Genomic DNA, 54,668 nt, shown 5'->3' with positions numbered 1-54,668 from the left:
ACATGATGATGCCGGCCATCAAAGTGATCGCCGTGAAGCTCACGGCCATGCCGGTGGTGGCGATGGCACGGTGCACGGCGCTGGCGAGACTGCCGCTCTTGACCATCTCCTCGCGTATGCGGTCCATCATGTATATCGAGTAGTCGATGCCTACACCGATACCGACAGCGATCACCGGCACCGTGTTGATGTCGATGCTCATCCCCGCCAGGCCCATGTAGGCATAGGTCAGCACGGTGGCGAAGAGCATCGCCATCAGCATCATCAGCCCGGCGTGCCAGCTGGTGTAGAAGACCATGACGAAGGCGAAGATCAGCAGGAACACCAGCGGAAGCACCAGCAGGTTGGTGTCGAAGGCCGACTCGTTCATCGCCGCGGCCACACCCAGGGTGCCGCCGGCCAGGCGGATGGACAGGCCGGGAACTTCCTCGCCGTGCTCGGCGATCCACTGTTTGGCCATATGGATGGCGCGGCGGATGGTCTCGCCCTGGCGATCCTTGTAGTAGAACACCAGGTTGGCGATGCGGTCGTCGGTGTCGTTGAACTCGTTGAGCGCGCCGGGAATCGGGCTGGAGGCCATGTAGGTGAACATCAAACCACCCACGTAATCGGCATCGTGGGGAATCTGGAACCAGCGCGGATCGTCGTTGTGCATCAGCCGGTTGACCTGCTTGACCAGGTCCGGCAACCCCTTGCTGCCGCCCACCGAGGGATCGCCGAGCATGTGCGCCTGCAGCGACTGCAGTGCCTTGAGTACCTCGGGACGCTTGATGCCGCCGGCTTCCGCATGCTCGGCGATGATGTACAGCTCTTCGGAACCGGGGAAGCGCTCGTTGATCTCCTTGGATGAGACGTTGTAATCATGCTCCGGATAGAGAATCGGCGAACCCGGCTCGGAGTCACCAATGGTCACCTTCGAGGAGGCCCAGAGTCCGGCGAGGATTGCCAGCGCGGCGATGATCAGCAGCTTGCCGGCCGCACCGGGACGCGCGACGGTCGCGGCGCAGGTTCCTCCGACATGCCGCAGGAAGGTTTCCTTGATTTCGGGATTCTTTGGCGTTGGCAGGATGGACAGCAGCAGTGGCACGCCGATCAGCACGGAGAAAATCACCGTTGTCGCCCACAGCGAGGCATAGATACCAAGCTTGGTGTTCAATGCGATGGATCCGATGGCGATCAGCGCCAGCCCGATGGCGTCCGAAGCAATGCCCAGGGTGCCCGGGCGGAACAGACTGTCGAAGGTCGCCCGCGCCGCCAACTGGCCATCGCCGAGTACACGCACTTCCGCATAGTAGCGCTCGACCAGTTGCACGCCATGGCTCATGGCTCGCGCCGCGATCAGGAAGGGGATCACCAGCCCCAGCGGATCGAGGTTGTAGCCCAGCAGGCTGATGATGCCCAGGCCCCAGACGGTCGAAATCATCACGCCGCCGAGTGGGATCAGCACGCCGTAGGCCTTGCGGAAATGGAACACCAGCAGCGCCAGCATCGCCAGCACGGTGAACAGGAAAATCTGCAGGATCTGGTCCATGTAGGTGTAGGCCCAACCCACCAGCACCGGTTGCCCGGTCGCGTAGAGGGTCACACCCTCGCGCGTCTCGGCCTGGCGCAACGCCTGCAACTGGGCGAACGTCTGCTCGTAGTCGAGCTGGCCTTCGATCAACTGCGCCTTGACCAGAGCCACCTTGAGGTCCGGTGAAACCAGAGGGCCGTAGACCCGCGGATTAGCCACCACGTCGGCCTTCATTGCGCTCAGTTGGGCCTCGTCCAGCGGGCCGAATTCGGCCTGGTAGTAAGGCTCGGAATTGATGCTGCCAACCTCGGTCAACCAGATCTTGCGCGAGTTGCGGTGGGTCAGGCTGCTGACCAGGTTGTGGTTGACCCCCGGCAGGCTGTCCACCGCCTGGGTGACACGATCGATGGTGGCCAGGTTTTCGTTGCTGAACAGATCGCCCTCGGTGAACTCGACGCCAATCACCAGTACGTTGGCGCCGCCGAAGGTGTCCTTGATGCTGTTGTGCAACTGAATATAGGGATGTTCCTGAGGCAGCAGGTCGGCGAAGTCGGTATAAATCTTCAGCGCCGGAATGCGCATCGCGAACAGCAGCGTCAGGGCAGCGATGATCATTAACACGCTACGCGGATGGCGAAACAGCCAGACCTTGACCAGATAGAAGACATGCGTGAAGTGATGCAGGGACATGGGCATTGGCCTCACTGTTCTTGGACGGCGGTCAGGGACGGACGGGTATCCAGGCTCAGCAGCAGCCCCTTACCCCCCGCGACGGTCAGACGGTGGTCGGCCGTCATCGTGGCGGCACGCAGATAAACCGGCTCGCTGGGTGTCGCCATGGCCTGCCAGCGATTGCCGACCAGGCGCAGTACGCTGCTGTGATCGCCGATGGCGAACAGACCATCGGCGTTGGCGCTGAAGGAGAAAATCGGGGCACTGACCGGAGCCTCCTGGCGCTCCCATGTCTGCCCACCATCGGCGGTGTGGTAGATGAAACCGTTGAGGCCGCCGACCCAGCCTTCGCTGAGGCTGCGGAAATGGCTGGCATGGGGATAGAACTCGTCCGGCAGGCTGCCGGCCGGATCCCAGTTCTGGCCACCGTCGGTGCTGGTGAAAACCAGCCCGAACTCGCCAGTCACCACGGCCTGCTTCTGGTTTAGGAACTGCAGAGTCGTCAGCATCGCGTCTTCGTCAAGGCTGCTCTGCGCCCAGGTCGCACCTTGGTCGCGGCTGCTCAACAGCGTGCTGTAGCTGCCGGCTACCCACCAGGCGCCATCGGGCGCACAGGCAGTGGTAAGCATCTGCTCCTCGGTCTGCAGGGCATGTTCACGCCAGCTCTGGCCGCGGTCCGCGCTGTGCCACAGTCGGTTGTCGAAGCTCAGGGCAATGAAGCTGCCGTCGGAGCAGGCATCGAGAGCGATCAGGCTGGGATGTCCGGGCAGCTGCTGGCGCTGCCAGTTGCGGCCTTGATCCTGGCTGACCAAGATCACGCCATCGTTACCGACCAGCACGCTGGTCCCGGCGTCGCTGGCGACCGCCTGGTAATAATCGGTGCGCAGGCTGGCCTGGGAGGTTGTTGCGGTAACCCCCGCCAGGTTCAGATCGGCCTCACAGCCAGCCAGCAGAACGGGCAACAGCAGGGCAACGGTGGAACGAGGCACGCGAGTCAAGGCTTTCGCGCAGGTCAGGCCCTTGCGCGGGTTGGAGATGAAGCTCATTACGGATCACCACTCGATTGTTATTGTCTTGCAGCGGTTGATGACCCTGGAGCAACGCCTGTGCCAGTCCTCGATATCCGGCCGGAGCTTGAGCTTAACCCAATGATTTAGTTGAAATTTTTATATGAGTACGTGCACCCCGTGGCCGTCCAGCAGCCATGCTTCTTCGAAGCGGGGGTTCAGCAAATAGTCAAAACCGGCGAGGGGTTGCTCATTTGGTGAAATGCCGTTTGCGGTAAGGCATCCTGCAACGCGAACGTGGCCGAACGGCGCCCTCCTCAACAACGGCATGGCAGTGCCGATCAGCACCATTTCCGTAGCTGGCAGCGAGTCATCCGCCGGTTCGGATCGATCCAGAGCGGCACCTGTGGTGTCCGTCCGAGGCAACGCCAAGGGCGAGATGTCCATGGCAAGCGCTACTGAACGACGAGCAACGGAAGCTAAGATCTTGCTGCACGGCAATGCGTACAAGCGCAGGAAACATTTCGAAGGCCGCAGCCCCTTTTCGCCAGAACTCACCTACCCTCCGCCCCCCCCCAGAGCTGAAGGGAAGCACCTGGCCGGCCCTGACCGCTCAGCTCTCGATGCCGATTTTCCTCAGCCGATAGGCCAGCGCCGGGCGACTGAGACCGAGCAGACGCGCGGCGCCCGAGACATTTCCGTTGGCCTGCCGCATGGCTTCCTGCATCAAGCTCTGCTCGATTTCGTCAAGGCTCAGGCCGCTGCTTAGCAATTGACTTACCCAGTTGCCGCGGCCACTGCTCGGTGAAACCAATACTCCGTCCGACGATACCCGTGCGCTATCGATCGAGTGTTCCTCGGGCGGGCGGGTAAACAGGGCGGGTACGCTGATACTTTCGTTCGGATCGGTAAGGATGATGCCGCGCTCGATGATGTTTTCCAGCTCGCGGATATTGCCCGGCCAGCTGTAATGCAGGCAGGCCTCGAGCGCGCGGTCCGACAGGCCGAGGGTTATCTTGCCGTATTCCTCGTGAAAGCGCTGGATGAAATGTTCCGCCAGCAGCGGGATGTCCTCGCGACGTTCACGAAGCGCCGGGATCGCTACCGGAAAGACATTCAGCCGGTAGTACAGATCGGCGCGAAAACGTCCGGCCTTGACCGCCTCGGACAGATCTTCGTGAGTCGCCGCGATGACCCGTACGTCGATCGTGCGCGTACGGTTGTCCCCCACCCGCTCCAGCTCGCCTTCCTGCAGGACGCGCAGCAGGCTGGCCTGGGCGCGCGGACTGAGTTCGACCACTTCGTCGAGGAAGATGGTGCCTTTGTCGGCCCGCTCGAAGCGGCCCATGCGCGACTGGGTGGCGCCGGTAAACGCGCCTTTTTCAACGCCGAACAGTTCCGATTCGATCAGATCGGGCGGAATCGCCGCGCAGTTCACCGCGACGAAGGGCTCGGCGGCGCGCTTGCTGCGCAGATGCACGCTGCGCGCGATGACTTCCTTGCCGACGCCGGTTTCGCCGAGCAACAGCACCGAAACCTTACTCTGCGCGGCCTTCTCCATCATGTTGCGCACGGTCTGGTAGGCAGGCGTCTGGCCGATGCCATAGTACTGGCCTGCCTGCTTGTCGAGGTTGGTGCGTAGCGAAACCAGTTGCGACTGCAGATCGTAGAGTTCCTCGATGATCGGGTCGCTCTGGAAATAAGCCTTGAAGGCGCTGGTGTCGCCCCATTCCTCTGCGGTCTTGCCGATGATGCGGCACTTGTCGTCGCCACGGCCGCGGCAGCTGACCTCTTGGAAGATGATCTCGCGCCCCATGAACGCCGAGCTGTAGCTGCAGGCGTAGCCAATGAGCGTCCAGCAGGCCGGTTGATCCATCAGGCCCAGCTCGGTCTGGCAGATTTCCACTTCGAAGGAGTCGATCCACTCCACCTCGCAGTAAAACCTTCCGCTCGCCATGTCGATGTCCACCTCGATTGGGCGCACCTTGACCATGCCCTTGAGCGAGTGCAATTGAGGCCCCGCGAGGAACATCTCGTATTCGGTGGCATTCGGCCGCAGCTTGCGCGCCAGCTCGGCGTCCTTCAGCCCGGACTGGTAACCCATGCGTAGGAATAAACCCTTGGCCCGCTCGGTGCCCAGCGTATTGACCATCTCCCGGCGAAAATTGGCCATCGCCGAGATCTGCAACAGCAGCATGCGCTGCTCTCCCAGCCAGATCTTGCCTTCGGTGCTCTGGAAATGGATGAGATTGGTGAGGTCGTTGAAATCCGTGTACCGCAGTTGAGGTTTGTATTGGATCGACATGAGCTTCCAAATCCCCTGATTTATTGTTGTAGGGGGCCGCTGACACGACGTCGAAAACGACAGTGCAATCCGCACATTCAGCGAGCGGATCGGGCGGCTTTTTCACCGCATGGGCGCAAAGCTAGTCAACCATATTCGCTTTGTTCGACAGAAGAAAGGTGACCATATGATGTATTTCCGGGTCCCTCGGCCGTGCTGCGCTACGCCCTGCGCAACGGCTGTGAGCATTTGCTCAAGTATTGAAATTCATTTGATCAAATGCTGAAAAAAGAACCAGATGCAGCCTCCTTTCCCCTCCTTCATACCGCCCCATTCATAGACAAAAAATCCTTTAAATACAAAGACCTGAAAGGTGTATCCCTGGCTTGGCATATGCGTTGCTTTAGCCCCTTTGCCCGCAACCTGCCAGGAGCCAGCTTCGATGACAGAGCCAGACATTCCCTTCGATCAGCTACCCCGCTTTGTCCGGGTGCGCAGTGACCCCGACGCCAGATTCGTCGAGTTCGATTTCGCCATTGGTCATCCGGAGCTGTTCGTCGAGCTGGTGATGCCATGCGCAGCCTTCACCGCGTTCTGCCAGCGCCAGCGCGTCGTGCAGATGGACGCGGCAATGTGCCGGGCGGTGGATGAGGACGCGGCCAAATGGCGCTACGGCGATATCGGCCGACGCGAGGCGCACGGTCGAGAGTGAGTACGAGCGACAGCCGAATACATAACAAGAAGGTACGGTTGAAATGAGCGTAGAGATCAAGACGAATACGGCGGAAACCCTCCGCCATACCTACGGCAATTTGCAGCGTCGTTTCGGCGACAAGCCGGCCAGCCGTTATCAGGAAGCCAGCTACGACATCGAGGCGACCACCAACTTCCATTATCGGCCGCTGTGGGACCCGCAGCGCCAGCTCAACGATCCCACCCGCACGGCGATCCGCATGGCCGACTGGCATGCGGTCACCGACCCGCGCCAGTACTTCTATGGCGCCTATGTGCAAAGCCGGGCGCGGATGCAGGAAACCACCGAGCACGCCTACGGCTTCTGCGAGAAGCGCGGCTTGATGAACCGGCTGCCCGAGGCGCTGCAGCACAAGATCCTGCGTTGCCTGGTGCCGCTGCGGCACGCCGAGATGGGCGCCAACATGAACAACAGCAGCATTGCCGGCGACTGCATCGCCGGCACCATGACGCAGCTGCATATCTACCAGGCCATGGATCGTCTGGGCATCGGCCAGTACCTGTCGCGCATCGGCCTGCTGCTTGGCGAGGGCGGTGGTGCAGCGCTGGATCAGGCCAAGGCGTACTGGATGGACGACCCGATCTGGCAGGGCCTGCGCCGTTACGTCGAAGACAGCCTGGTGATCAAGGACTGGTTCGAGCTGACGCTGGCGCAGAACCTGCTGCTCGACGGCCTGACCTACCCGCTGATGTACCAGCACCTCGACCGGCAGCTCGGGGAAGAGGGCGCCGGCGACCTGTCGATGCTGACCGAATTCATGCGCGATTTGTACGCCGAGAGTACCCGCTGGGTCGACGCCATGCTCAAGGTGGTGCTGGCTGAAAGCGACGCGAACCGCGCGCAGGTCCAGGCCTGGGTGGATGTATGGGAACCGCGTGCCTACGAGGCCTTGCTGCAGCTGGCCGAAGTGGCCACCGGCCGCGACGCCCTCGACGAAGTGCGTACCGCGCTGGCCGCACGCCTGCACAAGCTGGGGTTGCACAGCCCGGGAGTAGCGCTATGAAACAGCTCGCTTTCATCGTGTTCCAGGACAACGACAACGCCCGCTACCTGGTGGACGCCATCACCGAAGACAACCCCCGTGCCGAGGTCCAGTACCAGCCCGCGATGATCCGCATCCAGGCCGAGAAGCGCCTGGAAATCCGCCGCGAGACGGTGGAGGAAAAGATCGGCCGCGAGTGGGACGTCCAGGAGATGCTGATCGATGTAATCAGCATCGGCGGCAACGTGACAGAAGACGACGACAGCTTCGTCCTCGAGTGGAAGAACTAGGAGGCAGACCATGACAATGCAGAAGAAAAAGCTTGGCCTGAAAGACAAGTACCGCTATCTGACCCGTGACATGGCCTGGGAGCCGACCTACCAGAAGAAAGCCGACATCTTCCCTCACGAGGACTTCGAGGGCATCAAGATCACGGACTGGGACAAGTGGGAAGATCCGTTCCGCCTGACCATGGATGCCTACTGGAAGTACCAGGCCGAAAAGGAGAAGAAGCTCTACGCGATCTTCGACGCCTTTGCCCAGAACAATGGCCATCAGAACATCTCAGATGCACGCTACGTCAACGCCTTGAAACTGTTCCTCACCGGTGTGTCACCGCTGGAATACGGCGCCTTCCAGGGCTTCTCGCGGGCTGGCCGGCAGTTCAGCGGCGCCGGAGCACGGGTCGCCTGTCAGATGCAGGCAATCGACGAACTGCGTCACGTGCAGACGCAGATCCATGCGATGAGTCACTACAACAAGCACTTCAACGGCCTGCATGATTTCTCCCACATGCACGACCGGGTGTGGTTCCTCTCGGTGCCCAAGTCGTTCTTCGATGACGCGCGCTCGGCGGGGCCGTTCGAGTTCCTCACCGCCATCTCGTTCTCCTTCGAGTACGTGCTGACCAACCTGCTGTTCGTGCCGTTCATGTCCGGCGCTGCCTACAACGGCGACATGGCCACGGTCACCTTCGGCTTTTCGGCGCAGTCGGACGAAGCGCGGCATATGACCCTCGGCCTGGAAGTGATCAAGTTCATGCTCGAGCAGCACGAGGACAACGTGCCGATCATCCAGCGCTGGATCGACAAGTGGTTCTGGCGTGGTTACCGCCTGCTCAGCCTGGTCGGCATGATGATGGACTACATGCTGCCGAACAAAGTGATGTCCTGGGCCGAAGCCTGGGAGGTCTACTACGAGCAGAACGGCGGCGCGCTGTTCAAGGACCTGGAGCGCTATGGCATCCGTCCGCCGAAGTACCAGGAGCAGGCCAATATCGGCAAGCAGCACATCACCCACCAGATCTGGGCGACCTTCTACCAGTACAGCCACGCCACCAACTTCCACACCTGGATTCCCAGCGAAGACGAGCAGCAATGGCTGGCGGAAAAATACCCGGACACCTTCGACAAATACTACCGCCCACGTTTCGACCATTGGCAAGAGCAGCATGCCAACGGCCAGCGCTTCTACAACTCCATCCTGCCGCAGCTGTGCCAGGTGTGCCAGGTTCCGGCCCTGTTCACCGAGCCGGACGACCCGACCCAGCTCAGCCACCGGCAGATCGTGCATGAAGGCGAGCGTTATCACTTCTGCTCGGATGGCTGCTGCGACATCTTCCAGAACGAGCCGGAGAAATACATCCAGGCCTGGCTACCGGTGCACCAGATCTACCAGGGCAACTGCGGCGGGGGGGACGTGCAAACCGTGGTGGAGAAGTACTACCACCTGAAAAACGGCCAGGACAACCTCGAGTACGTCGGCTCGCCCGAATACCTGCGCTGGCTGGCCTGGAAGAAACTCGCCACGCCGCAAGCCCCCGCCGGCACCGGGGACAGGCGCGACGCTGCCTGACGCGTCACCCCGGTCGGGGTGGCGCCGCCACCCCGACCGCCCCTATTCCAAGAACAAGAGGGTCAGTTCATGTCTGTTAACGCCATCGGCGAATACCGCGCCAAGCCTCGCGACCTGCAAGCCAATTTCAATGGCATGCAGATGCTCTACGTCCATTGGGAAAAGCATCTGATCTTCTGCTCGCCCTTTGCCTTCCTCGTCGCCCCGGCGATGACCTTCGCCGCGTTCGTCGAGCAGTTGCTCAGCGATGCGATAAAGGCCCACCCGGACAGCGCCAGGGTCGATTTCAACGAAGCCGTCTGGACCCTTAACGGCGAGCGCTTCGTACCGGATTACGCCGCCAGCCTGGAGGCCAACGGTATCGACCATAAAAGCATGCTGCGCCTGAATACCCCAGGGTTGAATGGCGTCCAGGGTTCGTGCAGCTGAGAGGTGTGCCATGACATACAACGTCACCATCGAACCCACCGGCGAAGTGATCGAAGTAGAGGAAGGCCAGACCATCCTGCAGGCCGCGCTGCGCCAGGGCGTATGGTTGCCGTTCGCCTGTGGCCACGGCACCTGCGCCACCTGCAAGGTGCAGGTGCTCGAAGGCGAAGTGGATATCGGCGCGGCCTCGCCGTTCGCCCTGATGGACATCGAGCGCGACGAGCGCAAGATTCTGGCCTGTTGCGCCCTGCCTCAGTCCGACATGGTGATCGAGGCCGATATCGAGGCCGACCCGGATTTCCTCGGCCACCCGGTGGAAGACTACCGTGGCGCGGTCACCGCCCTGATCGATCTCTCGCCGACGATCAAGGGTCTGCATATCAAACTGGACCGGCCGATGGCCTTCCAGGCCGGGCAGTACATCAACCTGGCGCTGCCCGGCATCGACGGCACCCGCGCCTTTTCCCTGGCCAACCCGCCGAGCAAGGCCGATGAAGTCGAGCTGCATGTTCGCCTGGTCGAAGGCGGTGTCGGCACCGGCTTCATTCATAAGCAACTGAAGGTCGGCGACTCGGTGGAGCTGTCCGGCCCCTACGGGCAGTTCTTCGTTCGCGACTCCCAGGCCGGCAACCTGATCTTCATCGCCGGTGGCTCCGGCCTGTCCAGCCCGCAGTCGATGATCCTCGATCTGCTGGCGCGCGGCGATACCCGGCAGATCACCCTGTTCCAGGGCGCCCGCAACCGTGCCGAGCTATACAACCGCGAGCTGTTCGAGACGCTGGCCGCACAGTACCCGCAGTTCAACTACGTGCCGGCACTGAATCAGGCCAATGACGATCCGCAATGGCAGGGCTTCAAGGGCTTCGTGCATGACGCGGCCAAGGCGCACTTCGACGGCCGTTTCAGTGGCCAGAAGGCCTATCTCTGTGGCCCGCCACCGATGATCGACGCAGCCATCACCACCCTCATGCAGGGACGGCTGTTCGAGCGGGACATCTTCATGGAGCGCTTCTTCACCGCCGCCGATGGTGCCGGTGAGAGCACCCGTTCGGCGTTGTTCAAGCGCATCTGAGGTGAGCATGAACAGTGCCGGCTACGAGGTGTGCGAAGTGCTAAGCGGTCAGTCATTCCGCTGCGCGGAGGGCCAGTCGGTGTTGCAGGCGATGGAGGCCCAGGGCAAGCGTTGCGTGCCGGTGGGCTGCCGTGGCGGCGGTTGCGGGCTGTGCAAGGTGCGGGTGTTGGGCGGCGATTACCGCCGCGGTCGCATGAGCTGCCATCACGTGCCGCCCGGGTTGGCGAGCCAGGGCCTGGCGCTGGCATGCCAGGTATTTCCGCAATCCGATCTGAGCATCGAATGCCTTCGCCGAAATGGCGAAGGCGACAAAAACAACAAGATGAAAAAAGAGGTGCCGTCATGAAAAAAGGCGTTATGCGACCCGGCCACATCCAGCTGCGCGTACTCAATCTAGAGAGTGCCCTGGCCCATTACCGCGACCTGCTCGGCCTGATCGAAGTGGACCGTGATGACTTCGGTCGCGTCTATCTGAAGGCCTGGACCGAAGTGGACAAGTTCTCCCTGGTGCTGCGTGAAGCGGATGAGCCGGGCATGGATTTCATGGGTTTCAAGGTGGTCGACGACGAGTGCCTGGTCCGTCTGACCCAGGACCTGATCGACTACGGCTGCCTGATCGAGACCATTCCCGCCGGAGAACTCAGGGGCTGCGGGCGTCGCGTGCGCTTCCAGGCGCCGTCCGGACACTTCTTCGAGCTGTATGCCGACAAGCAATACACCGGCAAGTGGGGCGTGGAGGAAATCAACCCTGAAGCCTGGCCGCGCAATCTCCAGGGCATGCGCGTGGTGCGTTTCGACCACGCCCTCATGTATGGCGACGAATTGCCGGCGACCTATGACCTATTCACCAAGGTGCTCGGCTTCTATCTGGCCGAACAGGTGCTGGATGAGGATGGCACGCGCGTCGCCCAGTTCCTCAGCCTGTCGACCAAGGCCCACGACGTGGCCTTCATTCATCACCCTGAGAAGGGTCGCTTCCATCACGTCTCCTTCTACCTCGAAACCTGGGAAGACGTACTCCGCGCCGCCGACCTGATTTCCATGACCGACACCTCCATCGATATCGGTCCGACCCGCCATGGCCTCACTCACGGCAAGACCATCTACTTCTTCGATCCTTCTGGAAACCGCAACGAGGTGTTCTGCGGCGGCGATTACAACTACCAGGATCACAAGCCGGTGACCTGGATGGCCAAAGACCTGGGCAAGGCGATTTTCTATCACGACCGCGTGCTCAACGAACGCTTCCTCACGGTGCTCACCTGAAGGCCGGCCCGAATTTACATAGAGATTGCACACATGCAAGAAATCAAGCATTTCATTAACGGCGAGTACGTCGGCTCGGCCAGCGGCAAGCGGTTCGACAACGTCAACCCGGCCAACGGCCAGGTGATCGCCAGGGTCCATGAAGCCGGCGAGGCCGAGGTCGACGCGGCGGTCAGGGCGGCACGCGATGCGCTGAAGGGCCCCTGGGGCCGGATGACCCTGGCCGAGCGCAGCGAGATCCTGCATCGCGTCGCCGACGGCATCAATGCGCGCTTCGACGAGTTCCTCGAGGCCGAGTGCCTGGACACCGGCAAGCCGAAGTCGCTGGCCAGCCACATCGACATCCCGCGCGGCGCAGCGAACTTCAAGGTGTTCGCCGACCTGATCAGGAACGTGCCGACCGAGGCCTTCGAGATGGTCACCCCGGACGGCAGCGGCGCGATCAACTACGCGGTGCGCCGGCCCAAGGGGGTGATCGGTGTGATCAGCCCGTGGAACCTGCCGCTCTTGCTGATGACCTGGAAGGTCGGTCCGGCGCTGGCCTGCGGCAATACCGTGGTGGTCAAGCCGTCGGAGGAAACCCCCAGTACCACCGCACTGCTCGGCGAGGTGATGAACGCCGCCGGGGTGCCGCCGGGCGTCTACAACGTAGTGCACGGTTTCGGCGGCGACTCGGCCGGCGCCTTCCTCACCGCCCACCCGGACGTCGACGGCATCACCTTCACCGGGGAGACCGGCACCGGGGAGCTGATCATGCGCGCCGCGGCCAAGGGCGTGCGCCAAGTGTCGCTTGAACTGGGCGGCAAGAACGCCGGCATCGTCTTCGCCGACTGCGACCTGGACAAGGCCATCGAAGGCACCCTGCGCTCGGCCTTCGCCAACTGCGGCCAGGTCTGCCTGGGCACCGAGAGGGTCTACGTCGAGCGGCCGATCTTCGACGAATTCGTCGCCCGCCTGAAGGCCGGCGCCGAAGCGCTGAAGATCGGCGAGCCGAACGACCCGGAGGCCAACTTCGGCTCGCTGGTCAGCCACAAGCACCGCGAGAAGGTCCTTTCCTACTACCAGAGGGCCCGGGACGAAGGTGCCACCCTCGTCACCGGTGGCGGTGTGCCCGAGATGCCGGCGCACCTGGCCGGCGGCGCCTGGGTGCAGCCGACCATCTGGACCGGCCTGCCAGACGATTCGCCGGTGGTCACCGAGGAAATCTTCGGCCCCTGCTGCCACATCCGGCCGTTCGACAGCGAGGCAGAAGCCATCGAACTGGCCAACGCCCTGCCTTACGGCCTGGCCTCGGCGATCTGGACCGAGAGCGCCTCGCGGGCGCACCGCGTCGCCGGGCAGATCGAGGCTGGGATCGTCTGGGTGAACAGCTGGTTCCTGCGCGACCTGCGCACCGCCTTCGGTGGCGCCAAGCAGTCGGGTATCGGCCGCGAAGGCGGGGTGCACTCGCTGGAGTTCTACACCGAGCTGAAGAACATCTGCGTGAAACTCTGAGGACCTGACCATGAACGCACCGCAGCAAGGCCCTGAAATCGGTCGCGAAATTCTCGCCGCCGGCTACCGCACCAACCTGCATGATCAGGGCGAAGGCTTCCCGGTCCTGCTGATTCACGGCTCCGGGCCGGGCGTCACCGCCTGGGCCAACTGGCGCCTGGTGATACCCGAGCTGGCCAGGCAGCGCCGGGTGATCGCGCCGGACATGCTCGGCTTCGGCTATAGCGAGCGCCCGGCCGACGGCCAGTACCACCAGCAGCGCTGGGTCGAGCATGCCATCGGCGTGCTGGATGCGCTGGGTATCGCCCAGGCCGACATCGTCGGCAACTCCTTCGGTGGCGGCCTGGCGCTGGCGCTGGCCATCCAACATCCCGAGCGGGTGCGGCGGCTGGTGCTGATGGGCAGCGTCGGGGTGAGTTTTCCAATCACGCCGGGGCTGGATGCCGTCTGGGGCTACGAGCCGTCCTTCGCCAACATGCGCCGGCTGATGGATGTTTTCGCCTACGACCGCAGCCTGGTCACCGACGAGCTGGCCGAGCTGCGTTACCAGGCCAGTATCCGCCCCGGCTTTCAGGAATCCTTCGCCCAGATGTTCCCGGCCCCGCGCCAGCGCTGGGTCGACGGACTGGCCAGCGACGAAGCGGACATCCGCGCCTTGCCCCACGAAACACTGGTGATCCATGGCCGCGAGGACCAGGTGATTCCGCTGGCGGCCTCGCTGACCCTGGCCGAATGGATCGCCCGCGCCCAGTTGCACGTATTCGGCCAGTGCGGCCACTGGACCCAGATCGAACACGCCGAGCGTTTCGCCCGCCTGGTCGAGAATTTCCTCGCCGAGGCCGACGCCCTCCATTGCTGAGAGAGACCGATATGGACAAGACATTGATCAACGAGCTCGGCGACGAGCTCTACCAGGCGATGGTCCAGCGCGAGACCGTCACGCCGCTGACCAGCCGTGGCTTCGACATCAGCGTCGAGGACGCCTACCACATTTCCCTGCGTATGCTGGAACGGCGCTTGGCCGCCGGCGAGCGGGTGATTGGCAAGAAGATCGGCGTCACCAGCAAGGCCGTGCAGAACATGCTCGGCGTGCACCAACCGGACTTCGGCTACCTCACCGACGCCATGGTCTACAACAGCGGCGAAGCCATGCCGATCAGCGAACGGCTGATCCAGCCACGGGCCGAAGGCGAGATCGCCTTCATCCTCAAGAAGGACCTGATGGGCCCCGGCGTGACCAATGCCGACGTGCTGGCCGCCACCGAATGCGTGATCCCCTGCTTCGAGGTGGTCGATTCGCGCATCCAGGACTGGCAGATCAAGATCCAGGACACCGTGGCGGACAACGCCTCCTGCGGCCTGTTCGTGCTCGGTGATCAGGCCGTGTCGCCGCGCCAGGTCGATCTGGTCACCTGCGGCATGCTAGTGGAAAAGAACGGCCAGTTGCTCTCGACCGGTGCCGGCGCCGCGGCGCTCGGCTCGCCGGTCAACTGCGTGGCCTGGCTGGCCAACACCCTCGGCCGGTTCGGCATCGGCCTGAAGGCCGGCGAGGTGATCCTGTCCGGCTCGCTGGTTCCGCTGGAGCCGGTCAAGGCAGGCGATTTCATGCGCGTCGAGATCGGCGGCATCGGCAGCGCCAGCGTGCGCTTCACCTGATTAGAACAAGAACAGGGGAAACACCCATGAGCAAGAAACTGAAAGCCGCGATCATTGGCCCGGGCAACATCGGCACTGACCTGGTGATGAAGATGCTGCGTTCCGAGTGGATCGAGCCGGTCTGGATGGTCGGCATCGACCCCGAGTCCGACGGCTTGAAGCGCGCCCGCGAGTTCGGCCTGAAGACCACCGCAGAAGGCGTCGACGGCCTGCTGCCGCACGTGCTCGACGACGACATCCGCATCGCCTTCGATGCCACCAGCGCCTACGTGCACGCCGAGAACAGCCGCAAGCTCAACGAACTGGGCGTGCTGATGGTCGACCTGACCCCGGCCGCCATCGGCCCCTACTGTGTGCCGCCGGTGAACCTCAAGCAGCACGTCGGCACCCTGGAAATGAACGTCAACATGGTCACCTGCGGTGGCCAGGCGACCATCCCGATGGTCGCCGCGGTGTCGCGCGTGCAGCCGGTGGCCTACGGCGAGATCGTCGCCACCGTGTCCTCGCGCTCCATCGGCCCGGGCACCCGCAAGAACATCGACGAGTTCACCCGCACCACCGCCGGCGCCATCGAGCAGGTCGGCGGGGCGAAGGAAGGCAAGGCGATCATCGTGGTCAACCCGGCCGAGCCGCCCTTGATGATGCGCGACACCATCCACTGCCTGACCGAAACCGAGCCGGACCAGGACGCCATCACCGCATCGGTCCACGCCATGATCGCCGAGGTGCAGAAGTACGTGCCCGGCTACCGGCTGAAGAACGGCCCGGTATTCGACGGCAACCGCGTCTCGATCTTCATGGAAGTCGAGGGCCTGGGCGACTACCTGCCCAAGTACGCCGGCAACCTCGACATCATGACCGCCGCAGCGCTGCGTACTGGCGAGATGTTCGCCGCGGAAATCGCCAGCGGCACCATTCAACTGCCACGTCGTGAAGCGGCCCTGGCCTGAGGAGTAGCACCATGAATCTGCAAGGCAAGAACGTCACCCTGCACGACATGAGCCTGCGCGACGGCATGCACGCCAAGCGCCACCAGATCAGCCTCGAGCAGATGATCGCGGTCGCCACCGGCCTCGACGCCGCCGGCATGCCGCTGATCGAGATCACCCACGGCGACGGCCTCGGCGGTCGCTCGATCAACTACGGTTTCCCCGCGCATAGCGACGAGGAATACCTGCGTGCGGTAATCCCGCGCCTCAAGCAGGCCAAGGTATCCGCCCTGCTGCTGCCGGGCATCGGCACGGTCGACCACCTGAAGATGGCGCTCGACTGTGGCGTCTCCACCATTCGTGTGGCCACGCATTGCACCGAGGCCGACGTCTCCGAGCAGCACATCGGCATGTCGCGCAAGCTGGGCGCCGATACCGTCGGCTTCCTGATGATGGCGCACATGATCAGCGCGGAAAAAGTGCTCGAACAGGCCAGGCTGATGGAAAGCTACGGCGCCAACTGCATCTACTGCACCGACTCGGCCGGCTACATGCTGCCCGATGAGGTCAGCGAGAAGATCGGCCTGCTGCGCGCCGAGCTGAACCCCGCCACCGAGATCGGCTTCCACGGCCACCACAACATGGGCATGGCCATCGCCAACTCGCTGGCCGCCATCGAAGCTGGCGCCTCGCGTATCGACGGCTCGGTCGCCGGCCTCGGCGCCGGTGCCGGCAACACCCCGCTGGAAGTCTTCGTCGCGGTGTGCAAGCGCATGGGCGTGGAAACCGGCATCGACCTCTACAAGATCATGGATGTGGCCGAAGACATCGTCGTGCCAATGATGGACCAGCCGATCCGCGTCGACCGCGATGCGCTGACCCTGGGCTATGCCGGGGTGTACAGCTCGTTCCTGTTGTTTGCCCAGCGCGCCGAGAAGAAATACGGCGTACCGGCCCGCGACATTCTGGTCGAGCTGGGGCGCCGCGGCACCGTCGGCGGCCAGGAAGACATGATCGAAGACCTCGCCCTGGATATGTCCCGGGCCCGCCAGAACCAGAAGGTGAGTGCATGAACCGTACCCTCAACCACGAGCAGGTGCTGGCCCTGGCCGAGCACATCGAGAACGCCGAATTGCAGGCGCACGATATTCACAAGGTCACCAACGATTATCCCGAGATGACCTTCGCCGATGCCTACGACATCCAGTGGGAAATCCGCCGCCGCAAGGAGGAGCGCGGCAACAAGATCGTCGGCCTGAAGATGGGCCTGACCTCTTGGGCGAAGATGGCGCAGATGGGCGTGGAGACGCCGATCTACGGCTTTCTCGCCGACTACTTCAGCGTGCCCGATGGTGGCGTGGTGGATTGCTCCAAGCTGATCCATCCGAAGATCGAGGCGGAAATCTCGGTGGTCACCAAGGCGCCGCTGCAAGGCCCCGGTTGCCACATCGGTGACGTGATTGCAGCGATCGACTACGTGATCCCCACCGTCGAGGTGATCGACTCGCGCTACGAGAACTTCAAGTTCGACCTGATCAGCGTGGTGGCCGACAACGCCTCCTCGACCCGTTTCATCACCGGCGGCCAGATGGCCAATCTGGAGGACGTCGACCTGCGCACCCTCGGCGTGGTGATGGAGAAGAACGGTGAGGTGGTAGAACTTGGTGCCGGCGCCGCAGTGCTCGGCCATCCGCTGTCCAGCGTGGCGATGCTCGCCAACCTGCTGGCAGAGCGCGGCGAACACATACCGGCCGGCACCTTCATCATGACCGGTGGCATCACGGCGGCGGTATCGGTGGAGCCGGGCGACAACATCACCGTGCGCTATCAGGGGCTTGGCAGCGTCTCCGCGCGCTTCATCTGAGCCATTCGGCCGCCCTGCCCGGGCGGCCTCTTCTTCAGGAGACACACCATGCCCATTGCCCAGATCCATATCCTCGAAGGCCGCAGCGACGAGCAGAAGGAGACCCTCATCCGCGAAGTCAGCGAAGCCATCGCGCGCTCGCTGGATGCACCGCTGGCCAGTGTACGGGTAATCATCACTGAAATGCCGAAAGGTCATTTCGGCATCGGCGGCGAGTCAGCCAGCAAGCTCAAGCGTTGAGGCCGGCATGATCGTCTCGACACTCGAAGCGAACCTCACCTGGCAAGCGGCGCTGCAGGCTGCCCAGGCGGCGACCGATCACGCCACCGCGCTGGGCATTCGCATCCACGTCGCGGTGGTGGATCGCGCCGGCCTCAATCTGGCGTTCCTGAGCATGAACGGTGCCTTCCTGCACTCCGCAGACATCGCGCGTGACAAAGCCTACACCGCGGCCAGCTTCGGCTTTCCCACCGGCCAGTGGCTGCAGGTGCTGGGCGATAACGAACGCCTGCGCATCGGCATTCCGGTGCGCGAGCGGCTGGTAGTATTCGGCGGCGGGTTGCCCGTCCTGCTGGACGGGCAGTGCATCGGCGGGATCGGCGTTTCCGGCGGATCGGAAGAGCAGGACGAGGCCTGCGCCGAAGCGGGTCTGCGGGCAATGCTCGGCTGAGCCCGTCCGACCCCGCGAACAGGACGTGACTTATTTGTCGCGATCGATATTGAACGGCGACCAGGCCTGACGCGTCGGCATCACTTCCAGGCGGTTGATGTTGATGTGATCCGGCAGGGTGGCGACGTAGAAGATCTGCTCGGCGATGTCCTCGGCGGTCAGCGGCGTGGTGCCGCGGTAGAGCCGGTCGCTGGCGTCCTGATCGCCCTTGGTACGGACCAGGGTGAACTCGGTTTCGGCCATGCCCGGCGCGATGTCGGTGACGCGCACGCCGGTGCCGAGCAGGTCGCAGCGCAGGTTGTAGCCGAACTGCTCGACGAAGGCCTTGGTCGCGCCGTAGACGTGGCCACCCGGATACGGCCAGTGGCCGGCCACTGAGCCGATGTTGACGATGCTGGCACCCTTGCCAGTGGCGATCAGCGTCGGCAGCAAGGCATGGGTGACGTTGACCAGGCCGGTGATGTTGGTATCGATCATGGTGTGCCAATCGGCTAGATCGACTTTTTGCGCGGGCTGCGGCGCCAGCGCCAGGCCGGCGTTGTTGACCAGGCAATCGATCTGGCGGAACTCGGCGGGCAGCTGCTCGACCACCTCCGTCACCGCGCCGGCATGGCGCACGTCGAGGGTGGCGATATGCACCGGCACCTTCGCTGACAGCTCGCTCTGCAGCTCTTCCAGGCGCTCGCTGCGCCGCCCGGTGAGCACCAGCGCCCAGCCGGCCTCGGCGAAGCGACGGGCAGTGGCGCGGCCAAAGCCGGAGGTGGCGCCGGTGATGAATACGATCTTCTGTTTCATGCTCTTCCTCTTTCTCTTCAATGCCTGACGGTCGCGTAGACGACGCGCCAGCACGGGACGCAATGACGGCGTCCAGCTTAGGGGGCCGCGCCGCGAAGGCAAAGCGCCGCGTGCGCTGATCGCGCGCCAGCCGGCCGCCGCTGCGCTGACCATCGAAGCTTCACCGAATGGTCATCGCAGGTTCACGGACGCTTAGCGGGACTGCAACAGAGCCTGACTACCTTCTCGTCTAGACAAGTTGGCCGACCTCCCCGGCCGCGCAGACGAGAGGGCAAGACATGAATGCGGCTATTCGAGTCGAGCGACTGAACAAGACCTTCGCCGGCAAGCAGGCGCTGTTCGACCTGGGCCTGGCGATACAGCCGGGCGAGATGGTGGCGCTGATCGGCGCGTCCGGTTCCGGCAAGTCCACGCTGTTGCGCCACCTGGCCGGCCTGGCCTGCTGCGACCGCTCCGCCGGCGGGCGCATCGAGGTGCTCGGCCGCGAGGTACAGGCCACCGGCCGACTGCATGGCGAGGTGCGCCGCCTGCGCGCCGACATCGGCTACATCTTCCAGCAGTTCAACCTGGTCACCCGCCTCAGCGTGCTGGACAACGTCCTGCTCGGCTTTCTCGGCCGCATGCCGCGCTGGCGCGGATCGCTGGGCATGTTCAGCGACGAGCAGAAGCGCCAGGCCATGGCCGCACTGGAGCGCGTCGGCCTGGCCGAGCGCGCCGCGCAGCGCGCCTCGACGCTCTCCGGCGGCCAGCAGCAGCGGGTGGCGATCGCCCGTGCGCTGACCCAGCAGACCGAGGTGATCCTCGCCGACGAACCCATCGCCTCGCTCGACCCGGAGTCGGCGCGCAAGGTCATGGAAATCCTCGCCGACATCAACCGCCAGGACGGCAAGACCGTGGTGGTGACCCTGCATCAGGTCGATTACGCCCTGCGCTACTGCTCCCGCGCCGTGGCGCTCAAGGGCGGGCGCATCCATTACGACGGCCCCTCGGCGGCGCTCAGCGACCGCCTGCTCAACGACCTCTACGGCGCCGATCTGGACGCCAGTCTGCTGTTCTCCGACCGCGCCCGCAATGCCGAGCCGCGGTCTTTGCAGCTGGTCAACGGCTGAGCCCCACGCCACCCGACAACCAACGCCACACCCAAGGAGTGACCTCCATGTTGAAACGCTTCAGTCGTGCTCTCGCCGCCTCCACGCTGCTGGCCGGTGCCCTCGCCGGCACCGCTCAAGCCGCCGAGACCATCACCTTCGGCATCATTTCCACCGAGTCCTCGCAGAACCTGCGCAGCGTCTGGGAACCCTTCCTCGCCGACATGAGCAAGCAGACCGGCTACGAGGTGAAGGCCTTCTTCGCCCCCGATTACGCCGGGGTCATCCAGGGCATGCGCTTCGACAAGGTCGATCTGGCCTGGTACGGCAACAAGTCGGCGATGGAAGCGGTGGATCGCGCCGGCGGCGAAATCTTCGCCCAGACCGTCGCCGCCAACGGCAGCCCGGGCTACTACAGCCATCTGATCGTGCACAAGGACAGCGCCCTGAACTCCGTCGAGGACGTGCTGAAGAACGCCAAGAGCCTGACCTTCGCCAACGGCGACCCGAACTCCACCTCCGGCTACCTGGTGCCCGGCTACTACGTGTTCGCCAAGAACAAGGTCGACGCCAGCCAGGCCTTCAAGCGCAGCCTCAACGGCAGCCACGAAGTGAACGCGCTGTCGGTGGCGAACAAGCAGGTCGATGTCGGCACCTTCAACAGCGAAGGCATGGAGCGCCTTGAGATCACCGCGCCGGACAAGGCCGCGCAACTGAAGATCGTCTGGACCTCGCCGCTGATTCCGGCCGACCCGCTGGTGTGGCGCAAGAGCCTGAGCGACGAGCAGAAGAACAGGCTGCGCGAGTTCTTCATGAGCTACGGCGCCCAGCCGGCCGAGAAGGAAATCCTCGCCGCGCTGCAGTGGGCACCGTTCCGCGCCTCCGACAACGACCAGCTGCTGCCGATCCGCCAGCTGGAACTGTTCAAGAAGCGCAGCGAAGTCGCCGCCGACAGCAAGCTTTCCGACAGCGACCGCCAGGCGCAGCTGCAGGGCATCGACGACGAGCTGGCCAAGCTGGAACAGCGCATGGCCGAGCGCGAGCAGAAGAACGCCGCCAAGGCCAGCTGAGCAACGCCGGGCGTGGCGCGCTGGCGCCACGCTCCCGTCCGCGCCGTTTTTTGAGAACCGAACATGACCACTCTGAGCACCACACCGCCACTGGCGGGCAACGACAAGCGCAGCTGGCTGCGCCTGTTCGGCTGGGGCCTGTGCCTGGCCGTGCTGGCCTGGTCCTGGCAGGGCGCGGAGATGAATCCGCTGCTGCTGATCCGCGACAGCGCCAACATGGCGACCTTCGCCGCCGACTTCTTCCCGCCGGACTTCAGCAACTGGCAGCTGTACCTCAAGGAAATGGTCACCACGGTGCACATCGCCCTCTGGGGCACCCTGCTGGCGATCGTCTGCGCCATCCCGCTGGGCATCCTCAGCTCCGAGAACATCGTGCCCTGGTGGGTCTACCAGCCGGTGCGCCGGCTGATGGACGCCTGCCGGTCGATCAACGAGATGGTCTTCGCCATGCTCTTCGTCGTCGCCGTCGGCCTCGGCCCCTTCGCCGGCGTGCTGGCGCTGTGGATCAGCACCACCGGCGTGCTCGCCAAGCTGTTCGCCGAAGCCGTGGAAGCCATCGAGCCGGGCCCGGTGGAAGGTGTGCGTGCCACCGGTGCCAGTGCGCTGCAGGAAGTCATCTTCGGGGTGATTCCGCAGGTGCTGCCGCTGTGGATTTCCTACTCGCTGTACCGCTTCGAATCCAACGTGCGCTCGGCCACGGTGGTCGGCATGGTCGGCGCCGGCGGCATCGGCGTGATCCTCTGGGAAGCCATCCGCGGTTTCCAGTTCGGCCAGACCGCCGCCCTGCTGCTGATCATCATCGCCGTGGTGAGCCTGATCGACCTGCTCTCCCAGCGCCTGCGCAAGCTCTTCATCTGACGGAGTGAGGGCCTGCGCGGCCTTCGAAAAAACCATGCAGTTGTCTAGACAACCCAGCGAACCGCTCTACCTCGAACTGGCCCAGGTGCTGCGCGGCGAGTTGCGCCACTACCGCATCGGCGACTTCCTCCCCGGCGAGATGCAGCTGGCGCGCCGCTTCGCGGTCAACCGCCACACCCTGCGCCGCGCCGTCGACGAGCTGGTACAGGAAGGCCGCCTGCTGCGCCGCCAGGGCAAGGGCACCCAGGTGCTGCGACGCCCGCTGGTGTATCCGCTGCAGGCCGATAGTGCCTACAGCGATGCGCTCGCCGCCCTCGGCGTGCGCACCGAAGCGCGCCTGCTCGCACGTCGCCAGCTCAGCGCCAGCGCCGAGGAAGCGCGCCACCTGCAACTGGCCGAGGGCGCTGCGCTGATCGAGCTGAGCACCCTGCGCCTGCTCGACGGCGAGCCGGTCAGCCTGATCCGCCACCGCTACTGCGCCAGCCACGCCGAACGCCTCGCCGACTACCAGGGCGGCTCGCTGCGCCGCTACCTCGGCGAACGCGGCCTGCCGCTGACGCGCCGTTTCAGCCTGATCGGCGCACGCCTGGCCGATCGCGACGAGGCCGCACAGCTGCTGATGCCCCTGCGCATGCCGCTGCTGTCGGTGTTCACCCTGTCCTGCGATGCCGCCGGGCGACCGGTGGAGATCGCCCTCTCGGCCAGCCGTTCCGACCGTTTCCAGTACCAGGTCGCCACCTGATGGAGAACCCCATGCACACCCGCGAACAATCCCCCCGCCAGCGCTGGATGGCCGTGCTGGCCCGCGCCAGCGCCGCCGACCTGGCGCCTTTCGAGAGCGCCCTGCGCGACTGCGCCTACCAGCTGATCCGTCCCGCGGAAATCGGCATGACCCTGGTGCGCGGCCGCATGGGCGGCACCGGCGCGCCGTTCAACCTCGGCGAGATGAGCGTCACCCGCTGCGTGGTGCGCCTGGCCGATGGCAGCACCGGCTACAGCTACCGTGCCGGCCGCGACAAGCGCCAGGCCGAGCTCGCCGCCCTCGCCGATGCCCATCTGCAGGGCGCCCAGCAGAGCCGCTGGCTGAATGAACTGATCGAACCGCTGGCCGCCGCGCAGGCCCGACGCGCCGCGCAAAAGGCTGCCGAAACCGCCACTACCCGCGTGGAGTTCTTCACGCTGCTGCGAGGAGAAGACTGATGAATCGCGCCCCATCCGACCTGTTGCAGCCCGCCTTCGCCGACCCGGTGCTGGACGCGCAGAAGTGCTTCCGCGCCGCGCTCAAGGCCTTGTCCGAGCCGGGCACGCGGCAGCCGCTGGTCAGCGTCGCCGCCATCGAGCCGCTGCAGGCCGCCGGCTACGCGCTGTGCCTGAGCCTGCTGGATAACGACACACCGCTGTGGCTGGCGCCGGCCTTCGACACCCCGGCGATCCGCGCCAACCTGGCCTTCCACTGTGGCTGCCCGATCGTCGAGGCACGCGAGGAGGCGATGTTCGCCCTGCTCGACGCCGCCGCGCTGGACGACCTCTCCGGCTTCTACGCCGGCAGCGAGCGCTACCCGGACCAGTCCTGCACGCTGCTGATCCAGCTCGACCGTCTCGACCGCGGCCCGGCGCTGAGCTGGCAGGGCCCGGGAATCGACGGCAGCCGCCTGGTCGGCCTGCCGCTGAAACCGGCGTTCTGGCAGCAGCGCGCCGCACGCAACGACTTCCCGCGCGGGCTCGACGCGCTGTTCTGCGCCGAAGGCGAAGTGCTCGGCCTGCCGCGCAGCACCCGCATCGGCGATTCGCTGCAGGAGGTGGCCTGATGTACGTCGCGGTCAAGGGTGGCGAACAGGCCATCGACAACGCCCACGCGCTGCTGGCGAAGAAGCGCCGCGGCGACACCGCTATCGCCGAACTCGCCGTCGAACAGATTCGCCAGCAGCTGCCGCTCGCCGTGGCGCGGGTGATGAGCGAAGGCTCGCTGTATGACGAGGAACTCGCCGCGCTGGCGATCAAGCAGGCCGCCGGCGATCTGGTCGAGGCGATCTTCCTCCTGCGCGCCTACCGCACCACGCTGCCGCGCTTCGCCGAAAGCCTGCCGCTGGACACCGGCGCCATGCAGCTAAGCCGGCGCATCTCGGCGACCTTCAAGGACGTGCCCGGCGGCCAGCTGCTCGGCCCGACCTTCGACTACACCCACCGCCTGCTCGATTTCGCCCTGCTCGCCGAAGGCCAACACCCCGGCCCGCCGGTGGATGAAAACACCACGCTGAGCAACTGCCCGCGGGTACTCGGCCTGCTCGGCGAGGAAGGCCTGATGACGCCGGAAATCGACCGCGGCGAGCCGGTGCCGGACCTCACCCGCGAGCCGCTGGAGCTGCCGACGAGCCGCGCCGAACGCCTGCAGGCACTGGCGCGCGGCGACGAGGGCTTTCTGCTGGCGCTGGGCTATTCGACCCAGCGCGGCTACGGCCGCAACCACCCGTTCGCCGGCGAGATTCGCATCGGCACCGCCGAGGTCTGGATCGAGCCGCAGGAGCTGGGTTTCCCGGTCTGCCTCGGCGAGATCGAGCTGACCGAGTGCGAGATGGTCAACCAGTTCGTCGGCGAGAGCGCCGAGCAGGCGCAGTTCACCCGCGGCTACGGCCTGGCCTTCGGTTATGCCGAGCGCAAGGCGATGGGCATGGCGCTGGTCGACCGCGCGCTGCGTGCCGGCGAATACGGCGAGGAAGTGCAGGGCCCGGCGCAGCAGGAGGAATTCGTCCTGATGCACTGCGACAACGTCGAGGCTGCCGGTTTCGTCTCGCACCTGAAGTTGCCGCACTACGTCGACTTCCAGTCCGAGCTGGAGCTAATCCGCAAGCTGCGCCAGCCGCAGGCCGAGCCGACCGAAGCGCTCGCTGAAACGCCAGCGAAGGAGAAACGCGCATGAATGCCCAGGCCATTCCCGCCAGCGATGCGGGCTACAACTTCGCCTACCTCGACGAGCAGACCAAGCGCATGATCCGCCGCGCACTGCTCAAGGCGGTCGCCATACCCGGCTATCAGGTGCCCTTCGGCGGCCGCGAGATGCCGCTGCCCTATGGCTGGGGCACCGGCGGCATGCAGCTGACCGCGGCCATTCTCGGCGCCGACGACGTGCTCAAGGTGATCGACCAGGGCGCCGACGACACCACCAACGCAGTGTCGATCCGCCGCTTCTTCGCCCGCACCGCCGGGGTCGCCACCACCGAGCGCACCCCCGCGGCGACGGTGATCCAGACCCGCCACCGCATCCCGGAAACCCCGCTCGCCGCCGGGCAGATCATGGTCTATCAGGTGCCGATCCCCGAGCCGCTGCGCTTCATCGAGCCGTCGGAAACCGAGACGCGCACCATGCACGCGCTGGGCGACTACGGCGTGATGCACGTGAAGCTCTACGAAGACATCGCCACCTTCGGCCACATCGCCACCAGCTACGCCTACCCGGTGACGGTGGACGGGCGCTACGTGATGGACCCGTCGCCGATTCCCAAATTCGACAACCCCAAGCTGGACCGCAGCCCGGCGCTGATGCTGTTCGGCGCCGGCCGCGAGAAGCGCCTCTACGCCGTGCCGCCGTACACCCGCGTGGTCAGCCTGGATTTCGAGGATCACCCCTTCCAGATCCAGCAGTGGGAACAGTGCTGCGCCATCTGTGGCAGCGGCGATTCCTACCTCGACGAGCTGATCGTCGACGACGCCGGCAGCAAGCAGTTCGTCTGCTCGGATACCGACTATTGCGCGCAGCGCGCCCAGCAACAGGAGAGCCGCCCATGAGCGCCGCCGAACAACTGCTGCCCGCCACGAGCGTCGGCACCGAGCCACTGTTCGCGGTGCGCGACCTGACCCGTCTGTATGGCCCGGACAAGGGCTGCCAGGGCGTTTCCTTCGAGCTCTACCCCGGCGAAGTGCTGGGCATCGTCGGCGAGTCCGGCTCGGGCAAGTCCACCCTGCTCTCGCTGCTCTGCGGCCGCTGCCCGCCGGATCGCGGCAGCGTGCAGTACCGCGATGCTGCCGGCGACTGGCTCGACCTCTACGCCGCCAGCGAGGCCGAGCGGCGCACGCTGCTGCGCACCGAATGGGGCTTCGTCGAACAGAACCCGCGCGACGGCCTGCGCATGGGGGTTTCCGCCGGCGCCAACATCGGCGAGCGGCTGATGGCCCAGGGCGTCAGGCATTACGGCCAGCTGCGCGCCGCCGGGCTGGACTGGCTGCAACAGGTGGAGATCGACCCGGCGCGCATCGACGACCTGCCGCGGACCTTCTCCGGCGGCATGCAGCAGCGCCTGCAGATCGCCCGCAATCTGGTTTCCAGCCCGAAGCTGGTGTTCATGGACGAACCCACCGGCGGCCTCGACGTGTCGGTGCAGGCACGCCTGCTCGACCTCCTGCGCGGGCTGGTGCGCGAGCTGGACCTGGCGGTGGTGATCGTGACCCACGACCTCGCCGTGGCACGCCTCCTGGCCGACCGGCTGATGGTGATGCGCCGTTCGCGGGTGGTGGAGTCCGGTCTGACCGACCAGATTCTCGACGACCCGCAGCATCCCTATACGCAGCTGCTGGTGTCCTCGGTGCTGCAGCCATGAAGGAATCCGCCATGAACACGCTGATCGAGGTTCGTGACCTCGCCAAGACCTTCACCCTGCACCAGCAGCACGGCGTCAGCCTGCAGGTGCTGCGCGAGCTGAACTTCACCGTCGCCGCTGGCGAATGCCTGGTGCTGCACGGCCAGTCCGGCGCCGGCAAGTCGACCCTGCTGCGCACGCTGTACGGCAACTACCTGCCCGCCAGCGGCAGCATCCGTATCCGCCATGCCGGCGACTGGCTGGAGCTGGTCGGCGCCGAGCCGCGCCAGGTACTCGCCGTGCGCCGGCAGACGCTGGGCTACGTCAGCCAGTTCCTGCGGGTGATCCCACGGGTGCCGGCGCTGGAGGTGGTGATGGAACCGGCGCTGGCGCGCGGCTGGAGCCGTGCCGATGCCGAGGCGCGGGCGAAGGCCCTGCTGACCCGGCTGAACATTCCCGAACGGCTCTGGCAGCTGGCCCCCGGCACCTTTTCCGGCGGCGAGCAGCAGCGGGTCAACCTGGCGCGCGGCTTCATGGTGGGCTGGCCGGTGATGCTGCTCGACGAACCCACTGCCTCGCTGGACGAAGCCAACGCCGGCGTGGTGCTGGAACTGATCGGCGAGGCCAAGGCCGCCGGCAGCGCGCTGATCGGCATCTTCCACGACCGCGCGATCCGCGAGGCGGTTGCCGACCGTTACCTGGACATGACGCAGGAGGACCTGGCCCATGCCAGCTGAACAGATACTCAGCAACGCCCGACTGGTGCTGGCCGATCAGGTGTTCCACGGCAGCCTGCTGATCCGCGACGGCCTGATCGCCGACATCAGCGCAGGCGCCAGCAGCCTGCCGCAGGCCCAGGACCTGGGCGGCGACCTGCTGCTGCCGGGGCTGGTGGAACTGCACACCGACAACCTGGAAAAGCACATGAGCCCGCGCCCGGGCGTGGACTGGCCGTCCGCCTCGGCGGTGCTGACCCATGACGCGCAAATCGTCGCCGCCGGCATCACCACGGTGTTCGATGCGCTGTCGATCGGCGACATCAATCCCAAGGGCAAGCGCATGCAGCAGCTCGGGGTGATGCTCGAGGCCATCGCCGAGGCCGAGGCGGCCGGACAGACCCGCGCCGAACACCGCCTGCACCTGCGCTGCGAAGTCAGCCACCCGCAGTGCCTGGAGCTGTTCCGCGAGCTGGTCGAGCAGCCGCTGGTGCAGCTGGTCTCGGTGATGGACCACGCGCCGGGCCAGCGCCAGTTCGCGCGCATGGAGAAGTACCGCGAGTACTACATGGGCAAGTACCACCTGAGCCCGGCGGAGATGGATCATTTCGTCAGCGAGCAGCTGGCCAACTCGGCGCGGCACAGCAACCAGCAGCGCGCCGCCATCGTCGACATCTGCCGCAGCCGCGAACTGGCGCTGGCCAGCCACGACGATGCGACCCTGGAGCACGTTACCGAATCGGCGGACTACGGCATGGCCATCGCTGAATTCCCGACCACCTTCGAAGCCGCCGAGGCCAGCCATGCGCGCGGGCTGAAGGTACTGATGGGCGCACCGAACATCGTTCGCGGGGGCTCGCACTCGGGCAACATCGCCGCTGCCGATCTGGCCCGACGCGGCGTGCTGGACATTCTCTCCAGCGACTACTACCCGGCCAGCCTGCTGCAAGCCGCGCTGGGCCTCGCCGAGCAGGACAACGGCTACGACCTGCCGCGCGCCATCGCCACCATCAGCCTGGCGCCGGCACGCGCGGCCGGGCTGGATGATCGCGGCGAGATCGCCGTCGGGCTGCGCGCCGACCTGGTCCAGGCGCAGGTGCACAAGGGCCAGCCGGTGATCGGCCAGGTCTGGCGCCAGGGCCGGCGGGTGTTCTGATGGCGTATTTCGGCAAAGCTGACAAGGCGCCAGCGGGTAGCGCGGCTGGCTCTATACTGCCTGCCACTGCGCTGGCTTCGATGATCGGGAGTAACCCCATGCAAGGCCGTTTGATCTACCTGACCGGGCCATCCGGCGCCGGCAAGGACAGTCTGCTCGATGCCGCACGCGCAGCGCTCGCCGAACGTGGCGTGCGCATCGCCCGGCGGGTCATCACCCGCTCCGCCGAGGCCATCGGTGAAGCCGCGCATTCGGTGAGCGCCGAGCAGTTCGAACGCATGGAGGCCGAGCAGGCCTTTGCTCTCAGCTGGCGCGCCAACGGGCTGGCCTATGGCATCCCCGCCGAAATCGACGCCTGGCTGGCGGCCGGCGAGGATGTGCTGGTCAATGGCTCGCGTGGTTATCTGCCCGAGGCGCGCAGGCGCTACCCGGATCTGCTGGCGGTGCTGCTGACCGTCGAACAGGACGTGCTGCGCGAGCGCCTGCTGACCCGCGGCCGGGAGACGCCCGAGCAGATCGAGGCGCGCCTGGCGCGCAACGCGCTGTTCAGCGGCGAGCTGGACGACTACATCCGCCTGGACAATTCCGCCTCGCTGGAGCGCAGCGTCGAGCGCCTGCTGCAGCTGCTCGACGAGCACCGTCAATGCGGCTGACCCTGCTCGGCACCGGCGGCGCCGCGCAGGTGCCGGTGTACAACTGCGCCTGTCCGGCCTGCCGTGCCGCGCAGCTCGACCCGAGTCGCCGCCGCCGTGCCTGCTCGGCGCTGGTGGACTGTGGCGGCCAGCGCTGGCTGCTCGACAGCGGCCTGCCGGACCTCTGCGAGCGCTTCGCCCCGGGCAGCTTCAGCGGCATCCTGCAGACCCATTACCACGCCGATCATGCCCAGGGCCTGCTGCAACTGCGCTGGGGCACCGGGCTGCACATTCCGGTGCTCGGCCCGGACGACGCAGAGGGCCTCGCCGACCTCTACAAACACCCCGGCATCCTCGATTTCAGCGAACCATTCGCCGCCTTCGAACAACGCATGCTCGGCACGCTGCGCGTCACCGCGCTGCCACTGGTGCACTCGAAACCCACCTTCGGTTACCTGCTGGAAGGACACAGCCGCTGCATCGCCTACCTCACTGACACCGTCGGCCTGCCGGACAGCACGCGCGAACTGCTGCAGGACACCGCGCTGGACGTGCTGGTGCTGGACTGCTCGACACCACCGCGCGATACGCCACCGCGTAACCACAACGACCTGACCCGCGCATTGCAGAGCATCGAGGAGCTGCAGCCGGCGCAAGCCGTGCTGACCCATATCGGCCACGAGCTGGATGCCTGGTTCATGCAGGCGTCACGGGAACTGCCGGACAACGTATGCCTGGCATACGACGGGATGACGCTCTAGCGCTTAGGAGAGAATCCGAGCTTGCGGCTTCCATCGCCCAGCAGCGGACGAAACACCGAGCCGCCTGCTCGCAACGCGTGGAAAACGCTGCGCGGTCTTCCACCCTACCGATGGCGATGGCGATGGCGATGGGATCGTAGGGTGGATAACGCGAAGCTTATCCACCATGGGTCCGTTGCATGGCGAAACGTCGGGCAGGGCCTCCGACGCGCCATGAAGCATGGAGCGGATTCCGGGCTGACGTCGGCTCTAACGCCCCGGCTGCGGACGGAAACCCGGCACGCTGCTCGAGCGGTCGACCCGCGCAGCCGGCATGCTGCAATTGAGGTCACGGAACGGGCGGCCGTCGAGCTTCTCCCAGCCCTCGCCCGGCGAGGTCTGGCGGCAGATGATGGTGCCGTCGAGCTTGCTCTGCCATTGGTAATAGGGCGCCGGCGCGGCGCTGGCGGCGATGGGCAGGAACAGACTGAGGGCGAGCAGGAAAATGCGCATGGCGGGCTTCGGCGGTGCGATGGCGCCACTCTAACCCTTCGGCTGGCCTTGGCAAGCGCCGTCCGGCGCGCTCAGAACCAGACCCGCGCCGCCTCGCGCAGGAAGATCTCCATGGTCTTCGGCCCGACGCCCTCGAACGCCAGCAGCCGCTTCTCCACCCCGTCGCGCGTCTCACCGAGCTCACGCAGGCGACCCAGCCTGCCGTCGTACTCGGTCAGAAGCTTGTCGCCGAGCTTCAGCAGGCGCGCGGCAGTGGACTCGTCGTAACGCACGTAGCGCGCCTGGCCGAGCAGCTGGACCAACCGGCGCTGGCCACAGTCACGCAGCTTGCGCGGCGTGTCGAGCCGGTTGCGCTCCACCAGTACCCGGTAGGCCTCGGCGGCGATGTCGCGCTGGATGCGCTTGCCGAACAGGAAGCTGGCGACGAACCACTTGAACAGCTCCGCCTCGCCGCGGGTCACGTCGATGCCCAGATCCTCTGCGCCTATTTCTGCAGTCATACGGCCTCCGCGTTCACTCACTCATTCGAAGGCCCCGGCGGACAGGGGTTCGCACAGCGATGAGCGGATTTCCGCGCACCGCTCGACAGTCATAGGCGGTTTCTTGCCGACTGCCCGTCAAAGGTTGTCGGCAAGCGCCGATCCAGAGCGCTGCGGCGGACTGGCACGGCTTCTGCTAATGGCAATGTGCTCGATGCGATTCCAACGACAAGAAGAGCTACCAGCGATATCCATCCTCCGGACTCTCCGGTGTCATCGCCCCTCTGCTTGTTCGTCTGGCGCGTTCCCGAACGCGGCATCGTCTATCGTCAACATGCTGCGTCAACCAATAAAAACGAAACGGAGATCCACCATGAGACTGACCAAACGCCTGGGCCTGCTCGCTGCCGCTGCGGCCTTCACTGCCAGCACCGCGGCCGTCGCTGCGCCGACCTTCATCAACATCCTCACCGGCGGCACCAGCGGTGTGTACTACCCGATCGGCGTGGCCCTGTCGCAGCAGTACAACAAGATCGATGGCGCCAAGACTTCCGTGCAGGCCACCAAGGCTTCGGTGGAAAACCTCAACCTGCTGCAGGCCGGCCGTGGCGAACTGGCCTTCTCCCTGGGTGACTCGGTTGCCGACGCCTGGAACGGTGTCGAGGACGCCGGCTTCAAGGCTCCGCTCAAGCGCCTGCGCGCCATCGCCGGTACCTACAATAACTACATCCAGATCGTTGCCAGCGAAGAGTCCGGCATCAAGACCCTGGAAGACCTCAAGGGCAAGCGCATCTCCGTCGGCGCGCCGAAGTCCGGCACCGAGCTGAACGCGCGCGCGATCTTCAAGGCCGCCGGTCTGGACTACAAGGACATGGGCCGCGTCGAGTTCCTGCCCTACGCCGAGTCGGTCGAGCTGATCAAGAACCGCCAGCTAGACGCCACCCTGCAGTCCTCGGGCCTGGGCATGGCCGCCATCCGCGACCTGGCCAGCACCATGCCGGTAACCTTCGTCGAAATTCCGGCCGCCGTGGTCGAGAAGATCGAGAGCGACGCCTACCAGGCCGGCGTGATTCCGGCCGGCACCTACGACGGTCAGGATGCCGACGTTCCGACCGTGGCCATTACCAACATCCTGGTCAGCCACGAGAAGGTCTCCGATGAAGTGGCCTACCAGATGACCAAGCTGATGTTCGACAACCTGTCGTCCCTGGGCAACGCCCACTCCGCCGCCAAGGACATCAAGCTGGAAAACGCCACCAAGAACCTGCCGATTCCGCTGCACCCGGGTGCCGAGCGCTTCTACAAGGAAGCCGGGGTTCTCAAGTAACCCAGCGCTGACAGACGGGCGGAGCGGGCCCTGCGGCCTGCTCCAGCCCGCATCCTTGTAGCAGCAGGCTTGCCCGCGTTGCCTCGTTGGCAAGCCTGCTTCTACAGGCCCCACCTTGCAGTGAGAGAGTGATTCCCATGAGCGAAAGCCAAGGGCTGCACGCCAGCCCCAGCGAATGGCCGAGGGCGCTGTTCTACGTCGCCCTGCTGTTCTCCATCTATCAGATCGTCACCGCCGCCTTTCACCCGGTGTCCAGCCAGGTGCTGCGCGCCGGTCACGTCGGCTTCCTGTTGCTGCTGGTGTTCCTCTGCTATCCGGCTCGCGGCAACGGCAAGCCGTTCCAGCCAGTGGCCTGGCTGCTTGGCCTGGCCGGTTTCGCGACCTTTTTCTACCAGTGGTATTTCGAGGCGGACCTGATCCAGCGCTCCGGCGACATGACCACCACCGACATGGTGGTCGGCCTGACGCTGATCGTGCTGGTCTTCGAGGCCGCTCGCCGAGTGATGGGCATCGCCCTGCCGATCATCTGCGGGCTGTTCCTCGCCTACGGCCTGCTCGGCGAATACCTGCCCGGTGATCTCGCCCACCGTGGCTATTACCTGGACCAGATCGTCAACCAGCTGTCGTTCGGCACCGAAGGCCTGTACGGCACGCCGACCTACGTTTCGGCGACCTACATCTTCCTGTTCATCCTGTTCGGCTCGTTCCTCGAGCAGGCGGGGATGATCAAGCTGTTCACCGACTTCGCCATGGGCCTGTTCGGCCACAAGCTCGGCGGCCCGGCCAAGGTGTCGGTGGTGTCCTCGGCATTGATGGGCACCATCACCGGCTCCGGCGTGGCCAACGTGGTCACCACCGGCCAGTTCACCATTCCGCTGATGAAGCGCTTCGGCTATCGCCCGGCGTTCGCCGGTGGCGTCGAGGCCACCTCGTCGATGGGCAGCCAGATCATGCCGCCGGTGATGGGCGCGGTGGCCTTCATCATGGCCGAAACCATCAACGTACCCTTCGTCGAGATCGCCAAGGCCGCGCTGATTCCGGCCCTGCTGTACTTCGGCTCGGTGTTCTGGATGGTCCACCTGGAAGCCAAGCGCGCCGGCCTCAAGGGCCTGCCGAAGGACGAGTGCCCGAGTGCCTGGGCCGCAGTGAAGGAACGCTGGTACCTGCTGATTCCGCTGCTGGTGCTGGTCTGGCTGCTGTTCTCCGGACGCACACCGATGTTCGCCGGCACCATCGGCCTGGCGCTGACGGCGATCGTCATCCTCGGCTCGGCAATCATCCTCAAGGTGTCGTCGTTCGGCCTGCGAATCGCCTTCTGGATCGCCCTCGGCCTGCTCTGCGCCGGTTTCTTCCAGCTCGGCATCGGGGTGATCTTCGGCGTCATCGCGGCTCTGGTGGCCGTATGCTGGTTCATCAAGGGCGGTCGCGACACCCTGGTCATCTGCCTGCACGCGCTGGTCGAAGGTGCGCGCCATGCGGTGCCGGTGGGTATCGCCTGCGCCCTGGTCGGCGTGATCATTGGCATCGTTTCGCTGACCGGCGTGGCCTCGACCTTCGCGGGGTACATCCTCGCGGTCGGCGAGAACAACCTGTTCCTCTCGCTCATCCTGACCATGCTGACCTGCCTGGTGCTGGGCATGGGCATCCCGACCATCCCCAACTACATCATCACCAGCTCGATCGCCGCGCCCGCGCTGCTCGACCTCGGCGTGCCGCTGATCGTCTCGCACATGTTCGTCTTCTACTTCGGCATCATGGCCGACCTCACCCCGCCGGTGGCGCTGGCCTGCTTCGCCGCCGCGCCAATCGCCAAGGAGAAGGGCCTGAAGATCAGCATGTGGGCCATCCGCATCGCCATCGCAGGTTTCATCGTGCCGTTCATGGCGGTGTACAACCCGGCGCTGATGATGCAGGGCGGGGACTGGGGCGCCACGCTGTACATGCTGTTCAAGGCGGCCTTCGCCATCGGCCTGTGGGGCACGGTGTTCACCGGCTACCTGCAGCGGCCCATGGCGCTGTGGGAGAAACTGCTGGGCTTCGTCGCCGGTGCGGCGATGATCCTCGCCACACCGATGAGTGACGAGATCGGCTTCGCCCTCGGCGCGATCTTCCTCGCTCAGCACATCTGGCGCGCCCGCCGCGCCGAGCGTCTGGCGGCCGCATGATCGGTCTGTGCCTGGGGTTGGCAGGCGTGGTGTGGGCCGAAGTGCCCGCCCCCGCCTTCACCCTGGCGTGGAACCACACGATCGAGAAGATCCGCTGGGAAGAGGATTACCGCGTGACGCCGGACGGGCTGCTGCTCGGCGAAGCGCGGGTCAAGGGTTCTGGTGCCGGGATGGAAATCCCGGATGACGCCGAACTGCGCGACGGGGCCTGGCACTACCAGCGCCAGATGCCTGCGTTGCCACTCCTGCGCCTGGGGCGAACCCCCGAGGCAGGGGATTACCAACTGTGTTTTGACCAGCGTTGCCACGCGATGAGCGAATGGCTAGGCCCGCCACAAGCGGACCAGCCGGCGCTGGAAGTCTGGGGCTGTACCGTGCAAGCGGCGAGTGTCGGGAACGATTGATCGGCTCGCCGGTGATCGTTGAAGAGGGGTGTTCGCGCAAGCGGCACCCCTTTTTCTTTGGTCCTTCGATTGGTTCGAGGAAATAACTGTAGCGATGGCTGGACTGGATGGATGCAGGTTCAGATCGCATAACCATTTCCGAGCTGCTTGAAAGCATAGTTTCGCCCTGCTGGGCGACCCACTTTTTCCAGTCGCGCCTGCCCGGCCGGGAAAAAAGTAGGCAAAAACGCTTGCCCCTCCATCCGGACTGGGCGTCCCCGGTTCGCTGCGCTCGACTTCCCTCGTTCCATCGCCGCTCCGGGGGCCGGCGTACAAGGGCCATCCATGGCCCTTTATCGCGGGGACGCCTAGTCCTCTCGCGGCATCCATGCCGCTCACTCCCCTACGCAACGATTGCACTCGGCCTCCTGAAAGGGGCGAATGGTGTCGCCTGATGACCTGTGCGCAATAAAGCAAAGCAAAGCAAAGCAAAGCAAAGCAAATGATCGTACCGACTGTGCTGTGCGGGCGCGCCGTAGGGATTTTTCATGCCCGCAATGGAGAGCGCGAGGGTAAGCCCACGCGCAGAACTTGGAGCTTTGAAGCCATCAGCAACCGCCTAAACGCCGAACATCTGTTCTGTTTGTACGATCCACCAGGCGGCTCCAAACGCCCCTTCAGGAGGGTGAACGAAGCCGTCGTGGAGAGGGGCGAGCCGCAGGGATGCGGCGAGAGCCGTAAAGGGCCATGGATGGCCCTTGTACGGCGACCCTCGGAGCGGCGGCGTAGTGAACGAACCCGGAGCGAAGCGCAGGGCCGGATGCAGGGGCAAAGCGTTTTTGGTTACTTTTTCCGCGCCTGGAAAAAGTGACTCGCCCAGCAGGGCGAAATCAAGCTCCCAAGCAGCTCGCAAATAGTCCAAAAAACACAACACTCAACAGCCCAAGCGCTCCCTCCAAACGCCGCATCAACCTTTCCTTAGCCCATAAAAAAGGCGCACATCCCTTTCGGTGGTGTGCGCCAAAGCGTCCCGCTCGCACGCTATTACTTGGTCTGCATGATCAAATCCCGACGCATCAGCGTCTTGATCTTCACCAGATGGTCGTCTTCCTGAGTCTTGGCATGAACGAAGCTATCGGCGATGTTCGGATGACCGGCCGCCTGCGCCAGTTCGATCAGCAGTTCCCAAGCGGCGTTGTCCGCCAGCTCGGCCGTCAGCAGTGCGTTCATGCACTGCGCGACGTTGGTCCGCGGATCGGTCAGCACCTGCATGATGCCCATCGCCATGACCCCGGCGACATCCGCGCTGGGCGTCTGCGCGGTGGGGTCGGCACCGAGTTTTTCCATCGCCGCATGCACCAGCATCATGTGCTCGAACTCTTCGTCGCGGATGTGCTGCAGCACGCCCACCAGGTCGTTGCCCGAGTCCAGGTTGCGCGCCTTGGCGATCATCGCCTCGTACAGGCGCACGCCGTTGCGTTCGAAGGCCAGGCGCTCGCCGAGCTTGTCGATGAACACCTCGGGGCTCTTGCCCTTCATCATGTCGAAGCTGGTCTTGAGCATGCCCTTGGCCGAGCCAGGCACCGGCACGGAGCCGATGCGGTCGGCCTCTTCGTTGCGTTCGGCACGCTCGACGAGCATGCCGCGCTCATCACCCGGCACGTCCGGGTGGATGTCGTTGACGGCATCGAGCAGGCGCTTGGTGTCCTTCGGGGACATCTGCACGCCGGTGTAATTGGTACCTACTTTCGCTGCAGTAGCCATGTTCGTCTCCTCAGGAAGCCTTGCGCATCAGTTCGCCACCCGGCGCCCACTGGTAACCCGCCGAGACGATGTCCGAGGCGAGCCCTTCCGAGGCGAGGTGGTTGCGGTAATCGAGCGAGGACTGCGGCTCCTTGGCCTTGTCCACATAGACCGGGCCGGCAGTGCGCAGGTTGACCTCGGCGGCCAGCACCTGGCGGACGAAATCGCGCTGGCTCTTGAACTCGACCATCTTCGGCAGCGGGCCGGCGAGAATCTCGGCCGGGTCGCGGCGCTCGAGCTTCTTGAACCATTCGCAGGCGACGTTGAGGTGGCCCAGCTCGTAGTCGAGGAAGCGCTCCCACATGGCCTTGATCCGCGGGTTGGTCTCCTGCTCAGCGCAGCTGGCGTACATGTAGACCTCCATCGCCTCGTGCACCAGCCACTTCTCGATATGGCTTTCGCTGGGATCGGAGAGCGAGCCGTACTGGGTCACGTGCTGTTCTTCCACCGAGGCGATCTCGGCATACAGCTGGCGCGCCAGCGGGTCGGCGAACAGCGGGCCGATGTTCATGTAGTAGTCGTGGGTCTGGTATTCCGCGCCGGTGATCAGCGCCGCGTGGATCTTGGTGATCAGCGCCGCGCTTTCCTTCTCGTAGTTGTCGCGGATGTCGTTCTCCGGGTGCCGATGATGCTCGGAGGTCTTGCGGCCGGGAACGATGTCGGTATAGCCCTGCAGGATGTTGTTGGCATCCTTGCCCTCGAGGCGGTCGAGCATCGCCGAGTAGCGGTACAGGTGGTCGAAGTCTTCCAGCAGGCCGAAGCGATAGGTCTGCGCCTGGTAGGGATCGGGCTCGTTCTGCGCCACGGCCGCGGTCACCTCGATGGCGACCTGCTCGTAGGCGACGGTAGTTTCCAGTGGCGAGTGGTCGGCGCCGATCAGCCAGTTGATCATGGTCGCCTGGTGCTGCTCGGTACGCCGGATCTGCGCCAGCGGCAGGCGCAGTTCCTTGTTGAAGCGGGCGATGCCGTGGCTCAGGCGCAGGGCGTCCGTCTCGACCCCGTTCATGAGGATGATGCGGACACGGGTAAAGGCATCGTCATCGAGCTTGCTGATCGGCTTGCCGGCCATTTCCTTCCATGTGAATTTCTGCTTCTCCAGTGGCGTGCCTTTGTTGTCGAAAATTCCGGAAATGGTCTCCATGGAGCCTCCGTTGTTATGCGTGGGTATCAGGCATGGGGGATCGCCGCCGTATGAATCGGCGACCTAGTAAAGAGGACCGGAGAGCTGGAGAAAGGATTCGCACCGTTCAGCGGACAGGGGTATCGCTGCCGATGAACGGCAGATCGGGGATTTTCGACGCAAGAGCCATAACGGCGCGTAACGCCCACGGCAACAGGCCGCGCCGTTTCGCTTGTTCAGTCGGCCAGTTCCGAAAGCCTGGCTTCCCGCTCGTCGGCAGGCAGTTCGGTTAGCGCCGCAACCGCCCGGTGAAAGCGCGTCCAGTCCCGCTCGCACCGCTCGAACAGAGCAGCAAAGGCCGGTACCCAGCGGTCATACAGGCCGAACGGCAACAGCGTGGCGTTATTCAGTGGCTGGGCGAACCAGCGATCGAAGCGCGCATCGCCGTTCCACTGGCTGTCACGCAGATGTCGATAGCGCTGACGCAGCGTCGCGAACTCGGCCTGCTTCAGCGCGCGCAACTCGGTTGTCGAGCGACCCGAGGCATACAGCTGGTCCAGCCGCTGGCGGGTATCGAGTAGCAGCTCAACCAGTTGCCGATAACGCACCCGCGCCTGTTCATCCCGCTGCGGCAGGTCGCGATGGGCACGCCACTGGCGCAGGCCCTCGCGCTCGACGAAGGTGGCGTAGGACTCGTTGAAGGCGGTGTCGCCGGGCAGATACAGCTGCTGATGAGCCAGTTCGTGGAAGATCAGCGCCGCCAGCTGCTCGTCGTTGCGCCGCAGCATCGAGCTGAGCAGCGGGTCGGCGAACCAGCCCAGCGTGGAATAGGCCTCGACGCCCGCCATATGGGTATCCAGCCCGCTCAACCGCAGCCGCGCCGCCTCGCCGCGTGCTGCGCCCTGGCGAAAGTAGCCGCGATAGGCAACGCAGCCGGCGATGGGAAAGCAGTGCTCCAGCGGCTTGACCGAGAACTCCTCGGTGGCGAACAGATTCCACACCACATAGGGCCGACCGAGTTCGGCGTAGAGCCGATAGCTATCGTTGTCCGGCAACTCCAGCGCCTGGCTGGCGAAGCGACGCGCCTGCAACACCTCGCCCAGCCGTTGGCGCAACGCCGCATCGCGCGATTCATCGACGATCAGCGCCTCGATGGGTTCGCGCTGGCGCAGCAACTCCAGCTGGCCGGCGGCGAGCTGGCCGTAATAACTGCAACCATTCAGACAGACGGCAAGCAGCAGGGGAACCCAGCGCAGGCTGCGGCTGTCGATGGAGGCGGCGTTGGGCTTGGGCATCGGGTGTACCGCTCGGTGGTCGGGCTGGCGCCGGCGCGCGTAGCGCACCCTACAAAGGCCGTGCTGCCGATTGCAACCTGCGGCAGCCCATGACGTCCTCAATAGAACCCTTGCCGGCCACTGATCACCGGCTGGAGCCTTGTACATGCGCGGTTTCCTTCTCGTCACCCTGCTCGCCAACCTGGCCGGCTGCTCCATGTGGATGCCCAAGCCCGATCCCGAGCAGGCCTGGGTCGAGCTCAACCCGAACGGCGAGACCCAGCTGCAGGCGGTCGCCGTGGACGGCAAGACGCTGGAGGACGATCGCTATTTCCAGGTCCCGCCCGGCAGCCGCAAGCTGGAGATGCGCTACCGCTTCGAGGTCAATGGCGCCAACGTCGGCCCCGGCAGCAACCCGCTGCCTCGCGACTGCAAGCTGACCCTGGAATACGACAAGTTCACCGCCGGCGCGCGCTATCGCCTGGTGGCCGGCGGCTATGGCTTCCGTCCCTGGGCCAAGCTCTACGACCAGCACCAGTACGTGCTGGCCCGCGCCGAGGAAAAGGGCTGCGGCGACCTCGCCGGCCGCTGAGTCCGCGTTGAAATGCGCCGTCATCTGGCGCACCCTCGGCAGCATCGGTGAGGCGCAGCGCGTCTCACCCCGCCATTCGCCGAGGATCCAGCCATGCGTCGCGCACTCCCCCTCGCCCTGCCCGCCCTTCTCGCCCTGGCCGGCTGTGCCGGGCCATTGCCGCAACCCGACCCGAACATGGCCTGGGTCGACATGACCGCGCAGCCCAGCGACATCTTCATGTCCGACCAGCTGGACGGCAAACGCACCCCCGACGGCCGCTATTTCCAGGTCCCGCCGGGGGCCCATGAACTCGAAGCGCGCTACGAATTCGAAGTGACAGGGGGCGACTTCGGCCTGTTCGGCGAAACCCACACCATTCGCTGCACCTTGGTGATCCGCTACGACGACTTCCAACCCGGCCAGCGCTACCTGTTCCAGGCCCGCTCGCTGGGTTTCACCCCGCAAGGCTGGTTGCGCGACGAACAGCGCAACGTGCTGGTCGAGGCCGAGGCCGAGCATTGCCACTGAGCCCGCTCGCACCCGACCGCCTTACGTCATGAGGTAAACGATGTCCCGCATTGCAAACACCCGCTTTTCCGCTCTCGACCTGGCGCCGATCCGCGACGACGGCACGCCGGCCCAGGCGCTGCACAACGCCCTGGCCCTGGCGCGCCATGTCGAGGGGCTTGGCTTCCAGCGCTTCTGGGTGGCCGAGCACCACAACATGGACGGCATCGCCAGCGCCGCCACCGCGGTGTTGCTCGGCTACCTGGCCGCCAACACCACGCGCATCCGCCTCGGCGCCGGTGGGGTGATGCTGCCGAATCACGCGCCGCTGGTGATCGCCGAGCAGTTCGGCACGCTGGAAGCGCTCTACCCGGGCCGCATCGACCTCGGGCTCGGTCGTGCCCCCGGCGCCGATCAGTTCACCGCCCATGCGCTGCGCCGCGACCGCATGGGCAGCGCCGACGACTTCCCGCAGGACGTCGAGGAGCTGGAGCTGCTGCTCGGTCCGCGACAGCCCAATCAGCGCGTCATCGCCATGCCCGGCGTCGACAGCAACATACCGATCTGGCTGCTCGGCTCCAGCCTGTTCAGCGCCCAGCTGGCCGCGGCCAAGGGCCTGCCCTACGCCTTCGCCTCGCACTTCGCGCCGCGCTACATGCACCAGGCGATCAAGCTCTACCGAGACAACTTCAAGCCTTCGGCGGTGCTCGACAAGCCCTACGTGATGCTCGGCGTACCGCTGATCGCCGCCGACAGCGACGAGCAGGCCGAGTACCTGGTGACCAGCGTCTACCAGCGCATCCTCTCGCTGATCCGCGGCCAAAGCCTGGTGCTGCGCCCGCCGGTGCAAAGCATGCAGGGCCTGTGGCTGCCGCATGAGCAGCAGGCCGTGGGCGACTTCCTCGGCCTGGCGCTGATCGGCGGCCCGGAGAAGGTTCGCGCGCGTCTCGACGTACTGCTCGAGCAAACCCAGGCCGACGAGCTGATCTTCACCTGCGACCTCTACGAAACCGCCGACCGCCATCGCGCCTTCGAGATCGTCGCCGAGCTGCGCCAGTAGAAAACCGGCCGCTGCCCTGACCGGCGGCGGCCTACCTCGGCCCTGTCGGCGAACCCTGCCGCCGGCCACCGTTCCAATGGCACACACCCCTGGGCGCAACACCGCGCCCCGCCATCGGAACACGCATGAATTTTCTCGAATGGATGGCCGTGCTCGGCGTCCTGCTGCTGATCCTCGCCCTCGCATCGGCCTTCCTGCGCTGGCTGCCAATCACCACGTCCCTGATCTACCTCGGTTTCGGCGTACTCATCGGCCAGCTCGGCATCGGCCTGTGGGAGATGGAATTCCTGCATATCGCCGGCTGGATGGAACACCTCACCGAAGTCGCCGTGCTGGTGTCGCTGTTCGTCAGCGGCCTCAAGCTGCGCATGCCGCTGCGGCATCCGGCATGGAAGAGCGCCTATGTACTGGCCGGGCCGGTGATGCTCGCCTGCATCGGTGGCGTCACCTTGCTCTGCCACTACGTGTTCGGCCTGAGCTGGGGTGTCGCGGTGCTGATCGGGGCGATTCTGGCGCCCACCGATCCGGTGCTGGCGAGCCTGGTGCAGGTCAACGATGCCCGCGACAGCGACCGCCTGCGCTACGGCCTGTCCGGTGAAGCGGGCTTCAACGATGGCACCGCGTTTCCCTTCGTGGTGTTTGGCCTGATGCTCATCGCCCAGGGCCAGCTAGAGGCCGACTGGGTCGGCGAATGGGCGCTGCACCGGCTGCTGTGGGCGGTGCCGGCGGGGCTGCTGATCGGCTTCCTGCTGGGCAAACTGGTCGGCCGCGTGGCCATCTACCTGCGCGCACGGCATACCGATACCGCCATGTCGCCCAACGACTCGCTGGCCCTGGCGCTGATCGCGCTGGCCTACGTCGGCGCCGAGCTGGCCGGCGCCTGGGGCTTTCTCGCCGTGTTCGCCGCGGGCCTCGGCCTGCGCCACGCGGAAATCGCCGCCGCTGACGACTCGGAGACGCCGTCCGAAGAGCTGATCAACGACGCCGTGCCGCACCTTGCCGAAGGCGGCCTGGCGCCTCGCGCGTTGTCGCTGGATGACCGACAGCTGGGGCAACCACGGGTCGCCGCCGGCGTGCTGATGGGTGATGTGCTGGCGTTTGGCGGGCAGCTGGAGCGCAGCCTGGAAGTGTTGCTGGTGACCATGCTCGGGGTGCTGGTCTCGGTGCACTGGGACTGGCGTGCAGTGCCGCTCGGCCTGGCGCTGTTCCTGCTGATTCGGCCGCTGAGCGTGATGCTGCTGATGCCGCGGCGCTACCTCGACCGCGCCCAGTGCCTGACAGCGGGCTGGTTCGGCATACGAGGTATCGGCAGCCTGTATTACCTGAGCTACGCGGTGACCCACGGCCTGCTGCCGGACGAAGCGCAGACCATCATCGGCCTGGTGTTATCGGTGGTAGCGCTGAGCATCGTGCTGCACGGGCTCAGCACCCAGCCTTTGCTGCGTCGCTACGAACGCAGCCGCGGCGCCGCCGACTGACCGGCGGCCGCGCGTGGCGATCAGCTGTTCTCGAGGCGGAAGCCGACCTTCATGGTCACCTGGAAGTGACCGACCTTGCCGTTCTCGACGTGGCCGCGAATCTCGCCGACCTCGAACCACTCGACGTTCTGCAGCTTGCTGCTGGCTTCGGCGATGCCGTTCTGAATCGCTTCGTCGACGCTGTTGCGCGAGGAGCCGACGATTTCAATCTTCTTGTACGTGTGATGATCCGACATAGAACTTTCCCCTTCTGGTCTGAAGAGCCTCCGCTCGGTAATGACGCTTCCTGTTGATTGAGGCCCGCAGAGCGGCCCGGAAGTTCAGCGGAGCGGTCGATCCGCCGATGGCGGGCGGCGAATCACCCTGGTGGATAACGCGCAGCTTATCCACGCGGTTCCCGGCACGCTCACTCCACGCGCCGATAGCGGTAATGCTGCGGTTTGAACACCTGATTGAAATGCCGACCCAGCGAGTCGGCTTCGAGCAAGGCCTGCACCGCTTCGGGCGGGACCTCCTCATAGCGGTACAGCGCGCCGCTGCTGAATTCCACTTCCAGCACTTGCTGCTCGGGGTCGTAGCCAAGCGAGCGCAGGCTGCGCGAGGTCACCGCTGCGCGTTTCATGCGCTCGGATCGGCTTGCTGGGCGAAGCCGTCGGCCTGCATGCGCCACAGCGCATCGAACTCACCGCCGTGGCGGCGCAGCTCCTGCGGCGGGCCGTCTTCGACGATGCGGCCGTCACGCAGCACGATGATGCGGTCGAAGCTCGCCAGCGTGGACAAGCGGTGCGCCACCGCGACCACGGTGCGGTTATGCACCAGGTTGTTCAGCGCCGCCTGGATCTCCGCTTCGGAATGGGTGTCGAGCGCCGAGGTGGCCTCGTCGAGAATCAGGATCGGCGCATCCTTGAGGAACGCGCGGGCGATGCCCAACCGCTGGCGCTGGCCGCCGGAAAGCATCACGCCGCGCTCGCCGACCAGGGTGTCATAGCCCTGTGGCAGCTCGCGGATGAAGGCGTCGCAGAAGGCGCTGCGCGCGGCCTGGATCACCTCTTCATCGCTGGCATCCGGGCGGCCATAGCGGATGTTCTCGCGGATGCTGCGGTTGAACAGCGCGGTTTCCTGCGGGACCACGGCGATCTTCTCGCGCAGGCTGTCCTGGCTGACGCTGCGGATGTCCTGACCATCGATCAGGATGCGCCCGTCACGCACATCGTCGAGGCGCTGGATCAGGTTGATCAGGGTCGACTTGCCGGCCCCGGACGAGCCCACCACGCCAACCTTCTGCCCGGCCGGAATGTGCAGGTCGAGGTGGTCGAACACCGCACCACGGTCGGGGTAGCTGAAGCAGACGCCGTCGAAGGTGATATCGCCCTCGGCCAGCAGCAGCTGGTTGTCCGGGTCTTCCAGGCCATGGGGCTGAACGATGATGCGCAGGGTGTCGTCGATCGCACCGAGCTGCTGAGTGGTGTCCACCAGCGCCAGGGCGAGGTCGCGCGAGCCGTGCAGGATGCGGAAGGTCAGCGCGCTGACCAGCACCACGTCGCCGGCGGTCACCGAGCCGTCGACCCACAGGCTGATCGCCCAGACGAGCATGCCGCCGGCCATCACCGACAGGCAGATGTCGTGCATCACCCGTGCTTTTTCCAGATACATCCAGCTGCGCCGCTGGGCGCGGGCCTCGTAGCCGATCTCGTGGGCCAGGCGTTCGGCCTCGCGATCGCGGGCGGAGAACGCCTTGATCGTCCAGACGTTGGAGACCGCATCCACCAGCTCGCCGCCGACCCGCGCCGACTGCGCGGCGAAACGCTGGTGTTTGGCCCGCCCGCGAATGCCGAAGCCGGTGATCAGCGCGGCGACGATGGCGACGAAGACGATCAGCGCCAGCGCCATCTGCCAGCCGACGGTGAACAGCACCACCACGGCGCCGAGGAAGTCGACGATCGGCGGCACGATCTTCCACGCCAGCCCGCCATAGATCGAACCGGCCGCGGCGCCCAGGGCGGAGATACGATTGCCCAGCGAGCCGGCGAAATGCTCGGTGAAATAGCGCATCGGGTGGCCGGTCAGGTGCTTGAACAGGTCGACGCGGATATCCACCACGCTGGCCACCACGGTGCGACAGCCGAGCCAGCCGCCGAGGCGCCACAGCACGTTTTCGCTGACGATCAGGCCGATGAACAGCCCCAGCGGCCACCAGACGTTGGCCGAGCCGCGATCCGCAGTGCCCTGGGCCATGGCATCGACCAGCAATTTCATGCCGTACTGCACCGCCACCGCGCAGCTGGCGGCACCGATGATCAGCGCCAGCAAGCCACCGAAATGCCAGGGCCGGGCACAGATGTAATGCCAGAGAAAGGCCACCGGGCGGCTGGGTAGCGGCAGCTCGTCCGGTTTGGCCTGAGGCACGGCGGCCGCCTGGTTCATGGCGTGGCTTCGGCTAGCTGTAGAGTCGGGCTGGAGTGGCTGAAACGCATCTGCTGCAGCCGCAGTTCATCAGCCAGCCCTTCATGCACGCAGCGCTTGCCGTTTTCGTCGGGAAAGCCGAACAGCCCGACCGGGCAGTGCCGCTCATCGGTCCAGCCCGGGTAATCCAGCACCGGATACAGGCAGATGCCTTCCACCGGCACCCCGGCCTGCATCGCCAGACCCGCCTGCTCGCTGACATAGCGCAGCCAGTCCCCGCGCACGTCGCCTTCGGCGCCGGTTTCGGCTATCAGCAACGGCCTCCCATAACGCTGATGGATTTCCCGCAGGATGCCCTTGAATGGTCGGTAATCCGGGTTGTCGCGCTCGATGGTACGGCCATCACCGTGGTACCACTGGTTGTTCGAGTAGTAGTTGATGCCCAGCACGTCGAGGTACTCCGGCGCGCCGCCAAGCCCCGGCCATTGCTCGCCGCATAGCATGTCCCAGGCCTCGAATTGCGACTGGCGGAAACGCTCGGCGTCGCGCTGTGGGCCGGGTCGGTCGTTGCCCGCGACCACATGGATGGCCGGATCGACCTGGACGAAGCGCGCCCGTGGCTCGACCGCGCGGATCGCCTGCATCGCGGCGATGGTGGCGCGCACCAGTTGGTGCTTGAGTTCGAAACCACGGCCGCGGGCCATCGGATTGAAATAGGCCTCGTCGCCACCGGCCCAGGCCCAGAAGGAGATTTCGTTGAGCGGCGCATAGAACGGCACCTCGCCGGTCTCGTCCTTGATCAGCTGCGCGGCCGCGGCGGCATAGCGCGCGAAGCGCTCGACGAACTGCGGTCGCCAGATGTCGATGTCGTCCGGCCAGCCGTAATGGCACAAATCCCAGATCACCTGGGTGCCCTGGCGCTGCGCCGCCTGCAGCATCGGCAGGAAGCTCGACCAGTCGTACTGCCCCGGCGTGCGGTCGATCAGATGCCAGCGCAAGCCGTCGCGCACACTGTGCAAGCCATGCCGGTGCAGCTCGGCATAATCGTGGGCGGCCCAGCGGTCATGGCCGGTCGCGGCGATCAGGTCGAGACGCCGACCGTCGCTACGCCGGTGGTTGGAACACTCGAAACCGCCAAGGAAAAAACTCTTGAACAGGGAGGGATGGTGCATCGTTTACCTCATGGATGACTCGGTGGCCGCCCGCGTGGCCGAAGACTCGCCGGCGCGCGGCGAGCCTCAGGCATAACGACCGCTGCGCTTCAGCCGAGTTGCTCGGGCACCGCTTGCGGCTGCGTTGCCAGCTCGGCTTCCTCGATGCGCTTGTACAGCGCCAGCGCCTGCCCGACTACCTGATCCATGTTGTAGTACTTGTAGGTGCCGAGGCGGCCGACGAAGGTCACGCCGGGCGTCTGGTCCGCCAGCTGCTGATAGCGCTTGTACAGCTCGGCGTTCTCCGGCCGCGGGATCGGGTAGTAGGGATCGCCCTCCGCCGAGGGGTACTCGTAGGTGATGCTGGTCTTCGGATGGGCCTGCCCGGTGAGGTGCTTGTACTCGCTGATGCGCGTGTAGGGCACATCCTCGCTCGGGTAGTTGACCGTACCTACCGCCTGGAACTGCGCCTGCTCGAGCTGCTTGTGCTCGAATTTCAGCGAGCGGTACGGCAGCTTGCCGAAGCGGTAATCGAAGTATTCATCGATGGGGCCGCAGAAGATCAGGTGGTCGTACTGAACCTCGTCGCGGATCTCGCGGTAGTCCGTGTTGATCATCACCTTGATGTTCGGATGCGCCAGCATCTTCTCGAACATCTTGGTGTAGCCGTACTTGGGCATCTGCTGGAAGGTATCGGTGAAGTAGCGGTCGTCGGTGTTGGTGCGCGTGGGGATGCGCGAAGTCACCGACTTGTCCAGCTGCGACGGGTCCAGTCCCCACTGCTTGCGGGTGTAGCCGCGGAAGAACTTCTGGTACAGCTCGCGGCCGATGCCGTTGATCACCACGTCTTCGCTGGTCTGGATGTTCTCCACCGGCTCGGCACGGCTGGCGAGGAAATCTGCCGCTTCCTCTTCGGTGGTCATGTTCAGACCGTAGAGCCTGTTCAGCGTGGTCATGTTGATCGGGATTGGTACTTCCTGCCCGTCCACTTGCGCCAGCACGCGATGCTCATAGGGGCGCCACTCGGTGAACTGCGAGAGGTAGTCGACGATGCGCTGGGCGTTGGTGTGGAAGATGTGCGGGCCGTAGCGATGGATCAGCACGCCGGATTCGTCGTGATAGTCGTAGGCGTTGCCGGCGATGTGCGGGCGCCGGTCGACCACCAGTACGCGCTTGTTCAAGCCCCTGGCCAGCCGCTCGGCGAGCACGCTGCCGGCGAAACCGGCACCGACGATCAGGTAATCGAAGCCACGCCTGCGCGCCTGCGGCTCTTCACCGGCACCACCGCCGAGACGTTCCGGGTTGCTGTCTTGCGGGGTCATATCGCGCATTGCATCTTCTCCTTCATCAGGCTCCAGGTGTGGTCCCAGGACATATCACCGAGGATCTCGTCGGTCTTGGCCAACAGCGCATCGCGGTCCTCGGCATCGGCCAGGGCGGCTTCTGTCGCGGCGACGAACGCCTCGGCACTGTCGGCGATGCGCACGATGCCGGTGTCACCGTAGGTGCGCACCACGTCGGTGATCGGCGTGGACACCACCGGGCAACCGCCGGCGAGGTATTCGGGGGTCTTGGTCGGGCTGATGAAGCGGGTCGATTCGTTCAGCGCGAACGGCATGATCGCCACGTCCCAGCCCGACAGGTATTGCGGCAGCTCGTCGTAGGTCTTGCCGCCGAGGTAGTGGATGTTGTCGCGGCGCGGCAGCTCGGCTGGGTCGATCTTGACCACCGGGCCGATCAGCACGATCTGCCATTCCGGCTTCATCCGCGCCACCTGCTCGATCAGCTCGAGGTCCAGGCGCTCATCGATCACCCCGTAGAACCCGAGGCGCGGATGGGGAATCTCTGCCTGGTCGTCCGGGTCGTGCTGCGGCCGGCGCGCGGCGGCGAAATGCTCGACATCCACGCTGCTGGGGAGCGGATGCGCATTGTCGTGACGCTGGCGCTTGGCTTCATAGAGGCTGTAGCCGCCGGTAAAGACCAGATTGGCGCGACACATCAACTCCACTTCGCGCTCGATCAGCTGCGGTGGCGCACCGCGAAAGGCCGAGAGTTCGTCCATGCAGTCGTAGACGATCAGGTTCGGTGCCAGATGATCGGAGAACGCCAGGCTCATCGGCGTGTAGTACCAGAGCATCAGCTCGCTGACGCCGAGCTTCTCCATGTAGTCATCGAGCAACTGGCGCTGCACGCGGGTTGCATCCTCCCCCTCGCAACCGGCGGGCAGCCGCGGGATCAGCACCTGCACGCCGTTCTCTTCGGGTCGCACTTCCAGCCAGGGTTCGGCGTCTTCTGTGGGAATGGGTTCTTCGTGGAAGAGCACGTTGTAGTCGCGCGTGAAGCGCGACATCAGGTGCTGCGGGCGCTGGTAGACGAAGCTCCAGCGCAGGTGCGAGAGGCACAGCAGCGTCGGGATCTGATCGTCGAAGACCACTTCGGCCGGCGCCTTCTGCGCGTTGCGGGATTTACCGATGTCGTACTGGAACGGGCCGGCCCAACTCATGTAGCACCTCATTTCGGTAGCCGTGCCCGGGCGTTCCTGCCCACTCACCATGCCACGTCGATGCCAGCGCTGCCCTGCGTAAGGCGTGTCATCGCGCCACGACTACGAGCCGTCAGATGCCCTGCAACCCGCGTCGTCCGCCGGTAGTGGACGGCAATCGGCGGTTCGGGTTCCCGCCAATCATCCGATAGCGCAGCCCGTCGGCCGTCCGGCGGCTGGATGGAACTCGCCAGAACCTTGCCCCGTCCGTATCAACAGGACGCCTTAACACCGGCACCGGAACCACGCGCGCAGCTCGTCGTCGCCGCCCCGTTCCGTTTCGCCGATTCCAGATTACGGAGACTCATGCAGCGCCATTCACTGGCCAGCCGCAGTGTCCCGAGCGTGTCGAAAAGACAGCGAATGCGGAGGTAGACAGATGATTCTGGTAACAGGAGGGGCCGGCTACATCGGCTCACACGCGGTGCTCGAACTGCTGCAGGCCGGGCATGAAGTGCTGGTGCTGGACAATCTGTGCAACAGCTCGCAGGCCGCTCTGGACCGAGTCGAGCAGCTCGCCGGGCGACCGCTGCAGTTCGTCAGGGGCGATGTGCGCAACCGCTCGCTGCTCAAGGCGCTGTTCGCTGCCTACCCGGTCAGCGCGGTCATGCACTTCGCCGGGCTCAAGGCGGTTGGCGAAAGCGTGCGCGAGCCGCTGCGCTACTACGAAACCAACGTCGGCGGCAGCATCGCGCTGTGCCAGGCGATGGCCGAAGCCGGCGTGTTCAAGCTGGTGTTCAGCTCATCGGCGACGGTCTACGGTGAATCGCCGGTGATGCCGATCACCGAGGACCGCCCCACCGGCGTGCCGACCAACCCCTACGGCCAGTCCAAGCTAATGGCCGAGAACGTGCTCAAGGGCCTGGCCGATTCCGACCCGCGCTGGTCGATCGGCCTGCTGCGCTACTTCAACCCCATCGGCGCCCACGAGTCAGGGCTGATCGGCGAAGACCCCAACGGCGTACCGAACAACCTGCTGCCCTACATGCTGCAGGTGGCAGTGGGCCGTAGAAAGCAACTGAACGTCTATGGCAACGACTACCCGACCCCGGACGGTACCGGCGTGCGCGACTACATTCACGTTGTCGATCTGGCCAAGGGACACCTCAAAGCGCTGGAGCGACTGCAGCTGATTCATGGTATTTCCACGTGGAACCTCGGCACCGGTAAGGGCCATTCGGTACACGAGATGATCACCGCCTTCGAGGAAGTCACCGGGCGCCCCCTGCCCCACGTGATCAAGCCACGCCGCATCGGCGACATCGCCCAGTGCTGGTCGGACCCGACCAAGGCCGAACAGGAACTCGGCTGGCGCGCCGCAAAGGACCTGACCACCATGCTTGCCGACGCCTGGCGCTGGCAGAGCCGCAACCCGCGCGGCTACGCCGAGGAAAAAGTCGCCGCCGCAGAGGTCGCTTCGCAGACCGCCCTGGCCAGCTAAGTCCCGGTTGCCCGGACGGCGAAGGCCGCCCTATTGCCGGTCGATCTTATGACCAACGCCGGACAAGGACATCGCCGGCTCATCACCGCTCCACTGCAAGCGGTTGTCGATGCCATCCAGGGTGACCTGCGCCGGGCCGTCGAACGCCAGCTCCAGCCCATGCTCGGCGCCTGACACTTCGACGATCGCCGTCTGGCCACGCCCGAGGATGGTGGTGCGGATATGGTTCTTGTTGGTGTCCACGGTCAGGCGGTCGACGGACTTCGCCGTTACGCTGTTTCCGATGCCCGACACTTCCAGCGCGGAAGCCTTTTCAAGGCTGATCTCATGGTCTGTCCCGTAGACCTGCACCACACCACAGTCCCCGGTAAGGCTGATCTTGTTGGCGTTACCGGAGATGTTTACGTCCTTGCCAAGGCAGGGCACATCCCGTGACAGCTCGATGCCATCCAGTTCGATCGGTTGAGCATGGGCAGCCGCCGTCAACAGCAGGCCGGCCGCGAGCATCGCAGCAGAAGCGCAAGCATTCATTCGCTAAGTCCTTTCGAGGCAGAAGAAGGCATCGGAGAAAACCGCTGCGATCATTGATCGCTCCGCTGCCGTGCGGCGTAGGACTCGATGGCGACGACCGAGTTCAAGCCGCCGTGGGCGCGCGGTCAGGGCGAGTTGCGTCATGCAGCACGCGCGAGTAACCACCCGCTGTTCGCGCCCGTAGCGATCTGCGCTTTCCAATCGCCGCACTCATTTCAATGAACGTACCGCAGCCAAAGGAGCTTGTTCTGTGGGAGCGATCTCGATCGTGAATCAGGCCACGCCTGCTTTCCGCCTGGCTCTCTATCCGGGCTTCTCCGCACTGCGCAACTCGTCCCGCAGCCACGCCGCCAGGCGCTCGGCACGCCGATCAAGCCGCCGTGCCGGCACCCAGAGCGCCAGCCGGGCGCTGGTTTCGACGAAACCCCAGGGCGCGAGCAGCCGCCCCGATTTCAGATCGTCGGCGACCAGCTGCTGCGGCGCGATAGCCACACCCAGCCCCGCCAGTGCCGCCTCCAGAAGGAAGTACAGGTGCTCGAAGCTCTGCCCGAGGCGCAGCTGCGTGGGGTCCAGCTGCTGCCGGCGAGCCCAGCTCGGCCAGGCCTGCGGGCGCGAGGCGGTATGCAGCAGCGCTTCGTCGAGCAACGCCGCGGGCGGTGCGCTGCGCAGTTCGGCACAGCGCGGATGGTAGGGGCTGAGCACCGGGCCGATGCGCTCGACGGCCAGCTCGAACACCTGCATGTCCGCCGGCCACGGCGGCTCGGCGTACCACAGCGTGGCATCCAGCCCCGGTTTGCGTGGGTCCAGCTCGCCCTCGCTGGCGGACAGCTGCAGACGCAGCTCGGGCAGGTCACGATTGAGCCGATCCAGCCGCGGGATGAACCAGCGCGCCAGCAGGCTGCCGGGACAACCGAGGACGAACGGCGCCTCGGCCGTCTGCCGCTGCAGCTCGGCACAGGTGCTGCGCAGGCGCTCGAAGGCCTCGCTGGCGGCATCGCGCAAGCGCACCCCGGCATCGGTGAGTTTTACGCCACGACCTTCCTTGATGAAAAGGCCTATACCCAGCTGCTCCTCAAGCTGCTTGACCTGCCGGCTGACGGCCCCGTGAGTGACATGCAGCTCGCGCGCCGCTTCGCTGACACTACCCAGACGGGCGGCCGATTCGAAGGCGCGCAACGCGTTGAGCGGGGGAAGATCCTGAGCCATAAGCGTGAGTTTTCCTGACAGGTTGTGGAGATCTTATCGCTTTTAACCCGGCCCCCATAGCCGTACCCTGAGGCCATCGCATCATCCGTCGCCTGTGGCAGCGGTCTTGACCGCGAATGCGCCGAAACGCGTTCAGGACGAGTACCCGAGCACAGGCCCGGCAACCGTTACAGGAGCCTCACATGACGTCATACCGCAGCGGTCCCGACGACCGCGGCCTGTTCGGCCGCTTCGGCGGCCAGTTCGTCGCCGAAACCCTGATGCCGCTGATCAACCAGCTGGCTGCCGAGTACGAAAAGGCCAAGACCGATCCGGCCTTCCTTGAGGAGCTGGCTTATTTCCAGCGCGACTACATTGGCCGCGCCAGCCCGCTGTACTACGCCGAGCGCCTGACCGAGCAGTTCGGCGGGGCGAAGATCTACCTCAAGCGCGAAGACCTGAACCACACCGGCGCGCACAAGATCAACAACTGCATCGGCCAGATCCTGCTGGCCAAGCGCATGGGCAAGCAGCGCATCATCGCCGAGACCGGCGCCGGCATGCACGGCGTGGCTACCGCCACCGTGGCCGCGCGCTTCGGTATGCAGTGCGTGGTCTACATGGGCACCACCGACATCGAGCGCCAGCAGGCCAACGTCTTCCGCATGAAGCTCCTGGGCGCCGAGGTGATCCCGGTCACTGCCGGCACCGGCACGCTGAAGGACGCGATGAACGAAGCCCTGCGCGACTGGGTGACCAACGTCCACAACACCTTCTACCTGATCGGCACCGCCGCCGGCCCACACCCCTACCCGGCCATGGTGCGCGACTTCCAATCGGTGATCGGCAACGAAGTGCGCGAGCAGATCATGCAGAAGGAAGGCCGCCTGCCCGACTCGCTGGTCGCCTGTATCGGTGGCGGTTCCAACGCCATCGGCCTGTTCCACCCATTCCTCGATGACGAGGGCGTGCAGATCGTCGGCGTCGAAGCGGCCGGCCACGGCATCGACACCGGCAAGCACGCTGCCAGCATGGCCGGCGGCGCACCGGGCGTGCTGCACGGCAACCGCACCTTCCTCTTGCAGGATGCCGACGGCCAGATCACCGATGCGCATTCGATTTCCGCCGGCCTCGACTACCCCGGCGTCGGCCCGGAGCACGCCTGGCTGCATGAGATCAAGCGCGTCGAATACGTGCCCTGCACCGATGACGAAGCCCTGGCCGCCTTCCATCAGTGCTGCCGCCTGGAAGGCATCATCCCCGCGCTGGAGTCGGCCCACGCGCTGGCCGAAGCCTTCAAGCGCGCGGCGACTCTGCCCAAGGATCACCTGATGGTGGTCAACCTCTCCGGCCGCGGGGACAAGGACATGCAAACCGTCATGCACCACTACGACGAACAGGAAGAACACATATGAGCTCGGTGAACACTCGTTTGCAGGCGCGCTTCGCACAGCTGAAACAGGAAAACCGTGCCGCGCTGGTGACCTTCGTGACCGCCGGTGACCCGGACTACGCCACCTCGCTCGCCATCCTCAAGGGCCTGCCGGATGCCGGCGCAGACGTCATCGAGCTGGGCATGCCGTTCACCGACCCGATGGCTGACGGCCCGGCGATCCAGCTGGCCAACATCCGCGCTCTGGCGGCGAAGCAGAACCTGCCGAAGACGCTGCAGATGGTCCGTGAGTTCCGCGAATCCAACAACAGCACCCCGCTGGTATTGATGGGCTACTACAACCCGATCTTCGCCTACGGCGTCGAGCGCTTCGTCAGCGATGCGAAAGAAGCCGGTGTCGACGGCCTGATCGTCGTCGACCTGCCGCCGGAGCATAACGACGAACTCTGCGACCCGGCCCAGAGCGCCGGCATCGACTTCATCCGCCTGACCACCCCGACCACCGACGACCAGCGCCTGCCGGTCGTGCTCAACGGCAGCTCGGGCTTCGTCTACTACGTCTCGGTGGCCGGCGTGACCGGTGCAGGCTCCGCCACCCTGGAACACGTCGAGGAAGCGGTAGCGCGCCTCAAGCGCCACACCGACCTGCCGGTGTGCGTCGGCTTCGGCATCCGCACGCCGGAGCAGGCCGCCGCCATCGCGCGGCTGACTGAAGGCGTGGTGGTGGGCTCGGCGCTGATCGACCAGATCGCCGGGGCCAAGAGCCCGGAAGACGCCGTGGAAGGTGTGCTCGGCCTGTGCCGCCAGCTCAGCGCCGGAGTACGCGGCGCCCGCGGCTGAGGCTTTAGTGCCGTAACCGAAAAGCCGCTGCTCCCGTGAGAGGGCAGCGGCTTTTTCGTTCGTGTACCGGGCGTCCGTTGCCTCAGGAATGGCCTATCCGGTGGGCTTCAAGCCACCACGGCGCCGTATCTATCACCACTGCTTTTCTGCAAGACCACTCACTCATTGCCTACAGGCGTCAGACATGGACATCAACGACCTCCCCTTCGGTACTACCGACTGGGCGACTATTGAACCCACCCTGCATCCAGGCGAAACCGGCAGCGCTTACTGGCGCACCCGCCAGTTTGGCCCCATCCGCGTGCGCATGGTCGAGTACACCCCGGGTTATCTGGCCGACCACTGGTGCAGCAAGGGCCATATCCTGCTGTGCCTGGAAGGCGAACTGCACACCGAGCTTCCCGATGGGCGCCACTTCGTCCTGACA

Annotated in this window: 59 protein-coding genes (2 of these 59 only partly in view); 40 read left to right on the top strand and 19 right to left on the bottom strand. The window is 65.2% G+C overall.

The window, feature by feature from the left end:
* From BM275_RS08640 to BM275_RS22050, 5 genes are all read right to left on the bottom strand, one after another.
* Positions 1-2,203, bottom strand: the 5' portion of a protein-coding gene (locus tag BM275_RS08640; RefSeq protein ID WP_208607451.1) for an efflux RND transporter permease subunit. The gene continues 254 nt to the left of window position 1, outside the view; the window shows 2,203 of its 2,457 coding nt (coding positions 1-2,203); the start codon lies at positions 2,201-2,203; its stop codon lies beyond the left edge, outside the window.
* Positions 2,204-2,214: 11 nt separating this feature from the next.
* Positions 2,215-3,231: a WD40/YVTN/BNR-like repeat-containing protein gene (locus tag BM275_RS08635; RefSeq protein WP_090520670.1), complete on the bottom strand. Its 1,017-nt coding sequence runs from the start codon at positions 3,229-3,231 to the stop codon at positions 2,215-2,217.
* Between the two features lie 120 nt (positions 3,232-3,351).
* The gene (locus BM275_RS08630) at positions 3,352-3,639 is read right to left on the bottom strand and encodes a hypothetical protein (protein WP_042925798.1); all 288 of its coding nucleotides are present in this window, start codon (positions 3,637-3,639) and stop codon (positions 3,352-3,354) included.
* Between the two features lie 166 nt (positions 3,640-3,805).
* Entirely contained in the window at positions 3,806-5,497 is a 1,692-nt protein-coding gene (locus BM275_RS08625; protein ID WP_042925801.1) for a sigma-54-dependent Fis family transcriptional regulator, read from the bottom strand.
* Positions 5,498-5,743: 246 nt separating this feature from the next.
* Positions 5,744-5,935, bottom strand: a complete 192-nt coding sequence (locus BM275_RS22050; protein ID WP_045666228.1) for a hypothetical protein — start codon at positions 5,933-5,935, stop codon at positions 5,744-5,746.
* Here BM275_RS22050 and BM275_RS08620 point away from each other — a divergent pair.
* The 16 genes from BM275_RS08620 (at position 5,919) to BM275_RS08545 (ending at position 18,446) form a co-directional block, all read left to right on the top strand.
* Positions 5,919-6,188 (top strand): phenol hydroxylase subunit, encoded by a 270-nt coding sequence (locus BM275_RS08620; RefSeq protein WP_042925802.1) that lies wholly within the window; start codon positions 5,919-5,921, stop codon positions 6,186-6,188. The genes BM275_RS22050 and BM275_RS08620 overlap by 17 nt on opposite strands.
* Before the next feature lie 43 nt (positions 6,189-6,231).
* Entirely contained in the window at positions 6,232-7,233 is a 1,002-nt protein-coding gene (locus BM275_RS08615; RefSeq protein ID WP_090520669.1) for an aromatic/alkene monooxygenase hydroxylase subunit beta, read from the top strand.
* Positions 7,230-7,502: an MmoB/DmpM family protein gene (locus BM275_RS08610; RefSeq protein ID WP_042925804.1), complete on the top strand. Its 273-nt coding sequence runs from the start codon at positions 7,230-7,232 to the stop codon at positions 7,500-7,502. The genes BM275_RS08615 and BM275_RS08610 overlap by 4 nt, the downstream gene beginning before the upstream one ends.
* Before the next feature lie 10 nt (positions 7,503-7,512).
* Complete coding sequence (locus BM275_RS08605) at positions 7,513-9,066, top strand: aromatic/alkene/methane monooxygenase hydroxylase/oxygenase subunit alpha (RefSeq protein ID WP_042925805.1); 1,554 nt, start codon at positions 7,513-7,515, stop codon at positions 9,064-9,066.
* A gap of 69 nt (positions 9,067-9,135) precedes the next feature.
* Positions 9,136-9,495: a phenol hydroxylase subunit P4 gene (locus BM275_RS08600; RefSeq protein WP_042925806.1), complete on the top strand. Its 360-nt coding sequence runs from the start codon at positions 9,136-9,138 to the stop codon at positions 9,493-9,495.
* Between the two features lie 10 nt (positions 9,496-9,505).
* Positions 9,506-10,567 carry a phenol 2-monooxygenase reductase component DmpP gene (dmpP, locus tag BM275_RS08595; protein ID WP_042925808.1) on the top strand — a complete coding sequence of 354 codons (1,062 nt, stop codon included), beginning with the start codon at positions 9,506-9,508 and terminating at the stop codon, positions 10,565-10,567.
* A gap of 7 nt (positions 10,568-10,574) precedes the next feature.
* Complete coding sequence (locus BM275_RS08590; protein ID WP_048512662.1) at positions 10,575-10,913, top strand: 2Fe-2S iron-sulfur cluster binding domain-containing protein; 339 nt, start codon at positions 10,575-10,577, stop codon at positions 10,911-10,913.
* Positions 10,910-11,833 (top strand): catechol 2,3-dioxygenase, encoded by a 924-nt coding sequence (locus BM275_RS08585; RefSeq protein ID WP_042925810.1) that lies wholly within the window; start codon positions 10,910-10,912, stop codon positions 11,831-11,833. The genes BM275_RS08590 and BM275_RS08585 overlap by 4 nt, the downstream gene beginning before the upstream one ends.
* A 33-nt stretch (positions 11,834-11,866) precedes the next feature.
* Entirely contained in the window at positions 11,867-13,327 is a 1,461-nt protein-coding gene (locus tag BM275_RS08580) for a 2-hydroxymuconic semialdehyde dehydrogenase (RefSeq protein ID WP_042925812.1), read from the top strand.
* Between the two features lie 10 nt (positions 13,328-13,337).
* Positions 13,338-14,186: an alpha/beta fold hydrolase gene (locus BM275_RS08575; RefSeq protein WP_042925814.1), complete on the top strand. Its 849-nt coding sequence runs from the start codon at positions 13,338-13,340 to the stop codon at positions 14,184-14,186.
* A gap of 11 nt (positions 14,187-14,197) precedes the next feature.
* Positions 14,198-14,983, top strand: coding sequence for a 2-oxopent-4-enoate hydratase (gene dmpE, locus BM275_RS08570; protein WP_042925816.1), 786 nt, complete (start codon positions 14,198-14,200; stop codon positions 14,981-14,983).
* 26 nt (positions 14,984-15,009) lie between these two features.
* A complete protein-coding gene (locus tag BM275_RS08565; RefSeq protein ID WP_042925818.1) occupies positions 15,010-15,933 on the top strand; it encodes an acetaldehyde dehydrogenase (acetylating) in 924 nt (307 codons plus the stop codon).
* Positions 15,934-15,944: 11 nt separating this feature from the next.
* Positions 15,945-16,985, top strand: coding sequence for a 4-hydroxy-2-oxovalerate aldolase (gene dmpG / locus BM275_RS08560; RefSeq protein WP_009397183.1), 1,041 nt, complete (start codon positions 15,945-15,947; stop codon positions 16,983-16,985).
* Positions 16,982-17,776, top strand: coding sequence for a 2-oxo-3-hexenedioate decarboxylase (gene dmpH / locus BM275_RS08555; protein ID WP_042925821.1), 795 nt, complete (start codon positions 16,982-16,984; stop codon positions 17,774-17,776). Before dmpG ends, dmpH begins: the two co-directional genes overlap by 4 nt.
* A gap of 48 nt (positions 17,777-17,824) precedes the next feature.
* A complete protein-coding gene (locus tag BM275_RS08550; RefSeq protein ID WP_042925823.1) occupies positions 17,825-18,016 on the top strand; it encodes a 4-oxalocrotonate tautomerase in 192 nt (63 codons plus the stop codon).
* A 7-nt stretch (positions 18,017-18,023) separates the two neighbouring features.
* Entirely contained in the window at positions 18,024-18,446 is a 423-nt protein-coding gene (locus tag BM275_RS08545) for a GlcG/HbpS family heme-binding protein (RefSeq protein ID WP_090520667.1), read from the top strand.
* A gap of 30 nt (positions 18,447-18,476) precedes the next feature.
* On the opposite strand, the gene BM275_RS08540 is transcribed toward BM275_RS08545, so the two are convergent.
* On the bottom strand, positions 18,477-19,241 hold the full coding sequence (locus tag BM275_RS08540) for an SDR family oxidoreductase (RefSeq protein WP_042925826.1): 765 nt from the start codon (positions 19,239-19,241) through the stop codon (positions 18,477-18,479).
* Between the two features lie 278 nt (positions 19,242-19,519).
* Here BM275_RS08540 and phnC point away from each other — a divergent pair, with 278 nt between their 5' ends.
* The 13 genes from phnC (at position 19,520) to phnP (ending at position 30,093) form a co-directional block, all read left to right on the top strand.
* Complete coding sequence (phnC, locus tag BM275_RS08535; RefSeq protein WP_090520665.1) at positions 19,520-20,350, top strand: phosphonate ABC transporter ATP-binding protein; 831 nt, start codon at positions 19,520-19,522, stop codon at positions 20,348-20,350.
* 47 nt (positions 20,351-20,397) lie between these two features.
* On the top strand, positions 20,398-21,399 hold the full coding sequence (gene phnD, locus BM275_RS08530) for a phosphonate ABC transporter substrate-binding protein (protein WP_090520664.1): 1,002 nt from the start codon (positions 20,398-20,400) through the stop codon (positions 21,397-21,399).
* Positions 21,400-21,462: 63 nt separating this feature from the next.
* Positions 21,463-22,257: a phosphonate ABC transporter, permease protein PhnE gene (phnE, locus tag BM275_RS08525; protein ID WP_041013869.1), complete on the top strand. Its 795-nt coding sequence runs from the start codon at positions 21,463-21,465 to the stop codon at positions 22,255-22,257.
* Positions 22,258-22,291: 34 nt separating this feature from the next.
* On the top strand, positions 22,292-22,999 hold the full coding sequence (phnF, locus tag BM275_RS08520) for a phosphonate metabolism transcriptional regulator PhnF (RefSeq protein WP_041013868.1): 708 nt from the start codon (positions 22,292-22,294) through the stop codon (positions 22,997-22,999).
* Positions 23,000-23,010: 11 nt separating this feature from the next.
* Positions 23,011-23,457, top strand: a complete 447-nt coding sequence (gene phnG / locus BM275_RS08515) for a phosphonate C-P lyase system protein PhnG (RefSeq protein ID WP_041013867.1) — start codon at positions 23,011-23,013, stop codon at positions 23,455-23,457.
* Positions 23,457-24,065, top strand: coding sequence for a phosphonate C-P lyase system protein PhnH (gene phnH / locus BM275_RS08510; protein ID WP_041013866.1), 609 nt, complete (start codon positions 23,457-23,459; stop codon positions 24,063-24,065). Before phnG ends, phnH begins: the two co-directional genes overlap by 1 nt.
* Positions 24,065-25,174 (top strand): carbon-phosphorus lyase complex subunit, encoded by a 1,110-nt coding sequence (locus BM275_RS08505; RefSeq protein ID WP_090520661.1) that lies wholly within the window; start codon positions 24,065-24,067, stop codon positions 25,172-25,174. Before phnH ends, BM275_RS08505 begins: the two co-directional genes overlap by 1 nt.
* Positions 25,171-26,040 (top strand): alpha-D-ribose 1-methylphosphonate 5-phosphate C-P-lyase PhnJ, encoded by an 870-nt coding sequence (locus BM275_RS08500; protein ID WP_090520659.1) that lies wholly within the window; start codon positions 25,171-25,173, stop codon positions 26,038-26,040. Before BM275_RS08505 ends, BM275_RS08500 begins: the two co-directional genes overlap by 4 nt.
* Positions 26,037-26,849, top strand: a complete 813-nt coding sequence (phnK, locus tag BM275_RS08495; RefSeq protein ID WP_090520658.1) for a phosphonate C-P lyase system protein PhnK — start codon at positions 26,037-26,039, stop codon at positions 26,847-26,849. Before BM275_RS08500 ends, phnK begins: the two co-directional genes overlap by 4 nt.
* A gap of 11 nt (positions 26,850-26,860) precedes the next feature.
* A complete protein-coding gene (gene phnL / locus BM275_RS08490) occupies positions 26,861-27,565 on the top strand; it encodes a phosphonate C-P lyase system protein PhnL (protein ID WP_090520655.1) in 705 nt (234 codons plus the stop codon).
* A complete protein-coding gene (locus BM275_RS08485; RefSeq protein ID WP_090520652.1) occupies positions 27,555-28,700 on the top strand; it encodes an alpha-D-ribose 1-methylphosphonate 5-triphosphate diphosphatase in 1,146 nt (381 codons plus the stop codon). The genes phnL and BM275_RS08485 overlap by 11 nt, the downstream gene beginning before the upstream one ends.
* 98 nt (positions 28,701-28,798) lie before the next feature.
* Positions 28,799-29,353 (top strand): phosphonate metabolism protein/1,5-bisphosphokinase (PRPP-forming) PhnN, encoded by a 555-nt coding sequence (gene phnN, locus BM275_RS08480; RefSeq protein WP_014818569.1) that lies wholly within the window; start codon positions 28,799-28,801, stop codon positions 29,351-29,353.
* Positions 29,344-30,093, top strand: a complete 750-nt coding sequence (gene phnP, locus BM275_RS08475) for a phosphonate metabolism protein PhnP (RefSeq protein ID WP_014818568.1) — start codon at positions 29,344-29,346, stop codon at positions 30,091-30,093. The genes phnN and phnP overlap by 10 nt, the downstream gene beginning before the upstream one ends.
* A gap of 249 nt (positions 30,094-30,342) precedes the next feature.
* Here the strand turns inward: phnP and BM275_RS08470 are convergent, their stop codons facing one another.
* Together BM275_RS08470 and BM275_RS08465 are read right to left on the bottom strand one after the other, a co-directional pair.
* Positions 30,343-30,585 (bottom strand): hypothetical protein, encoded by a 243-nt coding sequence (locus BM275_RS08470; RefSeq protein ID WP_090520650.1) that lies wholly within the window; start codon positions 30,583-30,585, stop codon positions 30,343-30,345.
* 71 nt (positions 30,586-30,656) lie between these two features.
* Positions 30,657-31,085, bottom strand: coding sequence for a DNA methylase (locus BM275_RS08465; protein WP_090520648.1), 429 nt, complete (start codon positions 31,083-31,085; stop codon positions 30,657-30,659).
* Between the two features lie 352 nt (positions 31,086-31,437).
* Between BM275_RS08465 and BM275_RS08460 the strand changes: the two genes are divergently transcribed.
* The 3 genes from BM275_RS08460 to BM275_RS08450 all read left to right on the top strand — a co-directional run bounded on the left by BM275_RS08460 (position 31,438) and on the right by BM275_RS08450 (position 34,960).
* Positions 31,438-32,391 (top strand): TAXI family TRAP transporter solute-binding subunit, encoded by a 954-nt coding sequence (locus BM275_RS08460; RefSeq protein ID WP_014818565.1) that lies wholly within the window; start codon positions 31,438-31,440, stop codon positions 32,389-32,391.
* A gap of 137 nt (positions 32,392-32,528) precedes the next feature.
* Entirely contained in the window at positions 32,529-34,556 is a 2,028-nt protein-coding gene (locus tag BM275_RS08455; protein ID WP_090520646.1) for a TRAP transporter permease, read from the top strand.
* Positions 34,553-34,960, top strand: coding sequence for a DUF1850 domain-containing protein (locus tag BM275_RS08450; RefSeq protein ID WP_044313714.1), 408 nt, complete (start codon positions 34,553-34,555; stop codon positions 34,958-34,960). The genes BM275_RS08455 and BM275_RS08450 overlap by 4 nt, the downstream gene beginning before the upstream one ends.
* Positions 34,961-35,983: 1,023 nt before the next feature.
* Here BM275_RS08450 and BM275_RS08440 read toward each other — a convergent pair.
* The 3 genes from BM275_RS08440 to BM275_RS08430 form a co-directional block, all read right to left on the bottom strand.
* Positions 35,984-36,703 carry a ferritin-like domain-containing protein gene (locus tag BM275_RS08440; protein ID WP_041013856.1) on the bottom strand — a complete coding sequence of 240 codons (720 nt, stop codon included), beginning with the start codon at positions 36,701-36,703 and terminating at the stop codon, positions 35,984-35,986.
* A 10-nt stretch (positions 36,704-36,713) separates the two neighbouring features.
* A complete protein-coding gene (locus tag BM275_RS08435) occupies positions 36,714-37,883 on the bottom strand; it encodes a hypothetical protein (RefSeq protein WP_041013855.1) in 1,170 nt (389 codons plus the stop codon).
* A 215-nt stretch (positions 37,884-38,098) separates the two neighbouring features.
* The gene (locus BM275_RS08430) at positions 38,099-39,157 is read right to left on the bottom strand and encodes an aminopeptidase (protein ID WP_041013854.1); all 1,059 of its coding nucleotides are present in this window, start codon (positions 39,155-39,157) and stop codon (positions 38,099-38,101) included.
* 145 nt (positions 39,158-39,302) lie between these two features.
* On the opposite strand from BM275_RS08430, the gene BM275_RS08425 reads away from it, so the two are divergent.
* From BM275_RS08425 to BM275_RS08410, 4 genes are all read left to right on the top strand, one after another.
* Complete coding sequence (locus tag BM275_RS08425) at positions 39,303-39,728, top strand: PA0061/PA0062 family lipoprotein (RefSeq protein ID WP_041013853.1); 426 nt, start codon at positions 39,303-39,305, stop codon at positions 39,726-39,728.
* Between the two features lie 93 nt (positions 39,729-39,821).
* Positions 39,822-40,238 carry a PA0061/PA0062 family lipoprotein gene (locus tag BM275_RS08420; RefSeq protein WP_023446384.1) on the top strand — a complete coding sequence of 139 codons (417 nt, stop codon included), beginning with the start codon at positions 39,822-39,824 and terminating at the stop codon, positions 40,236-40,238.
* 40 nt (positions 40,239-40,278) lie between these two features.
* Complete coding sequence (locus BM275_RS08415; RefSeq protein WP_090520642.1) at positions 40,279-41,277, top strand: LLM class flavin-dependent oxidoreductase; 999 nt, start codon at positions 40,279-40,281, stop codon at positions 41,275-41,277.
* Positions 41,278-41,402: 125 nt separating this feature from the next.
* The gene (locus tag BM275_RS08410) at positions 41,403-42,755 is read left to right on the top strand and encodes a cation:proton antiporter (RefSeq protein ID WP_052462847.1); all 1,353 of its coding nucleotides are present in this window, start codon (positions 41,403-41,405) and stop codon (positions 42,753-42,755) included.
* 20 nt (positions 42,756-42,775) lie between these two features.
* Here the strand turns inward: BM275_RS08410 and BM275_RS08405 are convergent, their stop codons facing one another.
* The 6 genes from BM275_RS08405 to BM275_RS08380 all read right to left on the bottom strand — a co-directional run bounded on the left by BM275_RS08405 (position 42,776) and on the right by BM275_RS08380 (position 48,812).
* Complete coding sequence (locus BM275_RS08405) at positions 42,776-42,991, bottom strand: dodecin (RefSeq protein WP_014818555.1); 216 nt, start codon at positions 42,989-42,991, stop codon at positions 42,776-42,778.
* 170 nt (positions 42,992-43,161) lie between these two features.
* On the bottom strand, positions 43,162-43,377 hold the full coding sequence (locus BM275_RS08400; RefSeq protein WP_041013851.1) for a KTSC domain-containing protein: 216 nt from the start codon (positions 43,375-43,377) through the stop codon (positions 43,162-43,164).
* Positions 43,374-45,179 (bottom strand): ABC transporter ATP-binding protein, encoded by a 1,806-nt coding sequence (locus BM275_RS08395; protein WP_090520639.1) that lies wholly within the window; start codon positions 45,177-45,179, stop codon positions 43,374-43,376. The genes BM275_RS08400 and BM275_RS08395 overlap by 4 nt, the downstream gene beginning before the upstream one ends.
* Positions 45,176-46,330, bottom strand: coding sequence for a glycoside hydrolase family 1 protein (locus BM275_RS08390; protein ID WP_090520637.1), 1,155 nt, complete (start codon positions 46,328-46,330; stop codon positions 45,176-45,178). The genes BM275_RS08395 and BM275_RS08390 overlap by 4 nt, the downstream gene beginning before the upstream one ends.
* 89 nt (positions 46,331-46,419) lie before the next feature.
* A complete protein-coding gene (gene glf / locus BM275_RS08385) occupies positions 46,420-47,640 on the bottom strand; it encodes a UDP-galactopyranose mutase (protein WP_167362155.1) in 1,221 nt (406 codons plus the stop codon).
* Positions 47,628-48,812: a glycosyltransferase family 1 protein gene (locus tag BM275_RS08380; protein ID WP_090520634.1), complete on the bottom strand. Its 1,185-nt coding sequence runs from the start codon at positions 48,810-48,812 to the stop codon at positions 47,628-47,630. The genes glf and BM275_RS08380 overlap by 13 nt, the downstream gene beginning before the upstream one ends.
* A gap of 418 nt (positions 48,813-49,230) precedes the next feature.
* Here BM275_RS08380 and galE point away from each other — a divergent pair, with 418 nt between their 5' ends.
* A complete protein-coding gene (gene galE, locus BM275_RS08375; RefSeq protein ID WP_090520631.1) occupies positions 49,231-50,292 on the top strand; it encodes a UDP-glucose 4-epimerase GalE in 1,062 nt (353 codons plus the stop codon).
* Positions 50,293-50,322: 30 nt separating this feature from the next.
* Here galE and BM275_RS08370 read toward each other — a convergent pair whose 3' ends face one another.
* Complete coding sequence (locus tag BM275_RS08370) at positions 50,323-50,823, bottom strand: DUF3060 domain-containing protein (protein ID WP_090520629.1); 501 nt, start codon at positions 50,821-50,823, stop codon at positions 50,323-50,325.
* 303 nt (positions 50,824-51,126) lie between these two features.
* A complete protein-coding gene (locus BM275_RS08365; RefSeq protein WP_090520626.1) occupies positions 51,127-52,029 on the bottom strand; it encodes a LysR family transcriptional regulator in 903 nt (300 codons plus the stop codon).
* Positions 52,030-52,211: 182 nt separating this feature from the next.
* On the opposite strand from BM275_RS08365, the gene trpB reads away from it, so the two are divergent.
* The 3 genes from trpB to BM275_RS08350 all read left to right on the top strand — a co-directional run.
* A complete protein-coding gene (gene trpB, locus BM275_RS08360) occupies positions 52,212-53,423 on the top strand; it encodes a tryptophan synthase subunit beta (RefSeq protein WP_090520624.1) in 1,212 nt (403 codons plus the stop codon).
* On the top strand, positions 53,420-54,241 hold the full coding sequence (gene trpA / locus BM275_RS08355) for a tryptophan synthase subunit alpha (RefSeq protein ID WP_090520622.1): 822 nt from the start codon (positions 53,420-53,422) through the stop codon (positions 54,239-54,241). The genes trpB and trpA overlap by 4 nt, the downstream gene beginning before the upstream one ends.
* Before the next feature lie 184 nt (positions 54,242-54,425).
* Positions 54,426-54,668 carry the 5' portion of a DHCW motif cupin fold protein gene (locus tag BM275_RS08350; RefSeq protein ID WP_038655783.1) on the top strand. It continues 87 nt past the right edge of the window, so the window shows 243 of its 330 coding nt (coding positions 1-243); the start codon lies at positions 54,426-54,428; its stop codon lies off the right edge, out of view.

The sequence above is a fragment of the Stutzerimonas kunmingensis genome (assembly GCF_900114065.1).
Classification (GTDB): Bacteria; Pseudomonadota; Gammaproteobacteria; order Pseudomonadales; family Pseudomonadaceae; genus Stutzerimonas; species Stutzerimonas kunmingensis.
The sequence above is the reverse complement of the archived record's forward strand: the minus strand, read 5'-3'. Positions and strand labels throughout refer to the sequence as shown.

Coding starts and splice junctions, on each gene's coding strand:
- BM275_RS08635 (WP_090520670.1), bottom strand. CDS start 3,231: ATGAGCTTCATCTCCAACCCGCGCAAGGGCCTGACCTGCGCGAAAGCC.
- BM275_RS08575 (WP_042925814.1), top strand. CDS start 13,338: ATGAACGCACCGCAGCAAGGCCCTGAAATCGGTCGCGAAATTCTCGCC.
- phnK (WP_090520658.1), top strand. CDS start 26,037: ATGAGCGCCGCCGAACAACTGCTGCCCGCCACGAGCGTCGGCACCGAG.
- BM275_RS08415 (WP_090520642.1), top strand. CDS start 40,279: ATGTCCCGCATTGCAAACACCCGCTTTTCCGCTCTCGACCTGGCGCCG.
- BM275_RS08605 (WP_042925805.1), top strand. CDS start 7,513: ATGACAATGCAGAAGAAAAAGCTTGGCCTGAAAGACAAGTACCGCTAT.
- dmpP (WP_042925808.1), top strand. CDS start 9,506: ATGACATACAACGTCACCATCGAACCCACCGGCGAAGTGATCGAAGTA.
- glf (WP_167362155.1), bottom strand. CDS start 47,640: ATGCGCGATATGACCCCGCAAGACAGCAACCCGGAACGTCTCGGCGGT.
- phnC (WP_090520665.1), top strand. CDS start 19,520: ATGAATGCGGCTATTCGAGTCGAGCGACTGAACAAGACCTTCGCCGGC.
- BM275_RS08610 (WP_042925804.1), top strand. CDS start 7,230: ATGAAACAGCTCGCTTTCATCGTGTTCCAGGACAACGACAACGCCCGC.
- BM275_RS08370 (WP_090520629.1), bottom strand. CDS start 50,823: ATGAATGCTTGCGCTTCTGCTGCGATGCTCGCGGCCGGCCTGCTGTTG.
- BM275_RS08505 (WP_090520661.1), top strand. CDS start 24,065: ATGTACGTCGCGGTCAAGGGTGGCGAACAGGCCATCGACAACGCCCAC.
- BM275_RS08455 (WP_090520646.1), top strand. CDS start 32,529: ATGAGCGAAAGCCAAGGGCTGCACGCCAGCCCCAGCGAATGGCCGAGG.
- dmpH (WP_042925821.1), top strand. CDS start 16,982: ATGAACCGTACCCTCAACCACGAGCAGGTGCTGGCCCTGGCCGAGCAC.
- BM275_RS08615 (WP_090520669.1), top strand. CDS start 6,232: ATGAGCGTAGAGATCAAGACGAATACGGCGGAAACCCTCCGCCATACC.
- dmpE (WP_042925816.1), top strand. CDS start 14,198: ATGGACAAGACATTGATCAACGAGCTCGGCGACGAGCTCTACCAGGCG.
- BM275_RS08435 (WP_041013855.1), bottom strand. CDS start 37,883: ATGGAGACCATTTCCGGAATTTTCGACAACAAAGGCACGCCACTGGAG.
- BM275_RS08550 (WP_042925823.1), top strand. CDS start 17,825: ATGCCCATTGCCCAGATCCATATCCTCGAAGGCCGCAGCGACGAGCAG.
- BM275_RS08545 (WP_090520667.1), top strand. CDS start 18,024: ATGATCGTCTCGACACTCGAAGCGAACCTCACCTGGCAAGCGGCGCTG.
- BM275_RS08410 (WP_052462847.1), top strand. CDS start 41,403: ATGAATTTTCTCGAATGGATGGCCGTGCTCGGCGTCCTGCTGCTGATC.
- BM275_RS08500 (WP_090520659.1), top strand. CDS start 25,171: ATGAATGCCCAGGCCATTCCCGCCAGCGATGCGGGCTACAACTTCGCC.
- BM275_RS08380 (WP_090520634.1), bottom strand. CDS start 48,812: ATGAGTTGGGCCGGCCCGTTCCAGTACGACATCGGTAAATCCCGCAAC.
- BM275_RS08420 (WP_023446384.1), top strand. CDS start 39,822: ATGCGTCGCGCACTCCCCCTCGCCCTGCCCGCCCTTCTCGCCCTGGCC.
- BM275_RS08565 (WP_042925818.1), top strand. CDS start 15,010: ATGAGCAAGAAACTGAAAGCCGCGATCATTGGCCCGGGCAACATCGGC.
- trpA (WP_090520622.1), top strand. CDS start 53,420: ATGAGCTCGGTGAACACTCGTTTGCAGGCGCGCTTCGCACAGCTGAAA.
- BM275_RS08590 (WP_048512662.1), top strand. CDS start 10,575: ATGAACAGTGCCGGCTACGAGGTGTGCGAAGTGCTAAGCGGTCAGTCA.
- BM275_RS08440 (WP_041013856.1), bottom strand. CDS start 36,703: ATGGCTACTGCAGCGAAAGTAGGTACCAATTACACCGGCGTGCAGATG.
- phnG (WP_041013867.1), top strand. CDS start 23,011: ATGCACACCCGCGAACAATCCCCCCGCCAGCGCTGGATGGCCGTGCTG.
- phnP (WP_014818568.1), top strand. CDS start 29,344: ATGCGGCTGACCCTGCTCGGCACCGGCGGCGCCGCGCAGGTGCCGGTG.
- BM275_RS08585 (WP_042925810.1), top strand. CDS start 10,910: ATGAAAAAAGGCGTTATGCGACCCGGCCACATCCAGCTGCGCGTACTC.
- BM275_RS08425 (WP_041013853.1), top strand. CDS start 39,303: ATGCGCGGTTTCCTTCTCGTCACCCTGCTCGCCAACCTGGCCGGCTGC.
- BM275_RS08485 (WP_090520652.1), top strand. CDS start 27,555: ATGCCAGCTGAACAGATACTCAGCAACGCCCGACTGGTGCTGGCCGAT.
- galE (WP_090520631.1), top strand. CDS start 49,231: ATGATTCTGGTAACAGGAGGGGCCGGCTACATCGGCTCACACGCGGTG.
- BM275_RS22050 (WP_045666228.1), bottom strand. CDS start 5,935: ATGTCTGGCTCTGTCATCGAAGCTGGCTCCTGGCAGGTTGCGGGCAAA.
- phnF (WP_041013868.1), top strand. CDS start 22,292: ATGCAGTTGTCTAGACAACCCAGCGAACCGCTCTACCTCGAACTGGCC.
- BM275_RS08450 (WP_044313714.1), top strand. CDS start 34,553: ATGATCGGTCTGTGCCTGGGGTTGGCAGGCGTGGTGTGGGCCGAAGTG.
- BM275_RS08470 (WP_090520650.1), bottom strand. CDS start 30,585: ATGCGCATTTTCCTGCTCGCCCTCAGTCTGTTCCTGCCCATCGCCGCC.
- phnN (WP_014818569.1), top strand. CDS start 28,799: ATGCAAGGCCGTTTGATCTACCTGACCGGGCCATCCGGCGCCGGCAAG.
- phnE (WP_041013869.1), top strand. CDS start 21,463: ATGACCACTCTGAGCACCACACCGCCACTGGCGGGCAACGACAAGCGC.
- trpB (WP_090520624.1), top strand. CDS start 52,212: ATGACGTCATACCGCAGCGGTCCCGACGACCGCGGCCTGTTCGGCCGC.
- BM275_RS08580 (WP_042925812.1), top strand. CDS start 11,867: ATGCAAGAAATCAAGCATTTCATTAACGGCGAGTACGTCGGCTCGGCC.
- BM275_RS08430 (WP_041013854.1), bottom strand. CDS start 39,157: ATGCCCAAGCCCAACGCCGCCTCCATCGACAGCCGCAGCCTGCGCTGG.
- BM275_RS08400 (WP_041013851.1), bottom strand. CDS start 43,377: ATGAAACGCGCAGCGGTGACCTCGCGCAGCCTGCGCTCGCTTGGCTAC.
- BM275_RS08540 (WP_042925826.1), bottom strand. CDS start 19,241: ATGAAACAGAAGATCGTATTCATCACCGGCGCCACCTCCGGCTTTGGC.
- BM275_RS08465 (WP_090520648.1), bottom strand. CDS start 31,085: ATGACTGCAGAAATAGGCGCAGAGGATCTGGGCATCGACGTGACCCGC.
- BM275_RS08405 (WP_014818555.1), bottom strand. CDS start 42,991: ATGTCGGATCATCACACGTACAAGAAGATTGAAATCGTCGGCTCCTCG.
- BM275_RS08625 (WP_042925801.1), bottom strand. CDS start 5,497: ATGTCGATCCAATACAAACCTCAACTGCGGTACACGGATTTCAACGAC.
- BM275_RS08600 (WP_042925806.1), top strand. CDS start 9,136: ATGTCTGTTAACGCCATCGGCGAATACCGCGCCAAGCCTCGCGACCTG.
- phnH (WP_041013866.1), top strand. CDS start 23,457: ATGAATCGCGCCCCATCCGACCTGTTGCAGCCCGCCTTCGCCGACCCG.
- BM275_RS08395 (WP_090520639.1), bottom strand. CDS start 45,179: ATGAACCAGGCGGCCGCCGTGCCTCAGGCCAAACCGGACGAGCTGCCG.
- BM275_RS08390 (WP_090520637.1), bottom strand. CDS start 46,330: ATGCACCATCCCTCCCTGTTCAAGAGTTTTTTCCTTGGCGGTTTCGAG.
- BM275_RS08630 (WP_042925798.1), bottom strand. CDS start 3,639: ATGGACATCTCGCCCTTGGCGTTGCCTCGGACGGACACCACAGGTGCC.
- BM275_RS08620 (WP_042925802.1), top strand. CDS start 5,919: ATGACAGAGCCAGACATTCCCTTCGATCAGCTACCCCGCTTTGTCCGG.
- phnD (WP_090520664.1), top strand. CDS start 20,398: ATGTTGAAACGCTTCAGTCGTGCTCTCGCCGCCTCCACGCTGCTGGCC.
- dmpG (WP_009397183.1), top strand. CDS start 15,945: ATGAATCTGCAAGGCAAGAACGTCACCCTGCACGACATGAGCCTGCGC.
- BM275_RS08460 (WP_014818565.1), top strand. CDS start 31,438: ATGAGACTGACCAAACGCCTGGGCCTGCTCGCTGCCGCTGCGGCCTTC.
- BM275_RS08365 (WP_090520626.1), bottom strand. CDS start 52,029: ATGGCTCAGGATCTTCCCCCGCTCAACGCGTTGCGCGCCTTCGAATCG.
- phnL (WP_090520655.1), top strand. CDS start 26,861: ATGAACACGCTGATCGAGGTTCGTGACCTCGCCAAGACCTTCACCCTG.